This is a genomic window from Streptomyces sp. NPDC050535 (genome assembly GCF_044457665.1).
Classification (GTDB): Bacteria; Actinomycetota; Actinomycetes; order Streptomycetales; family Streptomycetaceae; genus Streptomyces.
This window is the reverse complement of record NZ_JBITHE010000003.1, coordinates 490,322-545,115: the sequence shown is the minus strand read 5'-3', so window position 1 is coordinate 545,115 and position 54,794 is coordinate 490,322. Positions and strand designations below refer to the sequence as shown.

Below are 54,794 nucleotides of genomic sequence, written 5' to 3'. Positions count from 1 at the left end.
GCCGTCCAGAAGCACATGGTGGACGCGAAGTTCGGCCGGATCGTCAACCTGTCCTCGTCGTCCGCTCTCGGCAACCGCGGCCAGGTCAACTACTCCGCGGCCAAGGCCGGCCTGCAGGGCTTCACCAAGACGCTCGCCTTCGAGCTCGGCAAGTTCGGCGTCACCGCGAACGCCGTCGCGCCCGGCTTCATCGTCACCGACATGACGGCCTCGACGGCGGCCCGCATCGGCATGGGCTTCGAGGACTTCCAGGCCGCCGCCGCGACCCAGATCCCGGTGCAGCGCGTCGGCAACCCGGACGACATCGCCAACGCGATCGCCTTCTTCACGGGCGAGGCGGCCGGATTCGTCTCCGGCCAGGTGCTGTACGTCGCCGGCGGACCGCTCAACTGACGCCGGGAGACACGGACATGACCACACTCCCCGAACTCTCGGGCAAGGTCGCGCTCATCACCGGCGCGAGCCGCGGCATCGGCTACGGAGTCGCCGAGGCCCTGATCGCCCGCGGTGACCGCGTCTGCATCACCGGCCGCAACGAGGACACTCTCAAGGAGGCCGTCGAGGCACTCGGTGCCGACCGCGTCATCGGCGTCCCGGGCAAGGCCCACGACGAGGCCCACCAGGCCGTCGCCGTCGAGCGCACCATGGAGGCCTTCGGCCGAGTCGACTACCTGGTCAACAACGCCGGTACGAACCCGGTGTTCGGCCCCATCGCCGATCTCGACCTCAACGTGGCGCGCAAGGTCTTCGAGACCAACGTCGTCTCGGCGCTCGGCTTCGCCCAGCGGACCTGGCACGCCTGGCAGAAGGACAACGGCGGCGCGATCGTCAACATCGCCTCGCTCGCCGGTGTCTCCGCCTCGCCGTTCATCGGCGCGTACGGCATCAGCAAGGCCGCCATGGTCAACCTGACCCTGCAACTGGCGCACGAGTTCGCGCCGGGGGTGCGGGTCAACTCGATCGCGCCCGCCGTCGTCAAGACCAAGTTCGCGCAGGCCCTGTACGAGGGCCGCGAGGAGGAGGTGATCGCCGCCTATCCGCTCGGCCGGCTCGGCGTCCCCGCGGACATCGGCGGCGCCGCCGCGTTCCTCACCTCGCAGCAGTCGGACTGGATCACCGGCCAGACACTGGTGATCGACGGCGGCATCTTCCTGAACGCCGGAGTGGGCTGACACGAGTGCCGGGGGCGCCTCCCGTTGACACGAGCGACGCGTGTGTCGACGTACGAGTTGCCCCCGCGCCGGCGTACGGAACTACCCCCTCACGCCGACGCGCAAGTAGACAGAAACCGCCCTCGTGTCCACCCGCGATGGACGCACAGCCGGATGACAACGTAGTCACATACGTGCTGATCAAGTGCCCTGCCGGGAACGCGCTTCCACCGGTGGGGCACTGCGGTATGGTCTGCCGTCCCTTGGTACGGCAGATCGAGGAGCGAGCGCGTGTCCAGTCGGAACCGGAACCGATTTCTGCGGCAGATGGCGGCGATCACGTCGATATCCATGGTGGCCGGATGTGGTGTCCTCTCCTCCGGTTCGTCCGAGGACGAGGGACCGATCGTCGTGGGCACCACCAGCGCTCCGAGCACGCTGGATCCGGCCGCTTCCTGGGACGGTTCCTGGGAGTTGTTCCGCAACATCTACCAGACGCTGCTGAGCTACCCGCACGGCGCGGTCGAGCCCGCGCCGGACGCGGCCGAGAGCTGCGAGTTCACGGACTCCTCGAACCGTACGTACCGCTGCGTGCTGCGCGCGGACATGAAGTTCTCCGACGGGGACCCGCTCGACGCCCGCGCCGTGAAGTACTCGATCGACCGGATCAGGAAGATCGGTGTCGTCGGCGGTCCCGCGGGACTTCTGGGCAGCCTCGAACGCGTCCAGGCGCTGAGCGACCGCGAGGTCGTCTTCCGGCTCAACAAGTCCGACGCGACCTTCCCCTTCGTGCTGGCCACGCCCGCCATGTCGATCGTCGACCCCGACGAATACCCCGCCGACGCCCTGCGCAAGGACAGCCGGGTATTCGGCTCCGGTCCCTACAACCTGCGCTCCTACGAGGAGGGCAAGCGGGCCGAACTCGTCAGGAACGACCGCTACAAGGGCTTCGCCAAGCGCAAGAACGACGCGGTGACCATCCGTTACTTCCCGGACTCCGCCGAGATGGTCGGCGCCCTCCGGGACAAGGACATCGACGTCACCTTCCGCGGTCTCGCCGCCTCGGACATCGTCTCCCTCCGGGGGCAGGATCCGGACGACGGCATCCAGCTCTTCGAGGGGGCGGGCACCGAGATCAGTTACCTGGTGTTCAACCCGAAGGACCCGTGGGCCGCGAGGCCGGCCGTCCGCAAGGCCGTCGCCCAGCTCGTCGACCGGCCGGTGATCGCGCACAAGGTCTACAAGGACACCGTCGAGCCGCTGTACTCGATGGTCCCCAAGGGGCTGACCGGACACACGGTGGGCTTCTTCGACGACTACGGGTCTCCCAGTTCGTCCAAGGCCCGGCAGTTCCTCCTGGAGGCGGGCATCACCGAGCGCGTGCCGCTCACCTTCTGGTACACGACCGATCGCTACGGCTCCGAGACCGCCCCCGAGTTCCGGGAACTCAAGAACCAGCTCGAGGACTCCGGTCTGTTCACGGTCACCCTCAAGAGCCGCCCCTGGAAGACGTACGAAGCGGGCTACCGCAAGGGCGAGTACCCGGTGTTCGGGCGCGGCTGGTTCGCCGACTTCCCCGACGCCGAGAACTTCATCGCGCCCTTCGTGGGCGAGGAGAACGCGCTCGGTACGCCCTATCCGTCGCCGCACATCACCAACAACCTGCTTCCCGCGTCGCGCCGTGAGTCCGACCGCGGAGCGGTGGTCAAGCAGTTCGAGGAGGCTCAGCAGATCCTCGTGGACGACGCCCGGCTGCTGCCGTTGTGGCAGGGCAAGCAGTACCTGGCGGCGAGTGAGGACATCTCGGGCGGCGAGGCCGCCCTGGACCCCTCGACGATCATGACGATGTGGGAGCTGTACCGGAAGACCAGCTGGTAGCGCGGGGCTCCGGAGCCGACTGTCAGTGGGCGACGGTAGGTTCAGTGCTCCGGAAGTGACCGCACATCGGAGGAAGTTGACGTGACCGATATCGCCATGCTGCCCGAGTCCTGGCGCGACGTCCTGGGCGAGGAGCTGCAGCAGCCCTACTTCAAGGAACTCTCCGAGTTCGTCGAGGAGGAGCGCGCGAATGGCCCCGTCTACCCGCCTCGCGAGGAGGTCTTCGCCGCGCTCGACGCGACACCGTACGAGCGGGTGAAGGTGCTGATCCTCGGTCAGGATCCGTACCACGGCGAGGGCCAGGGACACGGCCTGTGCTTCTCCGTCCGCCCGGGTGTGAAGACCCCGCCCTCCCTCCGGAACATCTACAAGGAGATGAAGGAGGAGCTGGGCACCCCGATCCCGGACAACGGCTATCTGATGCCGTGGGCCGAGCAGGGTGTGCTGCTGCTCAACGCGGTGCTCACGGTGCGCTCCGGTGAGGCCAACTCGCACAAGGGCAAGGGCTGGGAGAAGTTCACCGACGCGGTCATCCGCGCCGTAGCCGACCGGCCCGACCCGGCCGTCTTCGTCCTGTGGGGCAACTACGCGCAGAAGAAGCTCCCCCTGATCGACGAGGAGCGGCACGTGGTGGTGAAGGGGGCGCATCCCTCGCCGCTGTCCGCCAAGAAGTTCTTCGGGTCCCGCCCGTTCACCCAGATCGACGAGGCCGTGGCCCGGCAGGCCCACAAGGCGATCGACTGGCGGATTCCGGACCTGGGCTGACCCTCGGGCCGCCGGGCCGGGCGGAGCTCGCGAGAGCTGGTCCGGTCCGGCCGTCACCGGCCTGGCCCAGCGGGGTACGGAGGCGCCTGAGCGTGATTGTCAGTAGCTGCGGTTAGCGTCGTTGGCGTCGTGATGATCAGTGACGAGCCTGTGGAGGACGCGGTGGCGGAGCAACAGGAGCAGGCAGCGCCGGACACCATGATGACCCGGATCGGGCAGGCCGTCATGTTGCACCACGGCGGTGATCGCGAGGAGGCCCGGGGCCGCTTCCTGGACCTGTGGGCGGAGATCGGCGAGGACGGCGACGCCCTGCACCGCTGCACGCTGGCGCACTACATGGCCGACACCCAGGACGACCCCTCGGACGAACTCGCCTGGGACCTCAGGGCGTTGTCGGCGGCCGAGGAGCTCACCGACGGAAGGGTCGCCGAGCACCACGAGTCGCTCGTGGTGCTCGGGTTCTACCCGTCGCTGCATCTGAACCTCGCCGCCGACTACGTGAAGCTCGGCCGCACCCAGGCCGCCCGCACCCATCTGCTCCGGGCACGGGGCGCGGTCGGCTCCCTCGGGGACGACAGCTACGGGGACGGGGTCCGGGCGGCGATCGGCCGTCTGGAGCTGCGGCTCGACGGGGAAGGCGACGGGACGCCGGGGTCGGGCGAGGGGCCCGGGTCACTGGGCGGCCCTGGCCCCTCCGGCGGGCCCGGAGGGGAAACGCTGGGACCGCCGAGACGGCGATCCTGACGGCTGGACGGGCGCGGGCGGCGTGGCAGCCCGGGAGGGTGCGCCCATCGTTCCGCCGGACGGGCGCGTCGCGGCAGCCGCCGGCTCCGTCAGCGGCCGTACGTCCCCTCGCAGATGACCGCCTCCGGGCTGTCCGCCGTCCAGCCCCCGTACTTCCTGCCGAGGGCGCACACGTCCGCGGCCGTCGGGATCTCCGGGACGACGGACGGGACGGAGACGCGCGGGGCGGGGCGGGGTGGCTGGGCGCGCGGAGCGCTGCGAGGGCGGCCGGGGGTGACCGGTGCGGCCGCGGCGGACGGTGGGGGAGTCGCCCGGCGCGGGGCGGGTGCGCTGGGCGAGGGCTTCCGGGGCGGGCCGACGAGCTCCAGCGCCTCCCGTGCCGGTGCCTGCACGATCTGCGGCTCGGCCTCGCTGTCCGGACGCGGCAGGGAGGGCCCGGACGGTGCGGGCGGCAGGCCGGAGGAAGAGGGTCGCTGGACGGACACACAGCCGGAGAGGGCGGTGACAGCCACGGTGACCAGGAGCGTCGCGGTCGTGGTTGATCGATGCACCCGCGCAACTCTGCTGTGTCCGGACCACTTTGGGGAGCGGACCGGCGGAGGATGCCCCGCACGGGTGATCCTTCCGCTCCTCCGGAGGGCTCCGGCGTCCCTGAGGTGACTCCGTGGCAGCTCTTCCCGGAGGGCGCCGTCGAAGTCCTCGTCCGTGTCGGTCGGCGGCGGGATCGTGCGCCCTCGGAGCACCGGACCTGAGGCGCCCGGCGCAACGGCCGTATGCTTTCCTGCGAGGTCAGCAACCCGCAACGCGCCTCACCACCCGCGACTCACCCCATGAGGAGACCCCCGTGAAGGTCGGCTGCATCGGACTCGGTGACATCGCGCGGAAGGCGTATCTGCCGGTGCTGAGTGTGCAGCCGGGTGTCGAGCTGCATCTCCAGACGCGCACGCCCGCGACGCTCGCCCAGGAGGCCGACAGGCTGCACCTCCCGCGGGGGCAGCGCCACACCGACCTCGGGGAGCTGCTCGCCCAGGATCTCGACGCGGCGTTCGTGCACGCGGCCACCGTGGCGCACCCCGAGATCGTCACGCGCCTGCTGGAGGCCGGCGTACCGACGTACGTCGACAAGCCCCTCGCATACGAACTCGCCGACTCGGAGCGGCTGGTGCGGCTCGCGGAGGAGCGGAACGTCACTCTGGCGGTGGGCTTCAACCGGCGTCACGCGCCCGGGTACGCGCAGTGCGCCGAACATCCGCGGGAGCTGATCCTGATGCAGAAGAACCGCGTCGGGCTGCCCGAGGAGCCGCGCACCATGATTCTCGACGACTTCATCCATGTCGTCGACACCCTGCGGTTCCTGGCGCCGGGTCCCATCGACGACGTGACCGTACGTGCCCGGGTGGAGAGCGGGCTGCTGCATCACGTCGTGCTCCAGCTCGCCGGTGACGGCTTCACGGCGCTCGGCGTGATGAACCGGCTGAGCGGTTCGGCGGAGGAGATCCTCGAGGTCTCGGGTCAGGACACCAAGCGGCAGGTGCTCAACCTCGCCGAGGTGATCGACCACAAGGGACAGCCGACCGTGCGACGGCGGGGGGACTGGGTGCCGGTGGCCAGGCAGCGCGGTATCGAACAGGTGGTGCTCGGCTTCCTGGACTCCGTGCGCGCGGGCAAGGTGCTCAGCGCCCGGGACGCGCTGGCGACTCACGAACTGTGCGAGCGGGTGGTACTCGCGGTGGAGGAACAGTCCGCCGCGGCCTGAACGCGCGGGTGACTTCCGTCGCGCACAGGGCCGCCAGTATCAGCAGGGCCGTGTACACCGGCCAGTCGCCGAACCGGACGTACGGCGTGACACCCCGTGCCAGTGGCACCTCGTACACCATGGTCGCGCTCGCGTCGGTGCCGAGCCGGGAGCCGACGCGCTCGCCGCTGGGGCCGTAGACGGCGGAGACGCCGGTCAGTGTCGCGTGCACCATCGAGCGGCCGGTCTCGGCGGCCCGCAGCGCGGCGAGCGAGGCGTGCTGCTCCGGGGCCCAGCTCCGCTGGAAGCTCGAGGTGGACGACTGCGCGAGGAGCACCTCGGCGCCGTCCTGGGCGAGATGGCGGCTCATGTCGGGGAACGCCGACTCGAAGCAGACCATCGGGCCGATCCGGAGCCCGTGCCCGACGTTCATCACGACCTGCTCGGTGCCCTGTCGGCGGTCCTCGCCCGCCGCTTTGCCGACGGACGTTGCCCAGCCGAGGACGCCGCGCGCGGGCACGTACTCGCCGAAGGGGACCAGCCGCATCTTGTCGTACCGGTCGCCGGTCGGGCCCTGAGGGCCCACCAGGACCGAGCTCTTGTAGATGCCGGGCCGGTCGGAGCGGCGCGCGTCGACGTTGACCAGGACGTCGGCGCCCGTGAGCCGCGACAGCGTGGCTGTTCGGTCCGCCAGGTCGGGCCGGGCGGCGAGGTCGAAGCCGACGCTGCTCTCGCCCCAGGCGATCAGGTCGAGGTCCTGCCCGGCGAGCGTGCGGGTGAGCGCCTCCTCACGCGCGAAGCGTTTGTCGATGCTGTCCACGCCGTCGATGACACCGGGCTGGACCACGGCTATCCGGACCCTGCCGTCCACGTCGGGGCGCGGCGACCAGGCCCAGGCCGCCGAGGCCGCGGCGGCGGTGGCGACCAGGCCGGCCACGGCGGGTAGGCGGGCCCGGCGCACCGCGACGAGTACCGAGACGGCGACGTTGACCGCCACCACCAGGAAGCTGAGCAGCCACACCCCGCCGACCGAGGCGAGCCGCAGAGCGGGCTCCACCTGCCACTGGCTGGATCCGAGCAGACCCCACGGTCCGCCCAACCCCTGCCAGGACCGGACGAGTTCGACCATCAGCCAGCCGGACGGCAGCACCACGAGCGCGGCCGTGACCTGCCACGGCGAGGGCAGGCCTCCGAGGAACCGCCGTACGAGCCAGCCCCAGGGCGCCCACAGCGCGCCGAGCAGCGCCGCTATCACCACTGTGAACACATGCAGGCTCGGCAGCAGCCAGTGATGCACGGCCAGCATGAAACCGAGCCCGCCGAGCCAGCCGTCGTACGCGGCCCGTTTCGCTGTCGGGGCCGAGCGGACCAGCAGTATCCAGGGCACGAGGGCGACGTACGCGAACCACCACAAGGAGGGGGCGGGGAAGGCGAACACGGGCAGCGCGCCGGCCGCAACGCCGAGGACGCCACGCCGCCAGGGGGAGACGAGCCGGCGTTCGGGACTGTCCATTCGTCGCCTCCCTCCCCGGTGCGTGCCTCCAGTGTGCGGGTTGGGGACGATCTCCGACAGGGGGTGTCGGATCGGGGAGGATCGTTCCCGGTCGGGTGCGGGGGCGGCGGCTGTTTCCCGGCGCGACACCGGCGTCGCCACCGCCGCTCACAGCAGCCGAGGTTTAGGACGATCAGGTGGCGGCGGGCTCCTGGCGTGCCTGCGAGGTGCGGCGCCACTTCTCCTGGACGACCACCTCGCGCAGTCGCCAGCCGTCCTGCGTACGCAGCAGCCCGAAGGCGTAGCGGCCGCCGCACACGAAGTCGGGGGCGGTGGAATCGCCTTCGGGTCCGGCGAGCTTCATCGGGTTGATGTAGTCCGCCTGGATCCGGGCCGTGTCACCGGTGTCGTTCTCCAGCCGCCCGAACCGTACGCGCCGGTTGACGATCAGATGCTGCCGCATCGTGAACAGTTCCATGCTCTGCGAAAGCCATTCCGCGACTTGTCCGGCGTCTCCCTCGATTCCACCGGCCGAGCGGTAGTCGGCGCGTCCGTCCGGCGCGAACAGCCCCCGATACCCCTCCCAGTCGCCGTCGTCCACTGCCACCGCGTACTCGGTGACGAGTCCATCCACGGCAAACCGGTCCATCACGGTCGCGAGCTCCACACGCTGCGTCATTGGATCAGTCTTCGCTACGGGGGGTCCCACGCCAAGGGGCTAAGCGGTGATATTCAGCCGCGGTCGGACGTGAACGCCCTGCCCGGCAGCCACCCCGCCCGTTCACCACGCCCCCGGATGCCGGACAGCGTCGCCGGGTGGACCTCAGGTGGTTCTACTCCACCACTATGCCGAAGTCCTGGACGAGTTCTTCGAGGCCGCCCGGGTAGCCCTTGCCGCCGAGGACGAAGTCCCAGTCGCCGTTGGGCCTTCGGCGGAAGGAGCCGAGGACCAGGGCGGTTTCCCCGGGGCGGCCGTCGGAGACCTCCAGGCGGCCCAGCTCGGTCATCGCGGGATCGAGCAGCCGGATGCGGGCGTCGGAGAATTCGGAGAGGTCGGCGTCCGCGTCGACCTCGGGGTCGACGGCGGCGACGAGGACCAACCGGTCGGCCTCCGACGGCAGTCCGTCGAAGGAGACGCAGATCGCTGCCTTGTCGGGCGCGGTGGCCGGAAGGGCCCGCACGGATCCGTCCGGAGTCCGGGAGTTGTTGTAGAAGACGAAGTGGTCGTCACTGAGAACGCGGTTGCCCTGGCAGACGAGAGCGCAGACGTCCAGGGCGACGTTCCCCGTCCACGACATGCCCAGAACGTTGTAGTCGTCGGGCAGCCGGGTGTCCACAACGGTGGGCGTCGGCTGTGCCGTGGCTGTACGGCCGCTCTCGCCGAGTCGCCCACGCAGCCCATGGCGATGCAGCAGGTCGACCAGCTCGCTGCCCGAGATGAGTTCGAGCGGCTTGCCGTTGGCGAAGGTGTGCGAGCCGGGCCCGAACCCTGATGTCGTCACCAGGACACCCTTGTTGGCGCCGGCGTCCTGCACGGTGCCGTACAGGTCGCGTACGGCGGTGGGAGGCACGGTGTGGCGATAGCGCTTCACCTGCACGACGATCTTGCCGCCGCGGATGGGCGTCGGATCCAGCGCGTCGACGTCCACCCCGCCGTCGTTCGATCGTTGGGTCGTCACCGCCTGCATCCCCATGGCCCGGAAGAGTTCGGCGACGACGTTCTCGAACGCGACCGGATCCATCTCGTACAGGTCCGGTTCCTCGTCACTGCCGTGCGCGACAACGCGGTTTCCCACATCCTGGGGCCGACGGCTCGGCCGTACGGGCGTGAGCTGGTCCGGTCGCGCCGACAACTGCCCGCGCAGTCCGTCGGTCAGGCAGCTGCCCGCGTCCACCTGCGCCAGGTGCAGGCCACGGAACGAAGAGCGCGGAGCCATCACCGTGGCGAGAAAGATATGGCCCGGCCTGCCCGTCGTGGGGTCGTGTCCGTCCACGAACCCGTTCAGGGACACGGACTCGAGCGCGCCCAACTCGTCCGCGGCGAAGAGCTCGTGGAGCACGAGCAGCATGCACTGCGCGACGACCTCGGTGTAAAGAGCCCGACGCTGGCCCACCGGACGGGGGGTCTCCTTGTCCTGGCCGACCCCGGACATGTACCGGACGGACTTGACCTCCGGGACGATGCCGAGGGCGGGCAACTCCCAGTCCAGCACCAGCTGTTGCGCGGCAGAGTCGTAGGCCGCCGCAACCTGGCGCGGGAAACCCTCGGGCCACGCCGTGGACGCGTACAGAGCGGCGGTGAAGTACTCGACCACGGCATCGGGGTCCCGGCGGCGCACCCCCTCGGTCGTCGCGACGACGCCGGCGTTGTGCCCACGGACCTCGGCCAGCTGGGCATCGGCCCACTGCTGGTACTCCCGCTGGTAAGAAGCGAGTTGCTGTCGGCGGTGGGCTTCCGCGGCCTGCGCGGCCTGCCAGTCCCGCTCGAAGCGCACCTGCGCCTCGGCCTGGGCCTGCGCCCGACGGCTCGCGGTCCAACCGGCCTGCGTCTGGTACTGGTTGAAATCCGGCATGGGTACGGGCTGCGCCAACGGTCCCGGAGCGAAGGGCTGGATCTCCTCCCGTCGGACGAGTGAGGAGGCCCGGAAAGCCGGGGCCCGGCAACCCGAGGCGAGGAGGCCCTGCAACGACGCGACCTGGGCGTCCAGTTCCTCCGTGCGCCGCAGCGCCTCCGCCTGCCGGTACTCGCGCTGATTCTGGGCGGCCCGCCGCTGATAGGCCCGCGCCTGCTGAGCCTCTTGTCTCCGCTGTCTGGATTCGGCTTCCAACTGGCGCTGCTGCTGCCGTTGCACCTCAGCCCACACGCCGACAAAACCAGTAGAGCGACGACTCATTTGCTGCAGGCCCTCCCCAGGACGTTGGCAGCCGAAAGGCATGTTGGTTGTCCCCACAACCAGATGTAAGGGAACGACTCTATCCAGTAATCCCCGTCACGCATATCCGCTCGGCAAGGGCAACAGACTCGGGTCATCCGGGCAGGTCAAGTGACTGGGGAGTAGCCAGGGCGGTGACGCGTCCACGCCGGTAGGTCTGCGATCGTAGAGTGATTCCGTCGTGCTGCGAGGAGGCACTCATGCCACGTCCTGTCACGGTCGTCACCGGCGGCAGCCGGGGGATCGGTGCCGCGACCTGTACGCGACTCGCGGCCGACGGGCACGACATCGTGCTCGGATACGTCAGTGACGGCGCGGCCGCGGAATGGACCGCCTCCGCCGTCCGGGCCGCCGGGGCGCGTTGTGTCACGGTCCGTGGGGACACCTCCGACGAGGCCGACGTGGAGCGGTTGTTCGACACGGCGGCGGACCGACTGGGACCGGTGACAGGGCTGGTGAACAACGCGGGGGTGACCGGCCCGCTCGGCAGGCTCGCGGACGCCGACCCCGCTGATCTGCGGCGAGTGGTGGAGGTCAACCTCCTGGGCACGCTGCTGTGTTCGCGCCGGGCGGCCCGCTCGATGGCGGCCTGGGGGAGCAGAGTCATCGTGAACGTCTCCTCGGCGGCGGCGACGCTCGGCAGTCCGGGGGAGTTCGTCCACTACGCGGCCAGCAAGGCGGCCGTCGACGCCCTGACGATCGGCCTCGCCAAGGAACTGGGACCCGACGGCATCCGCGTCAACGCCGTCGCGCCCGGAATGATCGACACCGAGATGCACGCGACGATGGGTGATCCGGGGCGGGCCGAGCGCTACGCGTCGTCCATCCCGCTCCGCCGGGTCGGCCAGGCGGAGGAAATCGCCGCCGCCATCGCCTGGTTGATGTCACCGGACGCCTCGTACACGACGGGGACTGTGCTGCGGGTGTCGGGAGGACGCTGAGGTCCGCCGGGGCTCGACTCAACCGTGGAAGCGCCGCCCGCCGGGGTGGCCGCTCAGGCCTCTGACTTCACGCGGCCTCGAGCATCTCGGCGCGTATCGCCTTGGCCCACTCCACGACCAACAGCTCGTACTCCGCGCGCTCCTGCGCCGAGAGGGAGCCGCCCGCGCGCATCCACAGCGCGCGGATCTGCTCGTTCACCGCGGCGGCAGACCGCACGGAACCAGAGGGCACGAAATCGGGGAACATGGAAGCAAGCGTAGGGGCAAGGACTGACAGTCCGCTACCGGACGGCTACTCAGACCGTATGTTTTGGGTCACGGCCGCCGTGCTCACCGGCCCTCGGCCCAGGTGCGGGACCAGTCCAGCAGCGGGCCCATCGCGCTCACCAAGTCGTCGCCGAGCGGGGTGAGTTGCCAGGCGGAGTCGGCGGTCGACGCCGCGACGCCCGCCTCGCGGAGTTCCGTCAGGCGGGTGGACAGAACACTGGAGGACATGTCGTCGCAGCGCCGCTGGAGGTCCCGGAAGCCGATCGGGGCGCCCCCGCTGCGCAACTCCCAGATGACGCGCAGCGTCCAGCGCCGGCCGAGGAGGTCCAGCGCCGCCATGACGGGGCGGCCGCTCGTCGAGCCGCGCACCGGGCTGCCGGGCGCCGGGGTATCGGGCGTTGCAGTGCCGGGCGTTGTGGGGCCGAGCGCGCGAGTGCCGGGTGTCGTGCTGCCTGGTGCTGGTGCTGGTGCTGGTGTGCCGGGTGCCCGGACGCCGGCTGAAGAGACATCGGCGGCGGTCTGGTCCGGATCGCGTGGTGTGTTCAAGTGAGTACCTCTCGGCTGGAGTTGCTCACTTCACACCCTTGCGCTTCGAATTCAGAAGCGCAACAGTGCGGGACATGAAACAACGCATCGACGGCGTCACGCCGCCCTACGAGCCCGAGATCGACCACGCGCTACGCAAGTGGATGCCGCCCGGCGCCGCCCAAGAACCCCTGATGCTCTTCAAGGTCCTGGTACGCCACCCCGAACTGGCCTCGCGCATGCAGGTGCTGGGCGAGGCGCTCCTCTTCCACGGCCGGCTGAGCGACGCCGACCGCGAACTCGTGATCGATCGCGTCGCGGCCCGCTCCGGATGCGCGTACGAGTGGGGCATCCACATGGTGGTGTTCGCCGAAGCGGCCGGACTCAGCCAGGAACAGGCCACTCTCACCGCGGTCGGTGACCCCGACGACCCCGCCTGGTCCGCACGGCAGACGGCGCTGTTGCGTGCCGTGGACGAACTCCACGCCACCTCCCGGCTGAGCGATGAGGCGTGGGGCGGACTGCGGGAGCATCTCGACGAACAGGAGATCCTGGAGCTGCTCGTCCTCGCGGGCTGGTACCGGACGATCGCCTACGTCGCCAACGGCGCGCGGATCGAGCCGGAACCCTGGGCGCTCGCCCTGCCGGAGAGTTGAATCATCGGCACGTCGGCCCTGTGGCGCCGGAGCCGTCAGCCCGCCGACTCCGCCGCGTGCGGGCTCAGCGCACCCGTCGTCACCAGCGCGATGATGACGATGCCGAGTGCGATGCGGTAGTAGACGAACGGCATGAACGACTTGGTCGAAATAAATTCCATGAACAGAGCGATCAAGTCGCGTATCCCAATTAGCGGTCGAGTCGTCGCGGGGCTCCGGGCGGCCAAGTTCTTTGGGTGTGGCTCTTCTGCAGGGACTTGCTGAGGCGGGTAGCTGTGGGGCGGGCGGAAGGTCCGGCGCGGACCGTACGCGGGGCAGGCGGCATTGCGGATCAGTCGCCGAGGAGGCCGCCACCTGATCGGTGACCGGGGCGTCCGGCGTGTCCGGGGCTGATCACTTCCGTCGAGGGTGGCCAGAGCGATCGGGCAAGGCCCAGCGCGGGGAAATGAACAGCCACGCGATGTCCTACACGCCCCGCTTCACGGAGTTCGCGTTCGAGCCCGGCTTCGTGGCCGCGGTGGACCAGCGCGTCGCCGAGATCTGCGACCGCCTCGCCGCGAACCACGCGGGGCTCATCCCCCAGCCCCCGCACCGAGAAGACCTCGCCGACTACGCCCTCAGCTTCCTCGACGCCCTCACCGAGACGCACTGGCGCGAACCCGTAGGCCACGGCTACGCGGTGTGCCGCCTCACCGCCATCAGCTGGCTGATGACACGGCACGACCTGCTTGGCTGAGAAGTCATCTCATTTGGTGAGTCTGCGGTAGCAGATCAGGGTGCAGGCGATGCTGGTGAAGGCCAGAAAGTGGTCGGCCTTGCGTTCGTAACGGCGGTGCAGACGTCGGCATCCGGCGAGCCAGGACATGGTGCGTTCGATGGTCCAACGGTGGCGGCCGAGCCGTTGCGAGGTCTCAATTCCCCTGCGGGCGATGCGATGCCGGATCCCTCGGCTGGATAACCATCGACGCAGGTGGTTGTAGTCGTAGCCCTTGTCGGCGTGGAGTTTGTGGGGCCTGCGCCGCCGGGGCCCCCGGCGGGAGCGGATCGGCGGTATGCCCTTCACCAGGGGGATCAGCGCCTGACTGTCGTGCGTGTTGGCGCCCGAGATGCCGATGGACAGGGGCAGTCCCGTCCGCTCCGTGATCAAGTGGATCTTTGACCCGTACTTACCCCGGTCTACAGGATCCGGACCTGCCAGCTCCACCTTTTCAGGGCCCGCACGTTCACCGAGTCGATCGCGCACCGCGACCAGTCCAACTCCCCACGGGATCCGAGTTCGTCAAGCACCAGGCGGTGGAGTTTGGCCCACACCCGGGCCTTCGACCACTCGGCGAAACGCCGGTGAGCCGTCGCACCGGACGGCCCGAACGACGCGGTCGGCAACTGCTGCCACGTGCAGCCCGAGGTCGCCACGAAGGCGATCGCAGCCAGCACTTCGCGGTCGCCATACCGACGTCGGCCCCCACCCTGAGGCCGCGCCGGCGCCTCCGGCACCACCCGTTGGAACAGCTCCCACAACTCATCCGGCACCAGCCGCTCAACGATCCTCGCCACGACTGGCAGCTTACCCATCCAAATGAGATGACGTCTTACCGGAGGAGTGCTCTTCCTCGCAGCCGCGGTGGCCGTGCTCCTCCGATGATGTCGCCCCTCCTCCTTGTCGTGACACGAATTGACGCATCCGACTGACGCATCCGAGTTGTTCTACGCCCGCGCTCCCGTTTCGGGGATATTGATTTGCTCGGGCGCCAGATCGGCGTGGAGGCTTGTGCGGTGATCTCTGAGTTGACTCCCTTTTCCTTGCGCTGGGACGAAGTGGATCCCGCCCGAAATCCGTTCGACGAGGCGTCCGTAGCGCAGGTGGTGGGGATGACCGGCCCTGCCCAATGGGTGCCTCGTCGGCCCGACCTTCCTCTTGGCGATTCGAGGATGACTGCCTGGAGTCACGGCGAGGGCGATTCCTGGGCCTACGCGATGTCGCACGCGCTCGTCCAGCGCTACGGTCGCTGGGTCGTGGGGTGGCGTTGGTCGCACGACGAGGGGGATTTCGACGGAGGGCCGGTCGGGAACTGGTGCTGCCCGCGGGACTCGATCACCACACCGGAAGAGACGCTTGACCGTGTCGTCGCGTCTCTGTCGGAATGGCGCGAGTGGTTGGAGACTCTTGCGGCGTGGTTTGAGGCGTACCCGCTGGACCTCGCCGCTATCGAAGATCAGCGGCTCCTGTGGGAGCGCGCGGCACGGAACCTGATCCTGCAGGTCGTCGACCGGACTGGATGCGGCAGCGGTTGGCACGGGCACTGCCGACAGGTGCTCATCTGGTTCCTCACACGCTGGGGAGTCGCGCCCGACGTGGCGACCGACCTGGTCGACGAGGCGATCGGCGGACGTTTCCGTAGCTGGACCGGCCCCGGCACGGTACTGGTCGACGACGTCGCGGAACAGCTCGCACTTTCCCTGCGACCGGACGACGGCGGCACGGACTCGGAGGCGCCTGCCGCGGACCATCTGCGGCGCTGGCTCGCGGTGCGCGAATCGGTGCCGTGGTACGAGATCCAGGACGGCGCCGTGGAGGGGCCGGTGGTGCCCGTCCTCGACGGCGTGGCGGAGGACATCCGTGTTTTCGACGGCGCTGTCGACCCTGCCCGCGCCGAGGGGCTGCTCAGCGCGCTCGAACTGGTACGAGCCGACGCGGCATGCGGAACACGGCTCGACTTCGCAGTGCTCAGCAGCTGGCAGCAGCACATCCTGGGCACACCGGCGCCGCCGCCGTTCCGCGATTCGCCCGCGTTCGCCAAAGGTGGCCGGGAACGCTACGGCATCGGACCGGACACCTGTGCCCGCTTCGAAACCTGTCTGGCCGAGAGCGCGACGGATACCGGCCGCCCTGTCGGTCTGATCGCCCGCGCCGCCCGTGCCTATCTCGATGTCTGCTTCTTCCATCCCTTTGACGACGGCAACGCCCGGTCCGCCTTCCTCACCCTCGTCTTCATCCTCGCGCGCGAGGGAGTCGGTCTCGACGGAGTCACCCTGCTGCGTCGCATCACCTTCCAGGCCGACGATCCCCAGGACCCGCTGATCCTCGGCCGTTACATCGCTCTCCATCTCGCGCAGCCCCGGCGCACCGCCGCATCGGCCGCCACGGAACCGGACTGAGTAGCCAGAACCGATCACTTGGGCCGGGCGCCGTCACCAGTCAGGACCCCGGAACCCGGTCCAGATCCATGTCCGTTCGGGTGACCCACAGCGGCTCCGCGACGAGGAGACTCACCGCTTCCGTACCGAGGTCCACATCGAGGACGTACCGGAATCCGGCGGCGTCGGCGGCTCGGATGCAGGCCTGGTCCGTACTGGCGGGTGCGAAGACGACCCGGCGGCACCGGGGGTCCTCGTCGGTGACGGCGTCGGTCAGCGCTTGCAGGAGGTCCGGCAGTGCGGCCGGCGGGCATGTTCCGTGGACGCCGACCTCGGTGTCGTGGGCGCCCACGGGGTAGGCGTTGCGCAGCCGGCCGGCCGCGCAACGCTCGACGCGCACGGTGAGTTGTGCGGAGTGCCCCCGGACACGCAGCTCGGACGAGTAGTGGGTCGGGCGGGTGGAGAGCACGTTCCACGGGGGCCGCAGGGTGAGTTGTGGTACCTGGGGCACGGTGACCATGTCAGTTCTCTTCCGCGGCGATTCGCCGGATGACCGGCTTGTTCAGTTTTCCGGATCCGTTGCGCGGCACGTCGTTCACCAGCTTCAGACGCAGGGGGAGTTTGTACCTCGCCAAGTGACTTTCCCCGTACGCGCGTACGTCCTCCAGAGTGATCTCGAACCCCTCGGCCACGGTGATCACCGCCGCGACGACCTCGCCCCACTTCTCGTCCCGCACGCCCACCACGGCGACGTCGGTCACGCCGGGCATGGTGCCCAGGACCTTCTCGACCTCGGCGGGGTAGACGTTCTCACCGCCGCTGATGATCATGTCCTTGAGCCGGTCGACGACGTACAGGAATCCGTCCTTGTCGAGGTAGCCGATGTCTCCGGAATGGAACCATCCCTGTTCGTCGAAGGCCGCCGCGGTGGCCTCGGGGTCGTTCCAGTAGCCCGGGGTGACGTTCGGGCCGCGGACGACGATCTCTCCGGAAGCCTCGTCCGCGACGGGTTCGCCGGTGAGCACGTCGACCACGCGGACCTGGGTGTAGGGCATCGGCAAGCCCGCCGAACCCAGCTTGTCGGTGGTCCGTTCGACGGGCAGGTGCGTGGCGAAGGGCGACGTCTCGGTGAGCCCCCATGCCTGCTGGAGCAGCACGCCCCGCTCGGCGTACGTCCGGATCAGGGCAGGCGCGACGGGCGCACCCGCCACGACGACGGCCCGCAGCGCGCTCAGGTCGCTGTCGAAGAAACCCGGCACCCGGGCAAGGGTCGCGAACATCTGGGGGACGCCGAACATCGAGTTGACCTGATGATCCACGAGGTCGTCGACGCAGCCCTGGGGGTCGAAGGTCCGCCTGACGAGCACGGTGCCGCCACGGGTCAGGGTGCGGAGGGCGAAGCTGTTCAAGGCTCCGATGTGGAACAGCGGAGCCGCCGCATAGGTGACGTCGTTCCGGCGTGTGTCCAGCATCATCTCGACGTTGACGGCGTTCCACCACACGTTGCCGTGAGTCAGGACGACGCCCTTGGGCACGCCTGTGGTGCCCGAGGTGAACATGAGGATCGCGGGCTCGTCCGCGTGCTTGGCCGCCACGCCGACGGCCGGGGCGGACGCGGCGATGGCCGCGGCCCAGGGTTCCCATCCGTCCGCTTCCGTCGCCGGCACCTGCGGGTCGTCGTCCACGAGGAGCAAGCGGGCGAGACGCGTCCGGTCACGGACCCTTTCGACACTCGCCCGGTGTCCCTCCTCGCAGACCACGACGCCCGCCTCGCTGCGGGTCAGGACCTGGATCAGTTCGGGGTCCGCCAGACGGAAGTTGACCGGGACGAAGAGAGCGCCGATGCGGAAGGCCGCCAGCATCGTCACGAAGAACGCGGGGCTGTTCAGGCCCAGGTAGGCAACCGGGTCACCGTCGGCGGTCCCTCCTTCGGAGAGCACGGTCGCCAGACGGGCGGACTTCTCGTCGAGTTCGGCGTAGGTCAGATCACCGCCCGGGTAGCCGATGGCGGTCGAGTCGCCTCGGTGGCGGGCGTTGCGTGCGACCGCCGCGGCGGTGTTCAGGTCGACCACAGGGCCGGGGGTGTGGGAGAGGGGTCTTGGCACTGTCGGCTCCTCGTTGAGCGTCACAGATCGTCGCCGCCGGCGGGCCGGGCGAACCCGCGTACGCCGATGCCGCCGTCGACGGAGATGGCTTGACCGGTAATGGGCCCGCTCTGATCGCGGGCCGCGAGCAGTACGTAGGACCCGGTGAAGTCACGGGGGTCCGTACTGGAGTCGTGCAGGGGAATGAACGGGGGAGGGGTGTCCGGCCCCTTCCTGGCGAACGACGCCGAGATGGAGCGCTCTGCCAGGTCGAGGGATTCCGGGCCTCGCAGGTCGGTGTTCATGCCGCCGCAGGCGACACCGTTGACCCGTACTTTGGGGGCCAGTTCATAGGCCAGTTCTCTCATCAGGCCCAGGCAGGCGTGTTTGCTCGCGGTGTAGAGGGGGCCGCCGCCGTTCACGTAGAACGAGGCGTTCGAGAGGGTCATGACGATGCTGCCCCGTGTCCTGACCAGCTCTCGCCAGGCGGCCTCCGCGGACAGGAGGTAGCCCTTGACGTTGATCGAGAACAGTTCGTCGAAGGTGGTGTCGAGCTCCTTCGCCCCGAGCCGGGTGAGGGAACGCTGGTAGTCCCACACGCCGGCATTGGCCACGAGCGTGTCGAGCTTCCCGAACCGCTCCACGGTCTCGGTGACGGCCGTGTGCAGCCGGTCCGAGTCGCGTACGTCGCCCACGACCGTGTGGACCCGCTCCGGGTGCGCGGCGGCGTTCACGACCTCGTCCAACTGCTCCTGGCGTCGTCCGAAGACGGTGACCGAGGCTCCCTCGGCGAGGAAACGCTCGGCGACCGCCCGTCCGATGCCGGTGCCGCCGCCGGTGATCAGAGTGGAGTATCCGTCCATCCAGCCGCCGCGCATCGCCTCGCCGCTCATCGCGCCGTCGTCCATCGCGCCGTCGGCCATCGCTCCGCCGCTCATCGAGCCACCGCCGCCAGGAAACCGGTGACCAGTTCCTCGAACTCGCGCTGCCGTTCCAGCTGCACCCAGTGGCCGCACCGCCCGAAGACGTGCAGCTGCACGTCGCGGATCTGCTTGAGCATCAGCTGCGCGCCGTCCAGCGTGATGGTGCGGTCGTCGCGGCCCCACAGGAGCAGGGTCGGCGCCGTAATTTTGTGCAGGTCACGCCAGAGCGGGTCCATGCCGCCCCGCTCGGCGAAGGCGGCGTTGTAGGCGTGGTAGAAGGCGATGTGGCTCTCGTCGAGGGAGGCCTCGTAGCGTGCTCTGACGACGTCCTCACCGAACTGCCGGTGGTCGAAGACCATGGTGCGGATGAAGGAGGCCATCTTCTTCTCCGTCGGCCCGCCCCCGTTGTAGTACCGGAACATCTCCTTCTGCCCCTCGGTCGGGGTGGGGCCGAAGGGGAGCCAGCCGCCACCCGGCGCCATCAGCACGAGGCCGGTGACCCGTTCGGGCCGTGTCTGCGCCAGTGAGATCGCGGCGGCGCCGCCCAGGCTGTTGCCGAGGAGATGGAAGGCGTCGATACCCAGTCGGTCCAGCGCCTGACAGAGCGCGTCGACGGTGATCTCGGTGATCGACCGCTCGGACAGGTCGTCGGCGGTGGGACGGTAACTGCCGCCGAAGCCCGGCTGGTCGGGCAGCACGATCCGGAAGTGCCGTGCCAGAGCGGTGAGGTTCTGTCGGTAGTTGCTGAGGCCCGAGGCCCCGGGGCCTCCGCCGTGCAGCATGACGAGCACGGGACCCTCGCCGGTCTCGGCCACGGCGATGTCGCCGAGTGTGGTGGTCAATCGGTGGTGCTTGAGCTGGAGGTCGGTCACGAGGTGTCCCATCGGGAGGGATGCCGGAGGCGGGCGGCATCAGAAGAAGGTCGAGATGTTCTTCGCCTGAAGGATGTTCTGGTCGAGGAGGATGGTGCGCCGGGTGATGCGCAGCCCGTCCGCGGTGCGCCGCAGGATGTCGGTGCGGCACCCGGCGAAGAGGTTCTCCTCCCGCTCCAGGCGGCTGCGGTGGACGAGGAACGCCGAGCGGACCCAGAGGTCGCTGTTGGTGAATCCCTCGTGTTCCGCCGGGTCGACGTGGCGCACCATCACGTTGGTGATGAGGTGACGTGTCCTGGACGGCGGGTCCTCGGCCCAGGCCATTCCCGAGTCGAAGCGGCGGATACGCCAGGCGAGGCTCTCCTTGGTCTCGTCGTAGAAGGCGGCCTCGCCGCGTGCTGCCACCGACAGCGCCTGCTGGCGGCGCAGCCTGTTGGTGCGGGTCGGCATCCAGTAGTCGAGGTCCTCGGCGAGAAGGTCGAGCCAGTCCGCGAAACGGCCGTCATCGAGGAGAGCCGCCTCCTCGAAGTAGAACTGCTCGACCTCGAAGTGGATGTCGCGGTCGGCGCGCGTCCCCGCGCGCGACCCGGTCGTATCTGTCGTCATGCTCACGGTGTCAATCGATCCCTTCTTGGTGCGTGGAGCCGTGCGTGGAACCCCTGCGCGGACCCGTGCATGGACCCGTGCGCGGACTCTGGCGCGGGCCCTGCGAGGCGTGCCGCTGAACGGCACGGCGGTCATCCGCGCAGCAGGGAGCGCAGGTTCACAGTGGTGTCCGACAGTCGTCCCTGGTCGATCGGCAGACCGCGGTCGATCAGGCGGCGCGCGGCCCGTACGGCGGTCGGGTCGTCGACCGAGGCGGCCGCCACGACGCGCCCCTCACGCAGGCCGAACACCGAGAAGGAGGGATCGTCGAACGAGCCGCGCACCACGCTGTCTGATGCCCGCGTCAGGTGGCCGACGGACTCGATGTGTCGCCCGTGCCGGTCGGTCCAGAACCAACCGGCCGTCGGGGCGGGCGGCGTGGTCCCCAGGATGGTCGCTGCGGCCCGGACTCCGTCGAGCCGCGCGGCCTCCCAGTGCTCGGTGCGCGGGAGCAGGACGCCGTTGTCGCGGGTCCTGGCCGGGTCGCCCACGGCGAGCACGGCCGGGTTCGACGTCGTACGCCCCGGGTCGACCACGATTCCGCGGTCCATGACGAGACCGGCACTCACGGCAAGGTCGACGGACGGCACCATGCCCACGCCGAGCAGGACGGCGTCGAAGCGGCGGGGCGTGTCCTCGCCGGAGAGCTGGGCGTCGATGCCGCCGGTGCCGCGGTCGGTGAACTTCTCGACGGCGGTCCGCAGGGTCAGGATGCCGTGGGTGGTGTGCAGGCCGTGCAACCAGCCGGCCAGGTCCGGTCCCAGGACGCTGGCGAGGGGGAGCGGGACGGGGTCGACCAGCGTCACCTCACAGCCGAGGCGGACGGCGGTGGACGCGGATTCCGCGCCGATCAGCCCAGCTCCGACGACCAGGACCCTGGCGCCGGGGACCAGCACCGCACGCAACCGGTCGGCGTCGTCCGAGGTCCGCAGGACGTGGACGCGGTCGCTGTCGGCCCCGGGGATCGACGGCCGGGCCGCGCCGCCGCCGGTTGCCAGGACCACTCGGTCGGCGGGCAGCAGCGCCCCCGACGAGAGCTCCACCTTGCCCTCCGCAGGCCACAGCCGGGTGACGACGGTGCGGTTGACCAGGCCTATCCGCTGTTCGGCGTACCACTCCTCGGACTGGAGCGCGATCTGCCGCAGGTTCTTGCCCCCGGCGAGGTAGTCCTTCGACAGCGGTGGACGGTCGTAGGGGAACTCGCCGGCGTCGACGAGGGTGAGGCCGCCGTCGAAGCCGCCCGCCCGTAGAGCCGCGGCGGTGCCGACGCCGGCGATGCCGCCGCCCACGATCACCACGGACCCGGTCACGGAGTCACTCCGGGAAACAGGTAGACCTCGGCGTCGCGGACCTCGACCCGGTGCGGGCAGGCGTCCCTGGTCGCGGGCAGGCCCTGGACCTCGCCGCTCTTCAGGCAGAACCTGCTGGAGTGCAGCGGACACTCCACGAAACCGTCCTCGACCCAGCCGTCCGCCAGCGAGGCGTCCTCGTGGGTGCAGGTGTCGTCGAGCGCGTACACGGTGTCGTCGGTGTCCCGCAGCAGCGCGATGTCGTCGGCGGTCCCGGTGACCGCCTTGTCGATGGTGATGCCCTCGCCCTGCGGAATGTCGTCCAGGGCCGCGACGCGAATGCCGTCACTCATGCTTGCTCCTTGTGCCATGCGGGGGTGTTCATCAGCTCGCGCCAGCGCCCGTAGAAGGCGCGGCCTGCCGCGTCGCTGTACAGCTCGCTCGTTCTGCCGGGGTGACGGCCGTCGTCGCGCTCGGAGTCCATGCCCATCTGGTAGTTGAGGGCGACGCCGTTGGTGATGAAGCCGTGCGAGATGGCCTGCACCTCGCTCCAGTTCTCGCCGTCGTCCTGCTCGAAGATGCCGCTCGGGCCGAAGGTCCGCAGGTTGTACAGGCGTTGGGCCTCGCGGACCTCCTCGGGCATGGACTTGTCGACGACGGTCCAGGCCCATACCTCCATCCGGTCAGGGCCCTTGGGGTGCCAGATCCGGATCGAGCCGTTGACCGGCAGGTAGGAGAAGTTGGGGAAGACCGTGGCGTGCCCGTTGGTCAGCGGCCCCTCCACCCGGGCGTCACCGAGCCGCTCCCGCAGTGCCCCGTAGTCCGTCCACTTGTGCACCGTCTGGGCGTCGAACCGGTTCTTGGGGTGGACCGGGAAGCCGGCTCCGTGGCCGTTCGCGTCGGAGAACTGACGGCCGGTTCGGTGCACGACCTCGTCCTTGGGCCTCTTGCCGGGCGGGGCGAGCACCATGAGCGCCGAGGCGTGGCTCATGTTCACGTGGTACCAGTCGGTGGCGAACTGCTCCGCCGCCAGCTTCCAGTTGCCCTCCAGGGCCCACTTGTGGATCCCGCCGACGACGACGGTGCCCTCCTCGTCGTGGTCGAGCATGGCGTCCATGTACCAGGCCATGTCGCCCAGCGACTCACGCAGCCCCGTCGGCTCGGGATTCCAGGTGCCGAAGATCAGGCCGCGGTAGGTCTCCACGTGCGGGACCTCCACCAGTCCCCACTGCCCGGTCTCGAACTCCTCCGGGTAACCGTCCTTGTTGGGCACGCTCACCAGCGAGCCGTCCAGGTTGTAGGACCAACCGTGGTACGTACAGGTGAAGTTGCGGGTGGTGCCGACGTCGGCACGGCACACCCGGGCACCGCGGTGCCGACAGGAGTTGAGGTAGACGCGGATGCGCCGGTCCCGGTCGAGGGTCACGATGACCGGGTCCTCACCCATGTACGTGGTGAAGAAGTCGCCGGGCCTGTGGAACTGATCCGTGTGCGCGAGGAAGAGCCAGCTGGGCGCGAAGACGCGGCGCAGCTCCTGGCGGTACAGGTCCTGGTCGGTGAAGACGACGCGGTCCAGGAGCCCACCCGCGGTGTCGACGAGCCCGGAGACGTCGAGGTCCGGTGCCATGTCTGCCGGGCGCCGCAGTGCCCCGCGCGGGGCCGGGGTGGCCGCGCCCCGAGGTTCGATCGTCGAGGTCATGCCCCAAGGCAACAACAGCAGGTCAGGGCGGATCCAACCGTCGTTCCGCTGTGCGGCACACGCACTGTTCCCAGGAGGCCGGGGCGAGGGAGCGTGAGGCCATGCTTGCAGCAACCGCCGTCGCTCAGAGTGCCACCGATCCGCTGGCGGGCCTCGTTCTGGGCGACGTACCGAAGCCCGAAAACCGGCCCGGCTGGTCCCTGGTCCGCGTTGTCGCGTCCTCGCTCAACATGCACGACCTGTGGACGCTGCGCGGCGTGGGTCATCCGCCCGAGCGGCTCCCCGTCATCCTCGGCTGCGATGCCGCGGGCTACGACCAGGACGGCAACCCTGTCCTCGTCCACCCCGTCATCGCCGACGCCGACGCGGGTCTGGGCGACGAGACCCTCGACCCGGGCCGGGCCCTGCTGTCGGAACAGCACAACGGCGCCTTCGCCGAGTACCTGGCCGTCCCCACCCGAAATCTGATCCCCAAGCCGGACTGGCTGACCTTCGACGAGGCCGCCTGCCTGCCCGTCGCCTGGGGCACCGCCTACCGCATGCTCTTCACCCAGGCCGCGATCCGGGCCGGGGACCGCGTCCTGGTCCAGGGGGCAGGAGGCGGTGTCGCTTCCGCCGCGATCCGCCTGGCCGCCGCGGCCGGCGCCGTCGTCTACGCCACCAGCCGCAGCGAGGACAAGCGCAGCCAAGCGCTCAGCTGGGGTGCGCGGGCCGTCGTGGCCAATGGCGAACGGCTTCCGGAGCGGGTCGACGTGGTGATCGAGACGGTCGGCGAGGCCACCTGGTCGCATTCCATGAAGGCCCTGCGCCCAGGGGGCACGATCGTGATCGCCGGCGCCACCTCCGGCACCAATCCGCCCGCCGACCTGGGCCGGGTCTTCTACCTCCAGCAGCGCATCCTCGGCTCGACCGGCTGCACCCGCGGTGAACTGGTCGGCCTGCTGAGGCTGATGGACGCCACCGGTGTGCGGCCGGTCATCGACCGGGTCCTCCCGCTCGAGGAGATCCACCAGGGCTTCCAGTTGATGATCGATGGGCGGATCACCGGAAAGCTCGTCCTGCACCCGCCCCACCAGCAACTCGAAGGAGAGCCGTCGTGACCGCAGCAGCTGCCGCCGTCGGCCTGTCGCACTCCCCCCTGATAGGCAAGAACGACCCGTCGCCGAAGGTCCTCGCGGCCGTGCGGGCCGCCGTCGGCCAAGCGCGTTCGTTCGTGCGCGACTTCGACCCCGAACTGGTCGTCCTGTACGCGCCGGACCACTACAACGGCTTCTTCTACAAGGAGATGCCTCCCTTCTGCCTGGCCACCGACGCCCACGCGGTCGGTGACTTCGGGTCCTCCGCCGGGCCGCTGTCGGTCGACACCGACGCCGCCCGAGCCCTCGCGCGCAGTGTGCTCGACCAGGGAATCGACCTGACCGTGTCGGCGCGGATGACGGTGGACCACGGGTTCGTGCAACCGCTTGAGGTGCTGTTCGACGGGATCGACAGGGTTCCGGTGGTGCCCGTGTTCGTCAACGGCGTCGCCACTCCGCTCGGACCGGTGAGCCGTATCCGCGTTCTTGGCCGTGCCCTGGGTCTGGCGGCCGCCGATCTGGATCGCCGGGTCCTCTTCCTCGGCTCCGGCGGACTCTCCCACGACCCGCCCGTGCCGGTCCTGGACGGTGCGCCGCCCCGCGTCGCCGACGCCCTGATCGACGGCCACCCGCCCACCCCCGAGCAGCGGGCACGCGGTGAGGAGCGCGTCGTCCAGGCGGGCCGCGACTACGCCGCCGGCACGTCGCGCATGATCCCGATCAACCCCGCCTGGGACAACCAGGTCCTGGACACCCTGGCGAGCGGCCGGCTGGCGGAGGTGGACGACTGGAGCACCGAGTGGATGGGCGCGGAAGGAGGCGGCTCCGCTCATGAGGTACGCACGTGGATCGCCGCCTTCGCCTCCCTCTCCGCCACCGGCGACTACCGCATGACCTCACTGTTCTACGAACCCGTACCGGAGTGGATCGCCGGATTCGCCGTCGCCACCGCACACCAGGAGACGAGCCGATGACATCCCACCCCGACGCCGTGACCGAGGCCGCCGAGCGACTGGCCCAGGCAGAGCTCAAGCTCGTCCCCTGCGCCCCGGTCCGCGACCTGCTCGGCACCACCGACGTCGATGCCGCCTACGCGGTACAGCGCCGGCTCACCGCGCGACGGCTGGCTGCCGGAGCCGTCGTCACCGGACGCAAGATCGGCCTGACCTCCACCGCCGTGCAACGCCAACTCGGCGTCGGTCAGCCCGACTTCGGTGTCCTCTTCGCGGACATGGACGCTTCCGGTCCCGGACCGGTGTCCACCGCACGACTGCTCCAGCCCAAGGTGGAGGCGGAGATCGCCTTCGTGCTGGGAGCCGACCTCGACGCCGAGGACCTCGACCTCGCCGCCGTCCGCGCGGCCGTCGAGCACGCGACCGCAGCCCTGGAGATCGTCGACAGCCGGGTCGCCGACTGGGACATCGCCATCACCGACACCATCGCCGACAACGGCTCAAGCGGCCTGTACGTCCTCGGCGACATCGGGGTGCCGCTGAAGGCGTTCGAGCCGCGTGACGCCGTCATGAGGCTGTACGCCGACGGCCAACTGGTTTCCGAGGGCCTGGGCACCGACTGCCTGGGCGACCCCCTTGAGGCGCTCCTCTGGCTGGCGCGCACCGCGAGGGAGTACGGGGACCCGCTCCGGGCCGGGCAGGTGGTGCTCGCCGGCGCACTCGGACCGATGGTGAGCGTCCGCGCGGGCGTCACCGTTCGGGCGGAGATCTCCGGTCTCGGCACCATGCACGCCACCTTCACGGACAAGGAAGTGTCATGAAGAAGACCAAAGTCGCCGTGATCGGCTCCGGCAACATCGGCACCGACCTCATGATCAAGGTGCTTCGTCTGTCGGAGAGCCTGGAGATGGCGGCCATGGTCGGCATCGACCCCGACTCCGACGGCCTCGCCCGCGCCCGGCGCCTCAAGGTCCCCACCACCCATGAGGGAGTGGACGGCCTCATCCGTATGGACGTCTTCGCGGACATCGGCATCGTCTTCGACGCCACCTCCGCCAAAGCCCATGTCGCCAACGCCGAGAGGCTCGCACCGTTCGGCAAACGCCTGATCGACCTCACCCCGGCCGCGATCGGACCGTTCGTCGTCCCGCCCGTCAACCTGGACGACAATCTCGACGCCGCCGACGTCAACATGGTCACCTGCGGAGGACAGGCCACCATCCCGATCGTGCACGCCATCGCCCGGGTCACCTCCGTGCCCTACGCGGAGATCGTCGCGTCCATCGCGTCGAAGTCCGCCGGACCTGGAACGCGGGCCAACATCGACGAGTTCACCGAGACCACCTCGGCGGCGATCGAGAAGGTCGGCGGCGCCGCACGCGGCAAGGCGATCATCGTCCTGAACCCGGCGGAGCCGCCCCTGATCATGCGCGACACCGTGTTCTGCCTGATCGGCGGCGCCGACCACGACGCCGTCCGGAACTCGGTCGCCGACATGGTGGCCAAGGTCGCCAGGTACGTGCCCGGCTACCGGCTCAAGCAGGACGTGCAGTTCACCCCCGTCCCGGCCGACGAACCGGTGCACACGCTGCTCCCGGCCGGGGCGGACCCGGTGACGACCAAGGTGTCGGTCTTCCTGGAGGTCGAGGGAGCCGCCCACTACCTGCCCGCGTACGCGGGAAACCTCGACATCATGACGTCGGCCGCCCTGCGCACCGCCGAACACTTCGCCCAGCACGCACAGACGGGGGCCACCGTATGACCGCCAATCTCTACGTACAGGACGTCACCCTGCGGGACGGCATGCACGCCGTACGGCACCGCATCGAGGCCGACGACGTCCGCCGGATCGTCACCGCCCTCGACGCGGCCGGCGTCGACGCCATCGAGGTGGCCCATGGCGACGGCCTGGCCGGGGGATCGGTGAACTACGGACCCGGCAGTCACACCGACTGGGAGTGGATCGAGGCCGCGGCCTCCGTCGTGGAGAGGGCCACCCTCACCACGCTGCTGCTGCCCGGCATCGGCACCATCGAGGATCTGAGGCGTGCCTACGCCCTGGGGGTGCGTTCGGTCCGCATCGCCACCCACTGCACCGAGGCAGACGTCGCCGCTCAGCACATCGGGACCGCTCGTGAACTCGGCATGGACGTCTCGGGTTTCCTCATGCTCAGCCACATGGCACCGGCGAGGAAGCTCGCCGAACAGGCCCGGCTCATGGAGTCGTACGGCGCCCACTGCGTCTACGTCACCGACTCCGGTGGCCGGCTCACCATGGACGGAGTCCGCGAACGCGTCCGCGCCTACCGGGACGTCCTCGGCCCGCAGACCCAGATCGGCATCCACGCCCACCAGAACCTCTCCCTCGCGGTGGCCAACTCCGTCGTCGCCGTCGAGGAGGGGGTCACGCGAGTGGACGCCTCCCTGGCCGGACACGGGGCCGGAGCCGGGAACTGCCCCATCGAACCGTTCATCGCGGTCGCCACCCTCAACGAGTGGAAACACGGCTGCGACCTCTTCGCCCTCCAGGACGCCGCCGACGACCTCGTGCGCCCGCTTCAGGACCGTCCCGTCCAGGTCGACCGGGAGACGCTGACCCTGGGCTTCGCCGGTGTCTACTCCAGTTTCCTGCGTCACGCCGAGGCGGCTTCCCGGACGTACGACGTGGATGTGCGCGACATCCTCCTGGAGGTCGGGAAGCGCGAACTGGTCGGCGGTCAGGAGGACATGATCGTCGACATCGCCCTCGACCTCAGCGCCGCCTCCGCGAGATGACCACCGTCTTCCGGCCGCGCGCCCCTGCCGCGGCAACACAGGTGTCGCGGGTGTCAGTGGGTCGCCTGGCCACGGGCGCGGCGGCGGCCGGCGCAGGTCTGCGAGGCCGCCGCCGCGACGCGCCGGACGTCGGTGCTCAGGCGGCGCAGCTCAGCCGCGTCGCGTGCCCCGGTCACGGACACGGAGAGCGCGGCGAGCACGGTGCCGCCCGGGGCCATGACGGGCGCGGCCACGCAGCTCAGACCGGGTCGGCTCTCCTGCTCGTCGTAGGCGACGCCCACACGGCGAATACCGCGCAACTCGGCCGCCAGCCGACCCGGGTCGGTGATCGTGCGGTCGGTGAAACGGTGGAGCGGCAGGCCGACGGCGCGCGCCGCGGCGTCGGCGTCGTAGGCGAGCAGCAGCTTGCCGACCGCGGTCGCGTGGGCGGGCAGTCGGCCGCCGACACGCGAGGGCACCGGAGAGGCCCGGTGGCCGTAGAGCTTGGCCAGGTAGACGACGTCCGTGCCGTGCAGCACGGCCAGGTGGACGGTCTGACGGGTCATCTCGTACAGGTCGCTGAGATACGGCTGGAGGAAGTCCCGGACGTCCTCGGCGTCCGGCGCGTAGACGGCACGCCCCAGGTGGTGCAGGCGTTCCCCCAGCCGGTAGTCGGTGCCCTCGCGTTCGACGACGCCGTTGCGCTCCAGCATGCCCAGCACGCGGAACGCGGTGGACTTGCTGAGTCGGGCCCGGCGTGCGAGTTCGCTGACTCCCAGCCCGACGCTCGCCTTGTCGCCGAAGGCGACGAGAAGGCTGATGGCCTTGTCCACGGCCGCGCGGTCGTCGCGGGCCTGGTCCGTGGCGGAGGTCGTCATGAGGGGTTCACCTCGTCATCGAGGAGGCCGGTGTCACTTTGAGTGTGCCGACCGGAAACTTCGTCAGGACAAGAATGCGCAGGGGCCAGGTGTTCGTCAATAATGATGATATGGACATTAAAAGTGACGGCCCGGTGCGGGAGAACGAGCTGATCGCCCGTAACGTGCGGCGTTTCCGGCTGGAACGAGCCATCTCGCTGGGTGAGCTGGCCCGCCGGTCCGGCTTGTCCAAGCAGACGCTGTCGAAGATCGAGCAGGGCGTCGGCAATCCCACCGTGGAGACCCTCTCCCTGCTGGGCGCCGCCCTGGACCTGCCGGCCCGGCGCCTGCTGACGGAATGGGGCACCCCCGTCTACGTCCAGAGGCACGACGAGGGGGAGTGGGCAGGAGCCGGGCACTGGACGGAACGGATCCTGGACGAGACGTACGGCTCCGGCTTCGTGCGCACCCTGCTGCTGCGCCTGGAACGCACCGGCGCGCCGCGCGAGACCGTGGAACCGCACGCCCCGGGCACCTTGCACCACGTCTACGTCATCACGGGAAAGGTGCGTACCGGACCGCTCGACGAGCCGGTCGAGCTGGCCGCGGGCGACTTCGTACGCTTCCCCGGCGACGTGCCCCACCAGATGAACTGCCTGACCGAGCGGGCCACGCTCCACATGGTCACCACCCTCCCTCAGGTCCGCCGGATCGGCCCCGTCGTCACCAAGGGCACTGCCTCGGAGGGCGGGGATGAGCGCGACTGACCCGGCGGATCCCGGGTGGGTTCTGACAACCGCACGTCCGGCCATCCGGTCGATCCGCGCTCCCGCTCGGCCGGACTCGGTGAACTCCACCGGCGCAGCCTGGCGGAACAGCTGCTTCCTGGCCTCTGGGTACCGGGTACACATTCCTCGAGCGTAACTAATGAACGTTCATTTGACAAAGCTCCGACCCGCCCACAACATTGGTATTGAAAAATCATTCAGTAAGGGAGCGTGATCGCGATGAGCCACTGGACCCCGGATTCAATCCCCGACCAGACCGGGCGTACGGCCCTGATCACGGGTGGCAACAGCGGTATCGGGCTGGAGACCGCACGCGTGCTCGCAGCGCACGGCGCGCGGATCATCCTCGCCGGACGCAGCCGGGCGAACCTCGACCGGGCGGTGCGGCAGGTGCTCGCCGTCGCGCCGACGGCCGAGACCGACACGCTGGTGGTCGACCTGTCGGATCTCGCGTCGATCCGGGACGCGGCCTCGCGCATCGCCGAGACCGAGACGATCGACCTGTTGTTCAACAACGCCGGGGTGATGAACCTGCCCACCCGTCAGAGCACGCGCGACGGGTTCGAGATGACCTTCGGTACCAACCACCTCGGCCACTTCGCCTTCGACGCGCAACTGTGGCCCGCCGTTCTCCGCTCCCCGGCCCCTCGCGTGGTCACGGTCAGCGCGATCGCCGCGCGCTGGCCCATGGGCCGGCTCCAGGACCTGATGAGCGAGAAGCGCTACAGCGGCATGGGTGCCTACGCCAAGTCCAAGCGCGCCAACATCGTCTACACCCTCGAACTCGCCCGGCGCGGTGCCGACACCTCCCTCAAGGCCTTGGCGGTTCACCCAGGGGCCGCGATGACCAACCTCCAGCAGCACGGCAACGGAGCCCTGGCCAAGGTGTTCACCCCGATCGCCGAGCGTCTGCTCATGGGCTCGTCCGAGGGTGGCGCGTGGCCTTCGCTGTACGCCGCCACCGCCGCCGAGGTGACGAGCGGGCAGTTCATCGGCCCCTCGGGGCGTGACCAGACCTCCGGCACGCCGAAGCCGGCCAAGCTCCCCCGCGGCGCGGACGACTTGGAGCAGGGCGCACGCCTGTGGACGGAGAGCGAACGGCTGACCGGCGTCACGTTCAAGGCCTGACGGAGTCCAGCGCTCGACCTCTGTGTGCGGGGCGAGCGGCGGCGCGGCAGCTTCCCGATCCCCGCGCAATCGGATGCCCGGTATGGGTGTCAATGAGAATATTTGTCCGCGTGTCTCGTGCTCGGGAGGGCAACGAGACACCCGCAGGGCCGCTGGTGGCGGCCGTGCCAGTGAAGGAGACAGCTCCATGACCAGCTCTGACGGATTCGTCCCGAACCCCGACGCGGCCGAACTCGCCGCCGTCAACCAGCAGATCGCCGAGTCGATGCAGTATCCGGATGTCACCACCGGCGAAGGCTTGGCGGCGGTTCGTGGCGCGGACTTCGCGCTCAGCCGCGATGTGAAGCAGTCGGTGAGCGAGCGGACCATCCCGGGGCCGGGCGGGGATCTCGTACTGCGGATCATCCGGCCCGAGGGTCCGGTGAAGGCCGTCATGATCGACATCCATGGCGGCGGCTGGTGCATCGGCACGCCTCAGGAAGACGACTGGATCAACGACTACTACGCCGAGCACTCCCGGATCGCGACTGTCAGCATCGACTACCGGCTCGCCCCCGAGCATCCCGTGCCCGCCCCGATCGACGACTGCACGGCGGGAGCCCTGTGGGTCGCCGAGAACGCCGTCGCGGAGTTCGGCACCGACCGGCTCCTGCTGCACGGCGCCTCGGCCGGCGGACACCTGGCGGCCGTGACCCTGCTGCGGCTGCGTGACGAGCACCCTGAGGTGGCCGAGCGAATCGCCGCGATCAGCCTGGTCTACGGCGCGTACGACGTCAGCGGCACTCCCAGCCGCCGCCTTGCGGACCACACCACCCTTGTCCTGCCCCGTCACTGGATCCGCGGCTTCATCGACAACGCCTTCCCCGACCTCGACGGCGAGCAGCGGCGCGACCCGTCCATCTCCCCGCTATTCGCGAAGCTGGACAACCTGCCGCCTGCCCTGTTCACGGTCGGCTCGCTCGATCCGCTTCTGGACGACAGCCTGTTCATGTCCGCCCGTTGGCAGGCCGCCGGCAACCACGCCGACCTCGACGTCTGGCCCGATGGCGTCCACGGCTTCAACAACATGGCCCCCAACACCGGTCACGCCGTCGCCGAGCGCGTCTCGTCCTGGTTCAACGCCCGTCTCTCCGCCTGATCCACCAACCGCAGGGGCACCACCGTGAGCGCACAGGACAACATCACCGTCGTTCAGGGTTTCATCGACAACGTCTTGAACGAGGGAGACCTCTCCGCCCTGGAGAAGTACTGGACCGAGGACATGGTCTGGCGCGGGGGCAGCCTCGGCGAGTACCACGGCCTGGCGAACTTCAGGAAGTTCGCCGAGGCCAACACCACCGGCGCCTTCACCGGCATGCACCTGGAGCCGCAGCGGTTCCTGGCGGACGGCGACACCGTCATCGCGCTGTTCACCAACAGCGGCGTCAACACAGGTCCGTTCATGGGCACGCCCGCCACGGGCAAGGCGGCCAAGTGGAACGGCGTGGGCATCTACCGCATCCACGACGGCAAGATCGCCGAGGCGACCTTCGTCGAGGACGTCCTCGCCATGCTCCTGCAACTCGGCATCACCAGCCTGCCCTCAGCCTCCTGACCGGCGAGCCGCAGTAGAAGACCTACGTCAAGGACCTGGAGAAGGCACTGTCATGAGGATCACCGTCTTTGGCGCCAGCGGCAGTGTCGGCCACGTGCTCCTCCCCGAAGCGCTGCGGAGGGGTCACGAGGTCGTCGCCGTCACCCGCGACCCCTCCAACATCACGCTCCGCCATGCGAATCTGACGGTAGCGGTCGCCGGACTCGACGACGTACCGGCCTTGGAGAAGGCCCTCTCCGGAGCTCAAGCGGCGATCATCAGCCTCGGCGACGCCGTCTGCGACACAGGCACCCGCACCATCGTCACCGCGATGCGGAACACCGGCGTACGACGCCTGGAGGCGCTCACCGGATTCGGCACCAGCGCCATCAGCCGACGCCAACTCACCCCCGCGATGCGAGGCGTGCTGGGCGCGGTCCGTCTCCTCGCCCGCTCCGGCGTCCTGGCCAAGGAGCGCCAGGACGCCCTGGTGCGCGCCTCCGGCCTCACGTACACGATCGTCCAGCCGCCCACCCTCACGTTCGGCCCCACCACCGGCGCCTATCGGCATGGTGACTACCGAGGCAAATCCATCCTCGGCCGGATCTCCCGAGCCGACCTCGCCGAGTTCATGCTCGACAACCTGGAACAGGAGCGCTACGCGGACGAGTCGGTGTACGTGCAGAAGTGAAGTGGAGTGCCGCCGGACAGGATCGGGGGATTACCACCAAGGGGTGCAGGTGATGCCGCTGACGGGGGAGACGCTGGTCACCTGCGCGCAGACACGGAAGGCCCGACTCGCCGAGTTGCTGGTCGGGTAGGCCGGGGTTGTGATCCTGGCGCCGCTTGCGCTCGTAGTGAACGGGCCGCACTGGATCCACGAGATCTTGCCGTCGTTGGTGACATCCATCCAGACCCATCCGATGGCACTGGGGCCCCAAGTGCTGGAGCTGGTGCTCAGGACGCCCCACCCCATTGGTGTGCCGCCGACGTTGCCGGTGTGCATCTCGTACGAGGCGACGGCCCACGGAGTGCCGCCGAAGTTGGCTATGACTGCCCCGGCCCCCGCCACACCGCGTCCGCTGAGACTGTCCGGGATGTCGGTGAAACCTTTCGCACCTCCCGCGCAGTCCGACGCCGCCGCCTGAGCCGTACCGGAAGAACCGGCCATGAGCCCTGCCCCGAGCACGAGCGCGGCCGTTCCCACGCTGAAGATCCGGCGGATACTGCGCATGTCTTCTCCTTGGTCGAAGCGCTGGGAGCGCCCACTGGTCGGCCCTTTGCCGCAACGCTCGCGGTCAAGAGGTCCCCGAGCCGGCGCCTGGAACGGTAGACCGTGCCCGGGACATCGCGTCCCTGACAGATGTCAGGGTGCTGACCTGGCGAAACAGCTCCCGGCAGGGCGAGAGGGGCCCCGGCTGTCACCTGGGCCCCTGTGGGCATGCAGGAGGTGCTCAGTCCCAGACGGACTCGGAGAGCGGACGCCACTTCTCGTCGGATTCCGCCTGGGCCCGTGCCGCGGCGCCGGCGTACCGCACGGCGTCGCGGCCGAGCAGGAGACGGACCGGGACGTCGTCCCGTGCGGCCAGTTCCACGACGGTCCGGGCGACCCGGTCGGGGTCGGCGGAGTTGGCCGCGGCGATCTCGGGGTCCAGGTCCCTGATCATGCCGACGAAGGCCCCGACCGTCTGCTGGTAGGGCTCGCTGATCGGCGGGATGGTCATGGACGAACCCGCCCAGTCGGTGCGCATGCCGCCCGGCTCCAGCACGGTGACCTTGACGTTGAAGGGGGCGATCTCCTGCGCGAGCACGGTGGAGAAGCCGCCCACGGCCCACTTGGCGCTCTGGTAGGCGGCGAGGCCCATCGAGCCGATCCGGCCGCCGAGGGAGGAGACCTGGAAGATGTGCCCGGAGCCCTGGCCGCGCAGGATCGGTACGACGGCCTTGCTGACGTGGACGACGCCGTAGAAGTTCGTGTCGATCTGGGCGCGGAAGTCGTCGAGCGTCACGTCCTCGACGGAGGCAACATCGCCGTATCCGGCGTTGTTGACGACCACGTCCAGACGGCCGTACCTCTTCAGACCCTCCTGTACGGCGCGCTGGACGGCGTCATTGTCGGTGACGTCGAGGGCGACGGGGTGGACGCGGTCGCCGTAGCGGTCGGCAAGGTCGTCGAGCTGGGCGGGCTTGCGGGCGGTGGCCACCACCCGGTCGCCGGCTTCCAGGGCGGCGGTGACGATGGAGCGGCCCAGGCCCCGGGAGCTTCCGGTGACGAACCATACGTTGGACATGGGGTGCTCGATTCCTGTGCTGATGCGGGGTGGGGAACCGGCTGAAGGATCGTCCGGAGGCTGCTCCGGAGAGGGTCCGATATTTCAGACCGCCGGTACCTTGCGATGCCCCCAACGTAAGGTACCGGCGGTCTGATGTCAAAAAAGACCGAAGGTCTGTAAAGTGCTGGGCGTGAGTTCTTTCCAGCGTGCGCGCAACGACGAGCAGCGGGCGATCCGTCGGCGGGCCATCCTCGATGTCACGGTCGCGATGCTCGACGAGATGCCGGTGAGTGCGGTCAGCCTGAACGAGCTGAGCCGTCGGGTGGGGCTCGCCAAGTCGAATGTGCTGCGCTACTTCGAGTCCCGGGAGGCGATCCTTCTGGAGCTGCTCGATCACGACTGGAAGGAGTGGACGGAGCGACTGGCGCCGTTGCTGGCTGCCGGGGTGGACGCGGACGCGCCGGTGGACGAGCGGTGCGAACAGTTCGCCTCCGTCGTCACGGCCTCCCTCGCCGAGCGCCGGGTGTTGTGCGATCTGCTCAGCGCGCAGGCCGGCGTACTGGAGCACAACGTGTCCCCGGAAGTCGCCGCCCGCTACAAGAGGGCAGCCGTCGCCAATGTCGAGTCACTCGCGGCCCTGGCTCTGGTCCACCTCCCCGAACTGGGCGACCGGGCCGCACAGTTGGCCGCTGCGACGATCATGACCATCGGCGTGGTGTGGACCCACTCCCGTCCGTCACAGGCGATGCTCACCGCTTACGACGCCGACCCCTCCCTCGCCGCCCTCAGCATGCACTTCAGCCCCACCCTCCAGGAGATGATCGCCACCCTCACCACAGGCACCCTGGCCCGCGCTCGAACCTCCATGTGAGTCACACGCACCCGCCAGCTCGAACGACCGGCCGGCGGCTCCAGAGTCAGGGGTCGACGAGCTTGGCCACGGCCTGCACCACGACTTCGCGCCGGGACGCGGCGGGCACCAGTGCGGGCACGTCCTCTCCGGCCTGCTGCCACATGTTCGCCAGGGTGAGGACGAGGGCGAGGATCCGCTCCGCGGACAGCTCGCCGGTCACTGTGCCGCGTTCCTGTGCGCCACGGATTGCTGAGACCTTCTCGGCCATGGCTGCCGCGACGCTCGCGTGCTGGGCGCCCTCGCCGCGTTCCAGGTAGTACCAGGCCAGGAAGCGGACCACGTCCGGGTGCTGGGTCCCGATGTCGTGGAGGGCGCCCGCGTATTCGGGCAGATGGTCGGCGTCGATCGGAACCGAGGACACCGTCAGTTCCACGATGTCCTCGAACAGGGCGTCGTACAGCTCTGCCTTGCCCTTGTAGAACGAATAGACGAGGCCCGGGCTTATCCCCGCTCGCTCCGCGAGTCGGTCCACCCGGGCTCCGGCCAGGCCGAACGCGGCGAACTCGGCGAGAGCGGCTTCGAACAGCTGTTTCTTCTTGGCTTCAGGGTCTCGGGTGCGCACCCGTCCATAGTAAGGAATGAACGTTCATTTGACAAAGGTGAGGGTCATGTGCAAGATCCATAATAAATGTTCATTCAGTAATGACGATGGATCGCATGTCCCGCTGAACTCCCGCGGCGAATTCGCGCCGTGATCGTCACTTGCGGCGCCTTTCCGCAGGACCCACTCCCTTACATCTGGAATGAGGCCCCACAATGTCCGCGACCGCCACCACCGGCCCGGCCCCCGGCCGTCGAGCTTCCGTCGGCGCAATGGGGCTGTTGCTGGTCGTGTCCGCTTACCTCGCACTGCCTGCGGGCTTCGCGTCGACGATTCAGCAAGGCCTGGAGATTCCTGACGACTACATGGCCTGGCTGTTCGGTGACTTCGTCCTCGGCCTGACCGCGCTGGTGTTGTTCGGCGGGCTCATCGTGAACCGTTGGGGTCTTCGGCGCACACTCCTGATCGCCATGGTGGTCTTCGCCGGCGCAGGAGTGATCGCGGCAGCGGCCACCAGCCGGCAGATGCTGTTCGGTGCGCGGTGGCTGCAAGGTGGCTCCGGGATACTTCTCATCCGGGGCGCCGTAGCGGTGCTCGCGGCGGCCCGTCCGGAAACGACCGCCAGGCGCGGATCCGCGGAGACGGCAGCCGTTCTGGCAACTGGCCTTCTCCTGGGCGCCCTTGCAGGAGCCGCTCTCGGATCCGCACTGCCCTGGCGGATGATGTTCCTGGCAACTCTGGCCGTGATCATCGCGGCGCCGCCGACCGTCGCGAACATCGACCTGCCGGTGAGCCCGCCGCGAACTCCCCAGCGCTCGACGGTCCTTGCCGTACTGCTCGCCACGTTCGGTCTCCAGTGCCTCGTCTACGGGATCACATCCGGGTTTGCCCTGGGCGTGGAGGACCCGCGGACGTCCTGGCAACTCATCGCTGCACCCCTGTTGTTGCTGCTGGCGGGAGTCGCGTACCGACGTTCCGGTTATCAGCCCTGACCTCGCTTTTCGGGCGCAGGTCGGCCACCTGCGTCAGCGGGCATGTTCGTTCAGGAGGGCAACTGCGCGGCGCTGGTGTAGATGGACTTGTGGTCCAGGTAGCTGCTGAGTCCCTCGGGGCCGTACTCACGCCCGATACCGCTGGCCTTCAGGCCGCCGAACGGTGAGTCGAAGTCGATCGCGTAGTAGTTGACGCCGATCGTGCCGGTGCGCACCCGGCGGGCCACGTCCACTCCGCGCGCCTCGTCGGCGGTCCAGACGGACCCGGCGAGACCGTACTCGGAGTCGTTAGCGATCCGCACGGCGTCGGCCTCGTCGTCGTACGGAATGATGGCGAGGACCGGTCCGAACACCTCCTCGCGGGCGAGCCGGTCGGCGTTGTCCACGTCGGCGAAGACCGTGGGCTCGACGAACCAGCCGCGCTCGTGTCCCGCGGGCCGCCCGCCGCCGGTGATCAGCCTGGCCGACGACGCGATGGCTGTGCCGATGTGGCCCAGCACGCGTTCCTGGTGGGCCTTGCTGGCCATCGGGCCGCAGGTCGTCGCCGGATTCAGTGGATCGCCGACGACCATGCCGGCGGCGAAGCCGGCCACGGCCTCGACGACCTCGCCGTAGCGTGAGCGCGGCGCGAGGATGCGGGACTGGAGTGTGCAGGTCTGGCCGTTGTTCATGAAGGAGGCGGCGTCCAGCCCGGCGACGAACGTGTCGAGGTCGGCGTCGTCGAGCACGATCGAGGCGGACTTGCCGCCGAGTTCCAGTGTGCAGCGACGGATCAGGCGCCCGCACTCGGCGGCGATCGCACGACCGGCCGCGGTGGAGCCGGTGAAGGCGACCTTGTCGACACCGGGATGGCTCACGAGGTAGGCACTGGCCTGCCGATCGGCGAGCACGATGTTGAGCACACCCGCGGGCAGGCTGGCCTCGATGGCGGCGTCCGCCAACAGGTAGCTGTCGAGCGCGGTTTCCGGTGACGGCTTGAGTACGACGGTGCAGCCGGCGGCGAGGGCCGGGGCGAGCTTGCTCAGAGCCAGCCCGAGCGGGAAGTTCCAGGGAGTGATCGCGGCGACGACGCCGACGGGTTCGCGGCGCACGATGGTGGCTCCCCGCATGCTGGGGCGAGGGGCCTCCAGGGGGAACTTCTCGATGAGGTCGGCGTTGCGGCGCAGATGACCGGCCGGCCCGAGCCCGTTGGTCTGCCGCGACAGGGCGATGGGCATGCCGTTCTCGCGGCTCACGAGGGTGGTCGCGAGGTCTGCTCGCTTGTCCCACGCGTCGGCGAAACGGCGCATGACCTCGGCGCGCTCGGCCGCGGTGCTGCGGCCCCAGGGCCCGCTGTCGAGGGCGGCGCGGGCGGCGGCGACGGCGGCGTCGATGTCGGCCGGGCCGGCCATCGCGGCGGTGCCGATGGGTTCCTCTGTGGCAGCCTCCAACGCCACATGGCGTTCGTCGGTGCTGGGGGCGAGCCAGGTACCACCGACGAAGAACGCCGGGCGGTCGAGGGCGGTCCGGTTTTGCACGGTGCTCATGAGCCAGTCTCCTTGGGAACGTGTGTTCGAGTGGAAGGGTGTAGGGGTGCGCGAGTGCCACGTGAACGCCGCAGACGTCACCTCGCGAGCGACACCATTGGTTCGCGACGCCGCCATGGTTCGCGGCGCTCGGTGGCGCGGTGGCGCGGTGGCGCGGTGGCGCGGTGGCGCGCGACGCTCGACGGCGCCGTGGTGCGTGGTGGTCTCTGCTCCGCCCGGGTTTCCGTAGCCCGCGCGATCGGCCGTCCAGCGGTCAGCCGGGATCGGCACCAGTGGGGTGCGGGTCGTCGGCCGGGTACGGCTGCCCGGTGCCGGACTTCGATGCCGCCCAGCTGGCGAGCATCCGCAGCGCGTCCTCCGACGGGCTGTCCGGCTCGGGCGTGTACATGAGCAGCATCTGGCCGGGGTCGGCCAGCCGCGTGGACTCGTACGCGACCTCGACGTCACCCACGACAGGATGGTGTACGCGTTTGACGCCGGTGGCGTACGAGCGCACGTCATGGCGGGCCCAGCGGACCCGGAAGTCCTCGCTGCGGGTGGACAACTCCCCGATCAGGGCGGTGAGCTGTGCGTCGAAGGGCGTTCGCCCGGCCTCGGCTCGCAACAGGCTGGCCGAGTAGTCCGCGATCCTGTCCCAGTCGCGCCAGAAGGTACGCGCCGCCGGGTCCAGGAACACGAAGCGGGCGGTGTTGACCGGCCGTCCCGGGTCGGCGTACATCGGCTCGTAGAGCGCCCGGCCGAGGGCGTTGGTGCCGATGACGTCGAGGCGCCCGGTGAACACGACCGCCGCGGTCGTGGTCATCGAGTCGAGAATGCGCTGGACCGGAGCCCGCAGTACGGGCTGTGCCGCGGAGGAGGCGGGTCGGCGGGCGACCCCGGCGTTGAGCAGGTCGCGCAGGTGCGCACGTTCCGCCTCGTTGAGCTGCAACGCGTGATTGATGCCGTCGAGGACCGATTCGGACACACCGGTGGCATCGCCGCGCTCCAGGCGGATGTAGTACTCGACGCTGATACCCGCCAGCGTCGCCACCTCCTCACGGCGCAGTCCCTCGACCCGTCGGCTACCGCCGAAGACCGGCAGACCTGCCTGCTCGGGGGTCAACCGGGCTCGGCGGGTCGCGAGGAATTCGCGGATCTGTTCCCGCGCACTCGCCCGGACCTGCTCTCGATCGCTCATGAACTCCACGGTACGGCGACGACCGCCGACCAAGGAGTCACGCCCAGTGCCCCCTTCCCGGGAACCGTCAGCCACCGTCGGAAGGGAACGGCACGGAGCAGCTGTCTGGACTACCTAGGCCACTTCCACAACGTCTGAGCCGGTAAGGCGCCGCGCCCTGAGCCGCGACTGTCCGATAGCTCGTACGGGTGACGGCCAGGCACGGCGTACGCCGCCGTCACGAAATGACCGGTACGACGAGGGGGTACCGAGTCCTCTCATTCTCCGCTCGCCGCGCGAAGGGGCACGGTCCATCGAAAGGGGCTGCTCCGCCGTGACTGTTCGAGGCGACGAGTCGGCACACCATGCACTCCATCCAGCGACGGAACAGGATCTGACCCCACAGCGGCTCAAGGATTCCTGGTTGCCGCCCACCCCTGACACGCCGGTCCTGGCCGCCGGACGGCTCTGGCAGACCCGGGTGGCGACTCCGCAGGACGGCTCCCTGGTCCAGGAGCTGCACGACCGCTGCTCGCAGCGCTCGCTGTACCAGCGATACCTGTCTCCCCTTCGCCGGCTCCCGGCGAGCATGCTGAACCGGCTCCTGGAGCCCAGCTTCAGCCATACCTTGCTCGCGCAGTCCGACTCGGGGAGCCCCGTCGCCATGGGGATGCTGGCCCGCGGCCCGGAGGACCACGGCGGCCGAGAGGTGCATCTGGCCGTGCTGGTCGAGGACGCCTGGCAGCGTCAGGGCCTGGGAACCGCGCTTACCGAACGTCTGTTGCGCCTGGCGGAGCAGGCCGATGTCTCCCGTGTCCACGCTGACGTCCTGGCGGACAACTCCGCGATGCTGCGCATTCTCCACCGGGCCGGTGGAGTGGTACGCGAGAGGGAGTGCGGCGTTGCGTCGCTCACTGTGGCCACGGCCCGATCTGACGCTGCGGCGAACTTCGTTCACGCCGGGAAGGCGTAGAACGCGAGCCAGGGACACGTACATGCCGAGTGAGGCGCGTTGGAGTTCACCTTTCCTGATGGATGGACAGTTCCTGGGCGCGAAACGGGCATAAAGGGTCACCGTGCTCTGGTAGACAAGATCGTCCAAGGTTTCTCGTGCCTGCTCACGGGAGTTGGTACGGCGGGCGCCGACGACGTCGCCCGCACGGCCTCTCGGCGGCGGTCGTCCAGCCCTGGCATCGGCTCGATCAGGGCCGACCACTGGCCGGCCGTAGCCACTGGACCCCCCCCACGTACGACCGGTCATGCCCTGTGTGGGCTGACCCTTTTCTGATCAGGAAACCCATGGAAACGTTCACGACTCGGCGCCGCATCCGGATGAGCGACGCGGATATCTACGGCAACGTGCACAACCTCTCGATCATCCAGTACGCGGAGGACACGGCGGTCGAGTGGGCGTGGACCCTGCGAGACGAACTCGGCATCGAGTCCTACTGGGGCACCGCGAACGTCCAGGCCGGCTTCACCATGCCCCTGCCGTGGACGCTGGCCGAGGTCGGAATGTCCCTCCAGGCGGAAAAGGTCGGACGGGCCAGCCTGTCCCTCGTCACCCGCATCACGTCGGACCACGGCGAGCACGCCACCGTCCGCGCGCGCTACATCCGCTTCGACTCCACCGGCACCCGCAGTACCATCTCGCCGCAGGAACGCGAGTGGTACGCCCGCTACCTCGCCCCCGACACGCAGCCTGCGGGCCGGATCCTGGCGGGAGTTCAGGGTTAGGGCGGATCCGGACGGCAGGCTGCCGTAGGGCCATCAACTCCCTTGGTCCGCAACGCCCTTGTCCTGGCGGCTGAGCTGTGGATGACTGGCGGCGCACCGAGGGAGAGTGAGTATGGGCAACTGGGCCGTGATCGCCGAGTACTACAGCGACGTGTACAGGACCGAGTTCATCTGCCGTGGGCAGGAGACGAAGGGTCAGGCACTGGAGGAGCTACGTGCTGCCCTCCACACGTATCTGCCGAGCAAGAACATCGTGGAGAAGCGACGCCAGGTGTACCGCTTCGCCGATCGGGAGTCGTATCTGGTGGTGATCAAAGGCAGGATGTCGGAGTGGGAGTGCACTTTGCGCGTCGCGGAGTTGGTCTCGGACTCGGCCGACCCGCTCGTGGCCGAGCGAGTGCGGTTGGAAGAAGTCGGGGCGGAGGAGACTGGCGGACCACAGGACCGGGTTCCGCCCGGCTGGTGAGTGACGGGCCGGACTTCGCTGGGCTCGGTCGCCCCGCGGCAGCAAGGACCGGGGTGATCAACCGTAGACTGCCGCACCACCAGCGTGTGTCATGCGGATCGTCCGGCGGAGAGGACGGCGAGGGTTGATGCATGTGCGCAGCCGCCCACGGCGCCAGCGCCTGGAGGCTGGGGTCGAGCGTGGGCCCGTGACCGTGGCGGACTGAAGCTCGCAGAGCCAATTCTTCAGCTAACGGTCACTGTCCTGAGGTGGATGGCCCATCGGGCGATTTCTAAGATCGCGGCGTGCGATGGCGACGGATAATCGTGTTCGGCTCGGCCGGTCTGCTGGTGGTGGCGGCTGCCGTCGGGGTCTACTCCTACGGTTCCTTCTTCGGCTGGTGGGCGCGCCCGACCGTCCACGACGCGCCGGAGGCGAAACCGGCGGCCGTGGAGCCGGTGGCGAGCGGGCTGCGGCTCCCCTTCGACCTGGCGTTCCTCCCCGACGGGTCGGCGCTGGTCACCGAGCGGGAGACCGGCCGTCTGCGGAAGGTCACCGCGGACGGGCAGCTCACCGAGGTTCGGACGATCCGGGAGATCGCCGAGCCGACCAAGCAGGCCGGGTTGCAGGGAGTGGCGGTCTCGCCTTCCTACGAACGGGACGGCTGGGTCTACGTCTACTACACCACCGCCAAGGACAGCCGGGTGGGCCGACTGCGGCTGGACTCGGCGGCCCCGCCCGAGCCGATCCTGACCGGCATCCCCAGCGGTGAGATCCACAACGGCGGGCGGATCAGGTTCGGCCCGGACGGCATGCTCTACGTGACCACGGGTGAAGCCGACGACCGTTCGAGGGCCCAGGACCGCGACGACCTGGGCGGCAAGATCCTGCGGGTCACGTCCGCGGGCAAGCCCGCGCCGGGCAACCCGATCGAGGGTTCTCCCGTGTACAGCTGGGGGTTCCGGGACCCGCAGGGACTCGCCTGGGACGAGAAGGGTCAGCTCTACGTCTCCGAGTTCGGCCACCACAATCTCGACGAGCTGAACCGGGTCGAACCCGGCGGCAACTTCGGCTGGCCCGAGGTGGAGGGCACCGGCGGAGAGTCCGAATTCACGGACCCGATCGCGACCTGGAAACCTGCCGACGCCTCACCCAGCGGCATGACCTACCACGACGGCCGGATCTGGGTCGCCGCCCTGCGCGGCGAACGGCTCTACCGGATCGCCACCGACGGCTCGTCGGCCGAGCAGTTGCTGACCGGCCAGTACGGCCGACTACGACTCGTGACGGAGGCCCCGGACGGCTCACTCTGGGTGCTGACCAACGGCCGTACCGGCCCCGACTACGACCTGATCCTCCGGGTGACCCCCTGAGGGGGGAGAAGACCTGCACCGAGCGGCCGGGGCGCCGGAGATCAGTGCTCGGGTCTGGGAGGTCGCTGCATCAGCGCGGCGGCGGCCTGTTCGGGTCCGTCTGAGGCCATCCGTCGTGGTGCGGGAAGGGTGGCTCGTCGACCCCGGCAACTTCGTCGGCGACGTCGGGCTCGACGAGGTCTGCCCGCCGGGCGTCGACGTCGCCCGCTACCTGAACTACCACGAGGATCCGGGAGGGCTCTCGCTCGCGCTGGGGAGGGACGCGATCGCCAGCGTTCAGCGGATCGCTGTTCCGCTCCCCGACACCTGGGACGGCGGCTGGGTGCGCGATGCCGTCGCGGCTCTCGAGGGCGTGAGCGGCACCGCCGTCCCGGCGACCGGCGAGCCGGCCCGCATCATGCGGCCGTCATCGGCGCGAGCCGTCCTGGGCCGAGAGCCGGGTGCATTCCTGGCTGGCAGACTGCCGGTCAACCTCCAGGGCCAGTTCGCGTCGGCCGCGGCGTTCGCGGAGGAAGAGGACCCAGAACAGTGGGCGCGACGGACCAGCGGCCTGTTCGATCTGATCGACGATCCGGCTCGCGTGCTGGCTGCGCTCGACGAGCAAGATCTCCGGGAGGTCTGAGAACGGCCTGTCCGCTCCTGAGGGGCAGGGAGCCCGGAGGCCGCTGCCCGTCTTCCAGTTTGGCGCCGCCCTGAGTCGGGCGAGCGGGAGCAATGGCCGACCGCTCCCGCCCCGCTGTTCCGCGTCGGGGCCTGGGCGTACTCGTGTGAGGCCGTCAAAGGTCTTGGTGGAGACCGATGCGTGTCCCGGCTGGTGCATTGACGGGTCTCATCGGTGTCCTGCTCGGGGCTTCGGCGATCAGCGTCGTTGTGGCGTCCGGCCGGTGGCGGCAGAGCGTCTCCTCAGGGACACCGCCGGAACCCGGCCCCCCACCCGATTGATACGTCGGCGCGGTCGTGGGCCTGCGCAGCGGCATCGTGGTGCGCACCGGCGGTCCCGGGTTCGAGGGTGGCGAGTTCCTCGTAGCGCTCGGCCGCCTCCTCGCGCGGCGCGGCCAGCCGGCGCAGAGCCTCGGCGCGGGCTGGCCGCGGGTCCGGCACCGTCGCGGGTGAGGTGGTGCAGCTCGTCGGTGCGGTGGTCCTCGGAGGTGGCCAGCACGGCGAGACAGGCGCTTACGGTGACGGCCCGTTCGCGGCGGGCCCGCTCGGCGGACTCGGCCCGCAACCTGCGAGACGCAGGAGACCACCAACAAGATACGCCGGATCCACGAAGCCAACTACGGCGTCTACGGAGCCTGAAAGGTCCACGCCGCTCTCTTGTGTAAGGGGGCGCGAGGTGGCTCGCTGCACAGTCGAGCACCCCCGCACCACCCCCCCCGCACCCGAAACCGACCGGCCCCGGCTACGTCAGCGCCAAGTGGTGGCCGACTGCCGGCCTCCGTCTGTCCAGCTGCGGGAGTGGAGTGGGAGACGAATGGGAGACGATCAAGCCGAGGGAGCTCGAATTGCCTCCAGAAGTCTCTAGATCAGGGGCATTGGTCTGTCGCTCGGAAGGCCTTGCTCAGCCCGCCGACTCCGCCGCGTGCGGGCTCAGCGCACCCGTCGTCACCAGCGCGATGATGACGATGCCGAGTGCGATGCGGTAGTAGACGAACGGCATGAACGACTTGGTCGAAATAAATTTCATGAACCACGCGATGACGGCGTACCCGACCGCGAACGCGATGACCGTCGCGAAGGCCGTGGGGCCCCAGGAGACATGACCGCCCTCACTCGCGTCCTTGAGCTCGAAGAGCCCGGAGGCGAGCACCGCCGGCATGGCGAGAAGGAAGGAGTAACGGGCCGCCGCCTCACGGGTGTAGCCCATGAACAGACCGCCGCTGATGGTCGCGCCCGACCGGGAGACGCCGGGGACCAGGGCCAACGCCTGGCAGAGGCCGTAGAGCAGGCCGTCCCTGGTGTTCAGGTCCTGGAGTGTCTTGCGTTCCCTGGCGGCCCGGTGCTTTCCGCCGGTCTCGTCGCGCGCCGCGAGCCGGTCGGCGATGCCGATCACGATGCCCATCACGATCAGCATCGTCGCGGTGATCCGCAGATCGCGGAACGGCCCCTCGATCTGGTCCTTGAGCGTCACCCCGAGCACGCCGATCGGAATCGAGCCGACGATGACCAGCCAGCCCATCTGCGCGTCGTGATCGCTGCGCATCGCCTTGTTCACGAGCGAGCGGGACCACGCCGAGATAATCCGCGCTACATCCTTGCGGAAGTAGATCAGCACTGCGGCCTCGGTGCCGAGCTGGGTGATCGCGGTGAAGGCCGCGCCCGGGTCCTCCCAGCCCGCGAACGCCGCCGTCAGACGCAGATGCGCGCTGGAGGACACGGGAAGGAACTCGGTCAGCCCCTGGACGAGTCCGAGGACGAGGGATTCAAACCAAGACATGAAGTTACGTGGTCCCAGTACTGATCGTGGAGGGGCGACGGGCGCACCGCGCCGAGGATCGAATTGATCACGGGTGGTGTTGGGGGCAGCGTAGCGTCCCCGTCCGACAGCCCCGCCACAGGGGTTTCATGGAGGGGCGGCGAGGGGTGCGTGCGGAGCCCGGTACGGGTGCCGGGTGACCACGCTCTCGGTGTTGACCTGCGGCTGGGCCGACGCTTACGTTTCAGTGGAAGGGAAAGCGCTTGCTGCCGCCGGAGATCATCCGGGTGCCAGCATGCGTTGGCCAACGTCTGACGACCACGTCCGATGGAGTGCTGATCACGCCCATGCCCACACCCCGCCACGCCACCAGCGCCGCGACCTCCGCGAACCGCCTCCCGGCCCCGCTGGACGGCCGCCGTATCAGGGCGGCCGTCATCGGTACGGGTGCCATCGCGCGCGGGAGTCACGTCCCCGCGCTCGCCCGACTCGCCGGGGAGGGGGAAACGGAGATCGTCGCCGCGGTCGACATCGCCGAGGACGCCGTACGGGAGTTCTGCGCGGATGCAGGCATTCCGCACGCCTACACCGATCTCGACCGCATGCTTGCGGAGCAGCGGCCGGATCTGGTCGTCATCTGCACGCCGCCGACCCTGCACCGCGAGCAGACCGTCGCCGCGCTGCGCGCGGGTGCCTGGGTGTGGTGCGAGAAGCCGCCGGTTCCGACGCTCGCGGACTTCGACGCCGTCGAGGCGGAGGAGGGGCTCGACGGGGGCCCGTACGCCGCGATCGTGTTCCAGCACCGCTTCGGCTCGGGCGCGCGCCATGTGAAGCGTCTGATCGCCGAGGAGGCCATGGGCCGTCCCCTCGTCGCGCACTGCCAGACCACCTGGTACCGCAACGCCGACTACTACGCCGTGCCCTGGCGCGGACGCTGGGAGACCGAGGGCGGCGGGCCCGCGATGGGTCACGGCATCCACCAGATGGATCTCCTGCTCGACCTGATGGGCCCGTGGAGCGAGGTGCGTGCCATGGCCGGACGCCTCGTGCACGACGTGGAGACGGAGGACGTGTCGACCGCTCTGGTCCGTTTCCGGAACGGCGCGCTGGCGACCGTCGTCAACAGCGTCCTGAGCCCGGACGAGGTCAGCCGTATCCGCATCGACTGTGAACGCGCCACCGTCGAGCTCACCCACCTCTACGGGCACAGCAACGACAACTGGCGCGTCACCCCGGTTCCGGGAACAGCGGACGCGGACGTGACGGCCTGGCGGGACTTCGGTGCGGACGTGCCGAGTTCGCACCTCGCACAGCTACGGGACCTGATCGCGAGCATGCGCGCGGGTGAGCGGCCGCGCAGCAGCGGCGCCGACGGGCGTACCAGCCTGGAGCTGATCACGGCGCTCTACAAGTCGGCGTTCACGGACACGACGGTCCGTGCCGGGGAGATCGGTCCGGGGGATCCGTACTACACGGCTCTGCACGGAGGCGCGGCCGGCTGGGCGCCGCGGGTTCCCGAGGTGGCCGTGGCCCAGGAGGTGACGGCATGACCACGTCCGCGCCGAGCGGCCTGCGGATCGTCCACGCGCACGGCGAGCGCGTGACCATCAGCGAAGTCGGCACCGGCGTCGAGCTGTTGGGCTATGTCTATGGTCCCGAGGCCGCGTGGGAGTCCCCGAAGCCGTATCTGCATCCGCTCAGGACGCTGGCTGACAACGTCGTCACCGACTACCGGCCCAATGATCACCGCTGGCACAAGGGCCTCCAGATGACGGCCTCGCACCTCTCCGGCCAGAACCTGTGGGGCGGCAACACCTATGTGCACGGCGAGGGATATCTCGAACTCCCCGAACGTGTCGGGTCGATGGCGCACGTCGCCTTCGACCGGGTGGACTCGGACGGCAGCCGCGCGGTCATCGTCGAACGGCTCACCTGGCACCCGTACGACGGTGATCTGTGGGCGGAGGAGGAGCGCCGGATCGAGGTGCACGACGTCGATCCCGAGGCGGGCTCCTGGGCGCTGACCTGGACCACGGCGGTCACCAACCGGCGTGCCGAGCCGCTGCGTTTCGGCAGCCCGACCACCGCCGGCCGCGAAATGGCGGGCTACACGGGCCTGTTCTGGCGCGGCCCGCGTGGCTTCCGGGACGGCCGGATCCTCGGCCCCGACTCCGAAGGACCCGGCCTGATGGGGCGACAGGCGCCCTGGCTGGCCTACTCGGCGGAACACGACGGCTCCGACGGACACGCGACGCTCGTCTTCGCGCATGCCCCGGAGAACGACCACACCGGAGAACGGGGAGCCCACCCGGCCCACTGGTTCGTACGCAGCGAACCCTTCGCCGCCGTCGCCCCGTCGCTCGCCTTCTTCGACGAACTGGAACTGGCTCCCGGAGACACGCTCACCCGCCGCTACCGGATCGTCGTGGCCGACGGTGCCTGGGAGCGCGAGCATGTCGCCAAGTACCTGGAGGAGCACCCGTGGTGAGTGGGCGGGTGCCGGGCGAGGCGGGCGCTCTGGCCGGACACCAGGGTGCCCTCGCCGGACTCGAGGGCCCTTTCGCCGGACTGCCGGGAGGCGTCGCCGTCTCGCACCTGCGCGTGTACGACTGGCCCGCGGCCGACGGCGTCCGCGGCGGAACTCCCCATATGCATCTGACCTGTTCGGAGGCGTACGTCGTCACCGGCGGGCGCGGCGCGGTGCAGACGCTGACGACGTCCGGGTACGAGGTGACGCCGCTGTCGCCCGGCACCGTCGCGTGGTTCACCCCGGGCACCATCCACCGGCTGGTCAACGAGGGCGACCTGCGCATCACCGTCCTCATGCAGAACAGCGGGCTGCCGGAGGCGGGCGACGCCGTTCTCACACTGCCGCCGAGATACCTCACCGACGCCGAGACGTACGCGGCCGCGACAGCCGTCCCGGCCGACGCGCCCGAGGAGGAGCGGGAGCGGGTCGCCCGGGCCCGGCGTGACCTCGCGGTCGAGGGCTACCGCGCGCTGCGTGACGCGGACGGGCCCGAGTCGCTCGCCGCGTTCCACCGGGCCGCGGCCGCGCTGGTGCGGCCCCGGCTCGCCGAGTGGCGCGAGCGGTGGCGACGGGGCGCCGAGGCTGCCGCCGCTGCCACGGGGGAGCAGCTCGACCGGCTGGAGCGGGGGGACGCCTCCCACCTCGGCGACGCCCTCGTGCGCGCCGAACAACCGTCCGCGCACGGCCGGTTCGGGATGTGCGGGCGGCTCGACGTCTACGACGTCCGAGACGTGGACCTGTAGGTAGCCGGAGCCGGAGCCAGCTCTGCGGCTGTAGCTGTAGCCCTATCCGTGCCGGAGCCCGTTACCCGTGCCCGGCGTTTCGCGGTAGCCGGCCGCTACGCGACAGCTGGTCCAGTCACCGTCCAGCCCGGGGCCTGCGGGTGTGCCGTGAGGTCGGCGTGGTCGACCTCCTTGCCGCACTCCCGGCAGACCACCTGCGGAACCAGCTCATTGCCGCAGGTGTGCTCCAGCACCATGGGCCGGAAGCCGTCCTCCTGGAGATGCCGGTCGCCCCACGCCATCAGTGTGAGCAGAACCGACTCCAGCTCCAGCCCGGCCTCGGTGGGCCGGTACTCGTACCGCTTGGGGCGGTCGCTGTACTCGACCTTCTCCAGCACACCGGCGTCGACGAGCCGTTTCAGCCGGGCGGTGAGTACGTCGCGCGGGGCGCCGATGTTGCGTACCAGCTGGTCGAAGCGGGTGGCGCCGAGCGAGACCTCGCGCAGCACCAGCAGGGAGTACTTCTCGCCGACCAGGGCGAGTGTCGCGGCGATCGAGCAGGGGCGGGCGTCCTTCATGGGTTCAGTCTACGGGGTGGGTTGGTTGTTCCAACCCACTGAGTTACTCTGGAGTCACTTGGCGGGTTTGGAAAGCAAACTCTATGGGTTTGGAGATCAGACATGCGTGACGCCGTGATCGTCGAAGCCGTACGCACCCCTGTCGGCAAGGGCAAGCCGGACGGCTCCCTCGCCCACGTCCACCCGGTGGAACTCCTCGCCCACACGCTGCGGACCCTTGTCGAACGCACCGGAGTGGACCCTGCGCTGATCGACGACGTGATCGGCGGGACCGTCGACCAGGTCGGCGAGCAGGCCATGAACACCACGCGCTACGCCGTGCTCTCGGCCGGCTTTCCCGACACCGTGCCCGCGACCACGGTGGACCGCCAGTGCGGGTCGTCCCAGCAGGCCGTGCACTTCGCCGCACAGGGCGTCATGTCGGGTGCCTACGACCTGGTCGTCGCCTGCGGTGTGGAGTCGATGAGCCGCGTGCCCATGTGGTCGAACGTGCCAACGGGCAAGGACCCCTTCGGGCCCGGTGTCGCCGAGCGCTACCCGGAGGGTCTTGTGCCGCAGGGCATCAGCGCCGAGCTCATCGCCGCCAAGTGGGGCATCTCGCGCGAGCGTATGGACGCGTTCGCGGTCGGCTCGCACCTGAAGGCGGCGGCGGCCTGGGACAACGGTCTGTTCGACGCCGAGGTCGCGCCTCAGGAGGGGGTGGCCCGCGACGAGTGCGTCCGGCCGGCCAGCACCACGGAGACACTCGCCGGGCTGAAGCCCGCCTTCTACGACCCCGGCTTCGGCGAGCGCTTCCCGCAGATCGACTGGTCGGTCACCGCGGGCAACGCGAGCCCGATCAACGACGGCGCGTCCGCCGTGCTCATCACGTCGAGCGAGACCGCCGCCCGCCTCGGCCTGCGCCCTGTCGCCCGCCTGCACAGCTTCGCCGTCACCGGCTCCGACCCGCTGCTGATGCTCACCGGCGTCGTCCCGGCCACCGAGAAGGTGCTCCGCAGGGCGGGCCTGACCCTCGGCGACATCGACCTCTTCGAGGTGAACGAGGCCTTCGCGGCTGTCGTCCTGGCCTGGCAGCAGGAGACGGGAGCCGACCTCGCCAAGGTCAACGTGCACGGCGGAGCGATCGCCATCGGACACCCCCTCGGCGCGAGCGGAACACGCCTGACGACCACCCTCGTCCACGCGATGCGTGCCCGCGGAGCCCGCTACGCCCTCCAGACGATGTGCGAGGCGGGCGGACTGGCCAACGCGATGATCCTGGAGTCCGTGTGACCCCGCCCCGGGCGGCGACAGTGGCCTAGCGGGGCGCCGCAGGAGGGACGGGGTTCGGCGCCGTGGCCCACGCGTCGGTGACGCGACGTACGCGGCGGTCTGACCCCGCTCAGGTCGGCGGCGCTGGCCTGAGCGGGGCCCGCGCAGGAAGGCGGGCGAGACCCGCGCCGTGGCCCACGCGTCGGCGACGACGCACGCGGCGGTGTGACCGTGGCCCTGGACGGGACCGCTTGCGGTGGCCTAGCGAGGGCCGCGCAGGTGGTGCCGCTTGCGCCAGGCGACCACGACGCCGGCGAGGGCCGGTACGGCGATGAAGGCCATCGCGATGAGGAAGGCGGGCGAGGTCGGCGCCGAGGCCTGGGCGCCGGCGACGACGTACGCGGCGGTGTTCGGGATCGTGCCGAGCGCCGTCGCGAGGAGGAACGGCAGCCAGCCCATACGGGAGACGGCCGCGCAGTAGTTGGCGGCCCAGAACGGGATGCCGGGGAAGAGGCGGGCCGCCATCATCGAGCGGAAGCCGTGGCGGCTCAACTGCCCGTCCGCCGCCTGCAGCCAGCGGCCGCGCAGCAGCGGTCGCAGCGCGTCCTGTCCGAGGAGGCGGCCGAGCCCGAAGGAGAGCGCGCCGCCCAGCACCGTGCCTCCGATGGCGGCGGCGAGACCCAGCTGGGAACCGAAGAGCGCGCCCGCCGCGAGGCTCAGCAGCGGCCTGGGCACGAACGCGACCGTGACCAGCCCGTACGCCGCCGCGAAGGCGACGACCGCCGCCGCGCCGTTGAGCTGCGGTGGCCAGCCGTCGGAGAGGAGCCGTTGTGGTTCGAAGAGCAGCACGCTCGACGCGGCCCCGGCGAGCAGCACCAGCAGCAGGGAGAGCCGCGACCAGGGCGAGAGCAGGGCTCTCGTGCAGCGGGCGGCCAGGCCGGTGGGCATGACGGTGAGACCTGTTGGTGTGGCGACGGCGATCTCCGCGCTGAGGGAAAGTTCCTTCGCGGCGGTGTACTCCGTGCCGGCGGCCGGGGGAGTGGCCGTGGCGGTGCCCCCAGAGCGGGTGGTGGCATCGAGCATCCGGCGACACTAACCGACCAGGGTGTGTGATCGCCGTATGGTTCGTCTCATGGGCGTCACAGCTTCGGGAACGTCAGGTGCGCGGCCCGAGGTGCCGAACAGCGTATTGGCGGACACCCTGTTGGACCGGCTCACGCTCACGTACGCCGCGGCGGCCGATCCGGAACGGGCCGTGTCGATGCGGGCGTACATGAAGGACGTCGCCCCCTTCCTCGGTCTGACCACCCCCGATCGCCGCGCGCTGTCCCGGACCGTCCTCCTGGACACGCCGCGTCCCGACGAGACGGACTGCACCGCCGTCGCGCTGCGCTGCTGGGCCCTGCCGGAGCGGGAGTACCACTACTTCGCCGTCGACTTCCTGCACCGGCACGTGAGGCAACTCACCTCCGGCTTCCTGCCGGTGGCGCGGCATCTCGTCTCCACCGTCCCCTGGTGGGACACCGTCGACGCACTCGCCTCCCACGTGGTCGGAGGCCTGGTGGCCGCCGACCCGAAGCTGCGGACCGACATGGACGCGTGGATCGAGGACGACGACCTGTGGGTCGCGCGTACGGCCCTGCTCCACCAGCTCCGCCACAAGGACGCCACCGACACCGAACGCCTCTTCGGGTACTGCGTCCGACAGGCCGGGCACCCCGACTTCTTCATCCGCAAAGCGATCGGGTGGTGCCTGCGTGAGTACGCGAAGACCGACCCGCAGGCGGTACGGGACTTCGTGGCCCGGGAACGCGGGCGCCTGGCGCCGCTGTCCGTACGCGAGGCCCTGAAGAACATCGGCCCCTGAAGTCCCCTGGTACAACAGCGGACACATCCGACTCCACGGTGCGAAAAACCATTCGACGTGGGCAGACGCGTCGGCGAAGATCTCCTCATGTTCCGGTACGCCTTCCTCCCCGCGGCATCCGCAGTCGCGGATGCGCCGAAGGCTGCCGTCCCGATCATCGCGGCCGCACTCGACGGCGCCCGAAGCTGACCCTTCCCGGACAGTCCGGCGGACCCCGCAGGGGGAGGGTCGGCAAGTCCTTGGGGTCCCCGTCCCGGCCCGTTCGCGCCGGGGCCATCACTCAGCTCCGCTGACACTGAAGAGGCTTCGAGGTACAGCCATGCCCAAGACGGCTTACGTGCGGACCAAGCCGCACCTGAACATCGGCACCATGGGGCACGTCGACCACGGCAAGACCACCCTGACCGCCGCCATCACCAAGGTTCTCGCCGACCGCGGTTCCGGCACCTTCGTTCCGTTCGACCGGATCGACCGTGCCCCGGAGGAGGCCGCGCGCGGCATCACCATCAACATCGCGCACGTCGAGTACGAGACCGACACCCGGCACTACGCGCACGTCGACATGCCGGGCCACGCCGACTACATCAAGAACATGGTCACGGGCGCGGCCCAGCTCGACGGGGCGATCCTCGTCGTCTCCGCGCTCGACGGGATCATGCCGCAGACCGCCGAACACGTGCTGCTCGCCCGGCAGGTGGGCGTCGACCACATCGTCGTCGCGCTGAACAAGGCCGACGCGGGCGACGAGGAGCTCATCGACCTCGTCGAGCTGGAGGTCCGCGAACTGCTCTCCGCGCACGGGTACGGGGGTGACTCCGTACCGGTCGTACGGGTGTCCGGTCTCAAGGCCCTCGAGGGGGACCCGCGCTGGACGGCGTCGATCGACGCGCTGCTCGACGCGGTGGACACGTATGTGCCCATTCCGGAGCGGTACCTGGACGCGCCGTTCCTGTTGCCGGTCGAGAACGTGCTCACGATCACCGGGCGCGGGACCGTCGTCACCGGGGCGGTCGAGCGCGGCACGATCCGCGTCGGGGACCGCGTCGAAGTACTCGGCGCCGCCGTCGACACGGTGGTCACCGGCCTCGAGACCTTCGGCAAGCCCATGGAGGAGGCGCAGGCAGGGGACAACGTGGCACTGCTGCTGCGCGGCGTGCCGCGCGACGCCGTCCGGCGCGGGCACATCGTCGCCGCGCCCGACAGCGTCGTACCCGGTCGTCGGTTCTCGGCACGGGTGTACGTCCTGTCGGCGCGCGAGGGCGGGCGTACGACGCCTGTGTCCACGGGGTACCGGCCGCAGTTCTACATCCGCACCGCGGACGTGGTCGGCGACGTCGACCTCGGGGAGACGGCCGTCGCCCGGCCCGGCGAAACCGTCACGATGGCGGTGGAGCTGGGGCGGGACGTTCCCCTGGAGCCCGGTCTGGGCTTCGCGATCCGTGAGGGGGGCCGGACGGTCGGCGCGGGAACGGTGACGTCGGTCGGCTGACCGCCACTCGGCGGTGGGGGGGGGGGGGGGGGGGGGGGGGGGGCCCCCCCCCCCCGCGGGGGCCCCCCCCCCCCGCCCCCCCCCCCCCCCCCCCGGCGGGGGGCCCCCCCCCCCCCCCCCCG

The 54,794-nt window shown here is 69.8% G+C and carries 58 protein-coding genes and 1 pseudogene (1 of these 59 cut by a window edge); 34 read left to right on the top strand and 25 right to left on the bottom strand.

From position 1 onward, the window contains the following. From fabG to ACIBLC_RS10495, 5 genes are all read left to right on the top strand, one after another. On the top strand, positions 1-393 hold the 3' portion of the coding sequence (fabG, locus tag ACIBLC_RS10515; RefSeq protein WP_399210377.1) for a 3-oxoacyl-ACP reductase FabG. It extends 369 nt beyond the left edge of the window; 393 of the gene's 762 nt are visible here — the last part of the coding sequence; the start codon falls outside the window, past its left edge; the stop codon is at positions 391-393. A gap of 17 nt (positions 394-410) precedes the next feature. Continuing rightward, positions 411-1,172 (top strand): SDR family oxidoreductase, encoded by a 762-nt coding sequence (locus ACIBLC_RS10510; protein ID WP_399210376.1) that lies wholly within the window; start codon positions 411-413, stop codon positions 1,170-1,172. A gap of 306 nt (positions 1,173-1,478) precedes the next feature. Beyond that, positions 1,479-3,029: an ABC transporter substrate-binding protein gene (locus tag ACIBLC_RS10505; RefSeq protein ID WP_399210456.1), complete on the top strand. Its 1,551-nt coding sequence runs from the start codon at positions 1,479-1,481 to the stop codon at positions 3,027-3,029. A gap of 81 nt (positions 3,030-3,110) precedes the next feature. After that, the gene (gene ung / locus ACIBLC_RS10500) at positions 3,111-3,794 is read left to right on the top strand and encodes a uracil-DNA glycosylase (protein WP_399210375.1); all 684 of its coding nucleotides are present in this window, start codon (positions 3,111-3,113) and stop codon (positions 3,792-3,794) included. 162 nt (positions 3,795-3,956) lie between these two features. After that, a complete protein-coding gene (locus ACIBLC_RS10495; RefSeq protein ID WP_399210455.1) occupies positions 3,957-4,538 on the top strand; it encodes a hypothetical protein in 582 nt (193 codons plus the stop codon). An 89-nt stretch (positions 4,539-4,627) separates the two neighbouring features. On the opposite strand, the gene ACIBLC_RS10490 is transcribed toward ACIBLC_RS10495, so the two are convergent. Beyond that, positions 4,628-5,089: a hypothetical protein gene (locus tag ACIBLC_RS10490; protein WP_399210374.1), complete on the bottom strand. Its 462-nt coding sequence runs from the start codon at positions 5,087-5,089 to the stop codon at positions 4,628-4,630. A gap of 293 nt (positions 5,090-5,382) precedes the next feature. Between ACIBLC_RS10490 and ACIBLC_RS10485 the strand changes: the two genes are divergently transcribed. Next, positions 5,383-6,294, top strand: a complete 912-nt coding sequence (locus ACIBLC_RS10485; RefSeq protein WP_399210373.1) for a Gfo/Idh/MocA family protein — start codon at positions 5,383-5,385, stop codon at positions 6,292-6,294. Here ACIBLC_RS10485 and lnt read toward each other — a convergent pair. From lnt to ACIBLC_RS10470, 3 genes are all read right to left on the bottom strand, one after another. Continuing rightward, complete coding sequence (gene lnt / locus ACIBLC_RS10480; protein WP_399210371.1) at positions 6,212-7,786, bottom strand: apolipoprotein N-acyltransferase; 1,575 nt, start codon at positions 7,784-7,786, stop codon at positions 6,212-6,214. The two genes, ACIBLC_RS10485 and lnt, sit on opposite strands and share 83 nt — an antisense overlap. A 172-nt stretch (positions 7,787-7,958) precedes the next feature. After that, positions 7,959-8,444: a nuclear transport factor 2 family protein gene (locus tag ACIBLC_RS10475; RefSeq protein ID WP_399210370.1), complete on the bottom strand. Its 486-nt coding sequence runs from the start codon at positions 8,442-8,444 to the stop codon at positions 7,959-7,961. 154 nt (positions 8,445-8,598) lie between these two features. Continuing rightward, the gene (locus ACIBLC_RS10470; protein WP_399210369.1) at positions 8,599-10,659 is read right to left on the bottom strand and encodes a restriction endonuclease; all 2,061 of its coding nucleotides are present in this window, start codon (positions 10,657-10,659) and stop codon (positions 8,599-8,601) included. A gap of 239 nt (positions 10,660-10,898) precedes the next feature. Between ACIBLC_RS10470 and ACIBLC_RS10465 the strand changes: the two genes are divergently transcribed. Beyond that, complete coding sequence (locus ACIBLC_RS10465) at positions 10,899-11,639, top strand: SDR family NAD(P)-dependent oxidoreductase (RefSeq protein WP_399210368.1); 741 nt, start codon at positions 10,899-10,901, stop codon at positions 11,637-11,639. Between the two features lie 67 nt (positions 11,640-11,706). Here ACIBLC_RS10465 and ACIBLC_RS10460 read toward each other — a convergent pair whose 3' ends face one another. Further along, the gene (locus ACIBLC_RS10460) at positions 11,707-11,886 is read right to left on the bottom strand and encodes a hypothetical protein (RefSeq protein WP_399210367.1); all 180 of its coding nucleotides are present in this window, start codon (positions 11,884-11,886) and stop codon (positions 11,707-11,709) included. Between the two features lie 83 nt (positions 11,887-11,969). Further along, positions 11,970-12,245 carry a winged helix-turn-helix transcriptional regulator gene (locus ACIBLC_RS10455; RefSeq protein ID WP_399210366.1) on the bottom strand — a complete coding sequence of 92 codons (276 nt, stop codon included), beginning with the start codon at positions 12,243-12,245 and terminating at the stop codon, positions 11,970-11,972. Between the two features lie 281 nt (positions 12,246-12,526). Between ACIBLC_RS10455 and ACIBLC_RS10450 the strand changes: the two genes are divergently transcribed. Continuing rightward, the gene (locus tag ACIBLC_RS10450; protein WP_399210365.1) at positions 12,527-13,087 is read left to right on the top strand and encodes a carboxymuconolactone decarboxylase family protein; all 561 of its coding nucleotides are present in this window, start codon (positions 12,527-12,529) and stop codon (positions 13,085-13,087) included. Between the two features lie 35 nt (positions 13,088-13,122). Here ACIBLC_RS10450 and ACIBLC_RS10445 read toward each other — a convergent pair. Next, positions 13,123-13,263, bottom strand: a pseudogene (locus ACIBLC_RS10445) (UDP pyrophosphate phosphatase); the annotation flags it as partial. Positions 13,264-13,547: 284 nt separating this feature from the next. Between ACIBLC_RS10445 and ACIBLC_RS10440 the strand changes: the two are divergent. Continuing rightward, positions 13,548-13,823 (top strand): DUF6401 family natural product biosynthesis protein, encoded by a 276-nt coding sequence (locus tag ACIBLC_RS10440; RefSeq protein WP_399210364.1) that lies wholly within the window; start codon positions 13,548-13,550, stop codon positions 13,821-13,823. A 9-nt stretch (positions 13,824-13,832) separates the two neighbouring features. On the opposite strand, the gene ACIBLC_RS10435 is transcribed toward ACIBLC_RS10440, so the two are convergent. Beyond that, positions 13,833-14,659, bottom strand: a protein-coding gene (locus tag ACIBLC_RS10435) for an IS5 family transposase (protein ID WP_399210363.1) whose coding sequence is annotated in 2 segments (ribosomal slippage) — positions 13,833-14,288 and positions 14,291-14,659 — 825 coding nt in all. Because the reading frame shifts where the segments join, the coding sequence is not laid out codon by codon here. A 201-nt stretch (positions 14,660-14,860) separates the two neighbouring features. Between ACIBLC_RS10435 and ACIBLC_RS10430 the strand changes: the two genes are divergently transcribed. Next, on the top strand, positions 14,861-16,243 hold the full coding sequence (locus tag ACIBLC_RS10430; protein ID WP_399210362.1) for a Fic family protein: 1,383 nt from the start codon (positions 14,861-14,863) through the stop codon (positions 16,241-16,243). Between the two features lie 40 nt (positions 16,244-16,283). Here ACIBLC_RS10430 and ACIBLC_RS10425 read toward each other — a convergent pair whose 3' ends face one another. From ACIBLC_RS10425 to ACIBLC_RS10390, 8 genes are all read right to left on the bottom strand, one after another. Then, on the bottom strand, positions 16,284-16,742 hold the full coding sequence (locus ACIBLC_RS10425; protein ID WP_399210361.1) for a GNAT family N-acetyltransferase: 459 nt from the start codon (positions 16,740-16,742) through the stop codon (positions 16,284-16,286). A gap of 1 nt (position 16,743) precedes the next feature. After that, on the bottom strand, positions 16,744-18,327 hold the full coding sequence (locus tag ACIBLC_RS10420) for an AMP-binding protein (protein WP_399210360.1): 1,584 nt from the start codon (positions 18,325-18,327) through the stop codon (positions 16,744-16,746). A 20-nt stretch (positions 18,328-18,347) separates the two neighbouring features. After that, on the bottom strand, positions 18,348-19,244 hold the full coding sequence (gene hcaB / locus ACIBLC_RS10415; protein ID WP_399210359.1) for a 3-(cis-5,6-dihydroxycyclohexa-1,3-dien-1-yl)propanoate dehydrogenase: 897 nt from the start codon (positions 19,242-19,244) through the stop codon (positions 18,348-18,350). Beyond that, positions 19,241-20,101, bottom strand: coding sequence for an alpha/beta fold hydrolase (locus ACIBLC_RS10410; RefSeq protein ID WP_399210358.1), 861 nt, complete (start codon positions 20,099-20,101; stop codon positions 19,241-19,243). Before ACIBLC_RS10410 ends, hcaB begins: the two co-directional genes overlap by 4 nt. Positions 20,102-20,140: 39 nt before the next feature. Further along, on the bottom strand, positions 20,141-20,707 hold the full coding sequence (locus tag ACIBLC_RS10405; protein ID WP_399210357.1) for an aromatic-ring-hydroxylating dioxygenase subunit beta: 567 nt from the start codon (positions 20,705-20,707) through the stop codon (positions 20,141-20,143). Positions 20,708-20,838: 131 nt separating this feature from the next. After that, positions 20,839-22,056, bottom strand: coding sequence for an NAD(P)/FAD-dependent oxidoreductase (locus ACIBLC_RS10400; protein WP_399210356.1), 1,218 nt, complete (start codon positions 22,054-22,056; stop codon positions 20,839-20,841). After that, positions 22,053-22,388 (bottom strand): non-heme iron oxygenase ferredoxin subunit, encoded by a 336-nt coding sequence (locus ACIBLC_RS10395; protein WP_399210355.1) that lies wholly within the window; start codon positions 22,386-22,388, stop codon positions 22,053-22,055. The genes ACIBLC_RS10400 and ACIBLC_RS10395 overlap by 4 nt, the downstream gene beginning before the upstream one ends. Next, positions 22,385-23,734: an aromatic ring-hydroxylating dioxygenase subunit alpha gene (locus tag ACIBLC_RS10390; protein ID WP_399210354.1), complete on the bottom strand. Its 1,350-nt coding sequence runs from the start codon at positions 23,732-23,734 to the stop codon at positions 22,385-22,387. Before ACIBLC_RS10390 ends, ACIBLC_RS10395 begins: the two co-directional genes overlap by 4 nt. A gap of 101 nt (positions 23,735-23,835) precedes the next feature. Here ACIBLC_RS10390 and ACIBLC_RS10385 point away from each other — a divergent pair, with 101 nt between their 5' ends. From ACIBLC_RS10385 to dmpG, 5 genes are read left to right on the top strand one after another with little or no spacing between them, the layout of a single operon-like run. Beyond that, positions 23,836-24,834, top strand: a complete 999-nt coding sequence (locus ACIBLC_RS10385; protein WP_399210353.1) for a zinc-binding dehydrogenase — start codon at positions 23,836-23,838, stop codon at positions 24,832-24,834. Beyond that, complete coding sequence (locus ACIBLC_RS10380; RefSeq protein ID WP_399210352.1) at positions 24,831-25,784, top strand: 3-carboxyethylcatechol 2,3-dioxygenase; 954 nt, start codon at positions 24,831-24,833, stop codon at positions 25,782-25,784. Before ACIBLC_RS10385 ends, ACIBLC_RS10380 begins: the two co-directional genes overlap by 4 nt. Beyond that, entirely contained in the window at positions 25,781-26,584 is an 804-nt protein-coding gene (locus ACIBLC_RS10375) for a 2-keto-4-pentenoate hydratase (protein WP_399210351.1), read from the top strand. The genes ACIBLC_RS10380 and ACIBLC_RS10375 overlap by 4 nt, the downstream gene beginning before the upstream one ends. Further along, positions 26,581-27,525, top strand: coding sequence for an acetaldehyde dehydrogenase (acetylating) (locus tag ACIBLC_RS10370; RefSeq protein ID WP_399210350.1), 945 nt, complete (start codon positions 26,581-26,583; stop codon positions 27,523-27,525). The genes ACIBLC_RS10375 and ACIBLC_RS10370 overlap by 4 nt, the downstream gene beginning before the upstream one ends. Next, on the top strand, positions 27,522-28,538 hold the full coding sequence (gene dmpG / locus ACIBLC_RS10365) for a 4-hydroxy-2-oxovalerate aldolase (RefSeq protein WP_399210349.1): 1,017 nt from the start codon (positions 27,522-27,524) through the stop codon (positions 28,536-28,538). Before ACIBLC_RS10370 ends, dmpG begins: the two co-directional genes overlap by 4 nt. Positions 28,539-28,591: 53 nt before the next feature. Here the strand turns inward: dmpG and ACIBLC_RS10360 are convergent, their stop codons facing one another. Then, a complete protein-coding gene (locus tag ACIBLC_RS10360; RefSeq protein ID WP_399210348.1) occupies positions 28,592-29,395 on the bottom strand; it encodes an IclR family transcriptional regulator in 804 nt (267 codons plus the stop codon). Positions 29,396-29,505: 110 nt separating this feature from the next. Between ACIBLC_RS10360 and ACIBLC_RS10355 the strand changes: the two genes are divergently transcribed. From ACIBLC_RS10355 to ACIBLC_RS10335, 5 genes are all read left to right on the top strand, one after another. Continuing rightward, the gene (locus ACIBLC_RS10355; protein WP_399210347.1) at positions 29,506-30,141 is read left to right on the top strand and encodes a helix-turn-helix domain-containing protein; all 636 of its coding nucleotides are present in this window, start codon (positions 29,506-29,508) and stop codon (positions 30,139-30,141) included. Positions 30,142-30,381: 240 nt separating this feature from the next. Continuing rightward, complete coding sequence (locus tag ACIBLC_RS10350; RefSeq protein WP_399210346.1) at positions 30,382-31,290, top strand: oxidoreductase; 909 nt, start codon at positions 30,382-30,384, stop codon at positions 31,288-31,290. A gap of 187 nt (positions 31,291-31,477) precedes the next feature. Further along, positions 31,478-32,428, top strand: coding sequence for an alpha/beta hydrolase (locus tag ACIBLC_RS10345; protein WP_399210345.1), 951 nt, complete (start codon positions 31,478-31,480; stop codon positions 32,426-32,428). 24 nt (positions 32,429-32,452) lie between these two features. Then, positions 32,453-32,884 (top strand): ester cyclase, encoded by a 432-nt coding sequence (locus ACIBLC_RS10340; RefSeq protein WP_399210344.1) that lies wholly within the window; start codon positions 32,453-32,455, stop codon positions 32,882-32,884. A 52-nt stretch (positions 32,885-32,936) separates the two neighbouring features. After that, on the top strand, positions 32,937-33,554 hold the full coding sequence (locus tag ACIBLC_RS10335; RefSeq protein ID WP_399210343.1) for an NAD(P)-dependent oxidoreductase: 618 nt from the start codon (positions 32,937-32,939) through the stop codon (positions 33,552-33,554). Positions 33,555-33,584: 30 nt separating this feature from the next. On the opposite strand, the gene ACIBLC_RS10330 is transcribed toward ACIBLC_RS10335, so the two are convergent. Next, positions 33,585-34,097: a hypothetical protein gene (locus tag ACIBLC_RS10330; RefSeq protein ID WP_383689801.1), complete on the bottom strand. Its 513-nt coding sequence runs from the start codon at positions 34,095-34,097 to the stop codon at positions 33,585-33,587. 220 nt (positions 34,098-34,317) lie between these two features. Continuing rightward, positions 34,318-35,154 (bottom strand): SDR family NAD(P)-dependent oxidoreductase, encoded by an 837-nt coding sequence (locus ACIBLC_RS10325; RefSeq protein WP_399210342.1) that lies wholly within the window; start codon positions 35,152-35,154, stop codon positions 34,318-34,320. 172 nt (positions 35,155-35,326) lie between these two features. Between ACIBLC_RS10325 and ACIBLC_RS10320 the strand changes: the two genes are divergently transcribed. Continuing rightward, a complete protein-coding gene (locus ACIBLC_RS10320; protein WP_399210341.1) occupies positions 35,327-36,007 on the top strand; it encodes a TetR family transcriptional regulator in 681 nt (226 codons plus the stop codon). A 46-nt stretch (positions 36,008-36,053) separates the two neighbouring features. Here the strand turns inward: ACIBLC_RS10320 and ACIBLC_RS10315 are convergent, their stop codons facing one another. Next, complete coding sequence (locus ACIBLC_RS10315) at positions 36,054-36,611, bottom strand: TetR family transcriptional regulator (protein ID WP_387178742.1); 558 nt, start codon at positions 36,609-36,611, stop codon at positions 36,054-36,056. 251 nt (positions 36,612-36,862) lie between these two features. Here ACIBLC_RS10315 and ACIBLC_RS10310 point away from each other — a divergent pair, with 251 nt between their 5' ends. After that, on the top strand, positions 36,863-37,582 hold the full coding sequence (locus tag ACIBLC_RS10310) for an MFS transporter (RefSeq protein WP_399210340.1): 720 nt from the start codon (positions 36,863-36,865) through the stop codon (positions 37,580-37,582). Positions 37,583-37,632: 50 nt separating this feature from the next. On the opposite strand, the gene ACIBLC_RS10305 is transcribed toward ACIBLC_RS10310, so the two are convergent. Together ACIBLC_RS10305 and ACIBLC_RS10300 are read right to left on the bottom strand one after the other, a co-directional pair. Continuing rightward, positions 37,633-39,108, bottom strand: coding sequence for an aldehyde dehydrogenase (locus ACIBLC_RS10305; protein ID WP_399210339.1), 1,476 nt, complete (start codon positions 39,106-39,108; stop codon positions 37,633-37,635). Positions 39,109-39,361: 253 nt separating this feature from the next. Continuing rightward, entirely contained in the window at positions 39,362-40,285 is a 924-nt protein-coding gene (locus ACIBLC_RS10300) for a helix-turn-helix transcriptional regulator (RefSeq protein ID WP_399210338.1), read from the bottom strand. A 403-nt stretch (positions 40,286-40,688) separates the two neighbouring features. Between ACIBLC_RS10300 and ACIBLC_RS10295 the strand changes: the two genes are divergently transcribed. The 6 genes from ACIBLC_RS10295 to ACIBLC_RS10270 all read left to right on the top strand — a co-directional run bounded on the left by ACIBLC_RS10295 (position 40,689) and on the right by ACIBLC_RS10270 (position 44,932). Beyond that, positions 40,689-41,237 (top strand): GNAT family N-acetyltransferase, encoded by a 549-nt coding sequence (locus tag ACIBLC_RS10295; protein WP_399210337.1) that lies wholly within the window; start codon positions 40,689-40,691, stop codon positions 41,235-41,237. Positions 41,238-41,563: 326 nt separating this feature from the next. Continuing rightward, on the top strand, positions 41,564-42,001 hold the full coding sequence (locus tag ACIBLC_RS10290) for an acyl-CoA thioesterase (RefSeq protein ID WP_399210336.1): 438 nt from the start codon (positions 41,564-41,566) through the stop codon (positions 41,999-42,001). 112 nt (positions 42,002-42,113) lie between these two features. Next, complete coding sequence (locus ACIBLC_RS10285) at positions 42,114-42,467, top strand: hypothetical protein (protein ID WP_399210335.1); 354 nt, start codon at positions 42,114-42,116, stop codon at positions 42,465-42,467. Positions 42,468-42,751: 284 nt separating this feature from the next. Next, on the top strand, positions 42,752-43,819 hold the full coding sequence (locus tag ACIBLC_RS10280; protein WP_399210334.1) for a PQQ-dependent sugar dehydrogenase: 1,068 nt from the start codon (positions 42,752-42,754) through the stop codon (positions 43,817-43,819). 115 nt (positions 43,820-43,934) lie between these two features. Beyond that, complete coding sequence (locus ACIBLC_RS10275) at positions 43,935-44,441, top strand: hypothetical protein (RefSeq protein WP_399210333.1); 507 nt, start codon at positions 43,935-43,937, stop codon at positions 44,439-44,441. Between the two features lie 335 nt (positions 44,442-44,776). Further along, positions 44,777-44,932: a hypothetical protein gene (locus tag ACIBLC_RS10270; RefSeq protein WP_399210332.1), complete on the top strand. Its 156-nt coding sequence runs from the start codon at positions 44,777-44,779 to the stop codon at positions 44,930-44,932. Positions 44,933-45,380: 448 nt separating this feature from the next. Here the strand turns inward: ACIBLC_RS10270 and ACIBLC_RS10265 are convergent, their stop codons facing one another. Then, positions 45,381-46,256 carry an undecaprenyl-diphosphate phosphatase gene (locus tag ACIBLC_RS10265; protein ID WP_399210331.1) on the bottom strand — a complete coding sequence of 292 codons (876 nt, stop codon included), beginning with the start codon at positions 46,254-46,256 and terminating at the stop codon, positions 45,381-45,383. A 326-nt stretch (positions 46,257-46,582) separates the two neighbouring features. Here ACIBLC_RS10265 and ACIBLC_RS10260 point away from each other — a divergent pair, with 326 nt between their 5' ends. Genes ACIBLC_RS10260 through ACIBLC_RS10250 form a run of 3 tightly spaced genes read left to right on the top strand, consistent with a single transcriptional unit; the run spans position 46,583 to position 49,508 of the window. Beyond that, a complete protein-coding gene (locus tag ACIBLC_RS10260) occupies positions 46,583-47,785 on the top strand; it encodes a Gfo/Idh/MocA family protein (protein WP_399210330.1) in 1,203 nt (400 codons plus the stop codon). Continuing rightward, complete coding sequence (locus ACIBLC_RS10255) at positions 47,782-48,723, top strand: PmoA family protein (RefSeq protein WP_399210329.1); 942 nt, start codon at positions 47,782-47,784, stop codon at positions 48,721-48,723. Before ACIBLC_RS10260 ends, ACIBLC_RS10255 begins: the two co-directional genes overlap by 4 nt. Positions 48,724-48,752: 29 nt before the next feature. Then, positions 48,753-49,508: a cupin domain-containing protein gene (locus ACIBLC_RS10250; RefSeq protein WP_399210454.1), complete on the top strand. Its 756-nt coding sequence runs from the start codon at positions 48,753-48,755 to the stop codon at positions 49,506-49,508. Positions 49,509-49,603: 95 nt separating this feature from the next. Here the strand turns inward: ACIBLC_RS10250 and ACIBLC_RS10245 are convergent, their stop codons facing one another. After that, positions 49,604-50,065, bottom strand: coding sequence for a winged helix-turn-helix transcriptional regulator (locus tag ACIBLC_RS10245; RefSeq protein WP_399210328.1), 462 nt, complete (start codon positions 50,063-50,065; stop codon positions 49,604-49,606). 102 nt (positions 50,066-50,167) lie between these two features. On the opposite strand from ACIBLC_RS10245, the gene ACIBLC_RS10240 reads away from it, so the two are divergent. Then, positions 50,168-51,337 carry a thiolase family protein gene (locus tag ACIBLC_RS10240; protein WP_399210327.1) on the top strand — a complete coding sequence of 390 codons (1,170 nt, stop codon included), beginning with the start codon at positions 50,168-50,170 and terminating at the stop codon, positions 51,335-51,337. A gap of 240 nt (positions 51,338-51,577) precedes the next feature. Here ACIBLC_RS10240 and ACIBLC_RS10235 read toward each other — a convergent pair whose 3' ends face one another. Further along, positions 51,578-52,399, bottom strand: coding sequence for a TVP38/TMEM64 family protein (locus ACIBLC_RS10235; protein WP_399210326.1), 822 nt, complete (start codon positions 52,397-52,399; stop codon positions 51,578-51,580). A gap of 49 nt (positions 52,400-52,448) precedes the next feature. Between ACIBLC_RS10235 and ACIBLC_RS10230 the strand changes: the two genes are divergently transcribed. After that, positions 52,449-53,183, top strand: coding sequence for a DNA alkylation repair protein (locus tag ACIBLC_RS10230; protein ID WP_399210325.1), 735 nt, complete (start codon positions 52,449-52,451; stop codon positions 53,181-53,183). Positions 53,184-53,502: 319 nt separating this feature from the next. Then, positions 53,503-54,672: an elongation factor Tu gene (tuf, locus tag ACIBLC_RS10225; protein ID WP_399210323.1), complete on the top strand. Its 1,170-nt coding sequence runs from the start codon at positions 53,503-53,505 to the stop codon at positions 54,670-54,672. Positions 54,673-54,794: the final 122 nt, after the last annotated feature.

What these genes read in the sequence shown, in the direction of transcription:
- ACIBLC_RS10475 (WP_399210370.1), bottom strand. Translation starts at nt 8,444, where the DNA reads ATGACGCAGCGTGTGGAGCTCGCGACCGTGATGGACCGGTTTGCCGTG.
- ACIBLC_RS10395 (WP_399210355.1), bottom strand. Translation starts at nt 22,388, where the DNA reads ATGAGTGACGGCATTCGCGTCGCGGCCCTGGACGACATTCCGCAGGGC.
- ACIBLC_RS10385 (WP_399210353.1), top strand. Translation starts at nt 23,836, where the DNA reads ATGCTTGCAGCAACCGCCGTCGCTCAGAGTGCCACCGATCCGCTGGCG.
- ACIBLC_RS10510 (WP_399210376.1), top strand. Translation starts at nt 411, where the DNA reads ATGACCACACTCCCCGAACTCTCGGGCAAGGTCGCGCTCATCACCGGC.
- ACIBLC_RS10255 (WP_399210329.1), top strand. Translation starts at nt 47,782, where the DNA reads ATGACCACGTCCGCGCCGAGCGGCCTGCGGATCGTCCACGCGCACGGC.
- ACIBLC_RS10325 (WP_399210342.1), bottom strand. Translation starts at nt 35,154, where the DNA reads ATGTCCAACGTATGGTTCGTCACCGGAAGCTCCCGGGGCCTGGGCCGC.
- ACIBLC_RS10260 (WP_399210330.1), top strand. Translation starts at nt 46,583, where the DNA reads ATGCCCACACCCCGCCACGCCACCAGCGCCGCGACCTCCGCGAACCGC.
- ACIBLC_RS10310 (WP_399210340.1), top strand. Translation starts at nt 36,863, where the DNA reads ATGGGGCTGTTGCTGGTCGTGTCCGCTTACCTCGCACTGCCTGCGGGC.
- ACIBLC_RS10245 (WP_399210328.1), bottom strand. Translation starts at nt 50,065, where the DNA reads ATGAAGGACGCCCGCCCCTGCTCGATCGCCGCGACACTCGCCCTGGTC.
- lnt (WP_399210371.1), bottom strand. Translation starts at nt 7,786, where the DNA reads ATGGACAGTCCCGAACGCCGGCTCGTCTCCCCCTGGCGGCGTGGCGTC.
- ACIBLC_RS10300 (WP_399210338.1), bottom strand. Translation starts at nt 40,285, where the DNA reads ATGAGCGATCGAGAGCAGGTCCGGGCGAGTGCGCGGGAACAGATCCGC.
- ACIBLC_RS10470 (WP_399210369.1), bottom strand. Translation starts at nt 10,659, where the DNA reads ATGAGTCGTCGCTCTACTGGTTTTGTCGGCGTGTGGGCTGAGGTGCAA.
- ACIBLC_RS10405 (WP_399210357.1), bottom strand. Translation starts at nt 20,707, where the DNA reads ATGACGACAGATACGACCGGGTCGCGCGCGGGGACGCGCGCCGACCGC.
- ACIBLC_RS10360 (WP_399210348.1), bottom strand. Translation starts at nt 29,395, where the DNA reads ATGACGACCTCCGCCACGGACCAGGCCCGCGACGACCGCGCGGCCGTG.
- ACIBLC_RS10460 (WP_399210367.1), bottom strand. Translation starts at nt 11,886, where the DNA reads ATGTTCCCCGATTTCGTGCCCTCTGGTTCCGTGCGGTCTGCCGCCGCG.
- ACIBLC_RS10350 (WP_399210346.1), top strand. Translation starts at nt 30,382, where the DNA reads ATGAGCCACTGGACCCCGGATTCAATCCCCGACCAGACCGGGCGTACG.
- ACIBLC_RS10505 (WP_399210456.1), top strand. Translation starts at nt 1,479, where the DNA reads ATGGCGGCGATCACGTCGATATCCATGGTGGCCGGATGTGGTGTCCTC.
- ACIBLC_RS10230 (WP_399210325.1), top strand. Translation starts at nt 52,449, where the DNA reads ATGGGCGTCACAGCTTCGGGAACGTCAGGTGCGCGGCCCGAGGTGCCG.
- ACIBLC_RS10240 (WP_399210327.1), top strand. Translation starts at nt 50,168, where the DNA reads ATGCGTGACGCCGTGATCGTCGAAGCCGTACGCACCCCTGTCGGCAAG.
- ACIBLC_RS10425 (WP_399210361.1), bottom strand. Translation starts at nt 16,742, where the DNA reads ATGGTCACCGTGCCCCAGGTACCACAACTCACCCTGCGGCCCCCGTGG.
- ACIBLC_RS10440 (WP_399210364.1), top strand. Translation starts at nt 13,548, where the DNA reads ATGTCCTACACGCCCCGCTTCACGGAGTTCGCGTTCGAGCCCGGCTTC.
- ACIBLC_RS10265 (WP_399210331.1), bottom strand. Translation starts at nt 46,256, where the DNA reads ATGTCTTGGTTTGAATCCCTCGTCCTCGGACTCGTCCAGGGGCTGACC.
- ACIBLC_RS10355 (WP_399210347.1), top strand. Translation starts at nt 29,506, where the DNA reads ATGGACATTAAAAGTGACGGCCCGGTGCGGGAGAACGAGCTGATCGCC.
- ACIBLC_RS10375 (WP_399210351.1), top strand. Translation starts at nt 25,781, where the DNA reads ATGACATCCCACCCCGACGCCGTGACCGAGGCCGCCGAGCGACTGGCC.
- ACIBLC_RS10455 (WP_399210366.1), bottom strand. Translation starts at nt 12,245, where the DNA reads ATGGCGGCGCTGGACCTCCTCGGCCGGCGCTGGACGCTGCGCGTCATC.
- ACIBLC_RS10305 (WP_399210339.1), bottom strand. Translation starts at nt 39,108, where the DNA reads ATGAGCACCGTGCAAAACCGGACCGCCCTCGACCGCCCGGCGTTCTTC.
- ACIBLC_RS10390 (WP_399210354.1), bottom strand. Translation starts at nt 23,734, where the DNA reads ATGACCTCGACGATCGAACCTCGGGGCGCGGCCACCCCGGCCCCGCGC.
- hcaB (WP_399210359.1), bottom strand. Translation starts at nt 19,244, where the DNA reads ATGAGCGGCGGAGCGATGGCCGACGGCGCGATGGACGACGGCGCGATG.
- ACIBLC_RS10235 (WP_399210326.1), bottom strand. Translation starts at nt 52,399, where the DNA reads ATGCTCGATGCCACCACCCGCTCTGGGGGCACCGCCACGGCCACTCCC.
- ACIBLC_RS10290 (WP_399210336.1), top strand. Translation starts at nt 41,564, where the DNA reads ATGGAAACGTTCACGACTCGGCGCCGCATCCGGATGAGCGACGCGGAT.
- tuf (WP_399210323.1), top strand. Translation starts at nt 53,503, where the DNA reads ATGCCCAAGACGGCTTACGTGCGGACCAAGCCGCACCTGAACATCGGC.
- ACIBLC_RS10370 (WP_399210350.1), top strand. Translation starts at nt 26,581, where the DNA reads ATGAAGAAGACCAAAGTCGCCGTGATCGGCTCCGGCAACATCGGCACC.
- ACIBLC_RS10450 (WP_399210365.1), top strand. Translation starts at nt 12,527, where the DNA reads ATGAAACAACGCATCGACGGCGTCACGCCGCCCTACGAGCCCGAGATC.
- ACIBLC_RS10335 (WP_399210343.1), top strand. Translation starts at nt 32,937, where the DNA reads ATGAGGATCACCGTCTTTGGCGCCAGCGGCAGTGTCGGCCACGTGCTC.
- ACIBLC_RS10285 (WP_399210335.1), top strand. Translation starts at nt 42,114, where the DNA reads ATGGGCAACTGGGCCGTGATCGCCGAGTACTACAGCGACGTGTACAGG.
- ACIBLC_RS10330 (WP_383689801.1), bottom strand. Translation starts at nt 34,097, where the DNA reads ATGCGCAGTATCCGCCGGATCTTCAGCGTGGGAACGGCCGCGCTCGTG.
- ACIBLC_RS10345 (WP_399210345.1), top strand. Translation starts at nt 31,478, where the DNA reads ATGACCAGCTCTGACGGATTCGTCCCGAACCCCGACGCGGCCGAACTC.
- dmpG (WP_399210349.1), top strand. Translation starts at nt 27,522, where the DNA reads ATGACCGCCAATCTCTACGTACAGGACGTCACCCTGCGGGACGGCATG.
- ACIBLC_RS10465 (WP_399210368.1), top strand. Translation starts at nt 10,899, where the DNA reads ATGCCACGTCCTGTCACGGTCGTCACCGGCGGCAGCCGGGGGATCGGT.